This window comes from Brachybacterium sp. p3-SID1565 (assembly GCF_025143785.1).
GTDB lineage: Bacteria > Actinomycetota > Actinomycetes > Actinomycetales > Dermabacteraceae > Brachybacterium > Brachybacterium epidermidis.
This window is the reverse complement of record NZ_JAMBDS010000027.1, coordinates 1-40,751: the sequence shown is the minus strand read 5'-3', so window position 1 is coordinate 40,751 and position 40,751 is coordinate 1. Positions and strand designations below refer to the sequence as shown.

Sequence of the window (40,751 nt, the reverse complement as noted above, 5' to 3'; positions counted from 1 at the left end):
GCGGGGGGGGGGGGGGGGGGGGGGGGGGGGGGGGGGGCCCCCCCCCCCCCGCCCCTCAGCGGCTGCCGACCATCAGCCGGCGACCGCCTCCTGCTGCGGATCCAGCTCGATCACGCCGTAGCTCCAGCCCTTGCGGCGGTAGACCACCTTCGGGTTCCCGGACTCCTCGTCGATGAACAGGAAGAAGTCGTGGCCCACCAGCTCCATGCGGTACAGGGCGTCGTCGATGGACATCGGCTCGGCGGGGTGCTTCTTCTCGCGGATCACGATGGGGCTGTCCCCATCCGCGTCCAGCTCAGCCGCCTCGGAGGCCAGCGCCTCCTGGCCGGCGGGGGCGGCATCCTCCCTCAGAGCGGCGGGCAGCTCGGCGTCCGGCACCATCGTGCGCAGGGACTCCCCGGAGGCCTGGTGGGCGCGGTCGCGGCCGCGGTGGCGGTCCTTGCGCCGGTCCCGTGCGCGGCGCAGCCGCTCCAGGAGCTTCCCGTAGGCCACGTCGAGGGCCCCGTAGAGATCATCGGCCCGGGCCTCGGACCTGATCACTGCGCCCTTGTCGTGCACGGTGAGCTCCACGCGATCGCTGAGCTCGGCCTGCCTGGGGTTCTTCTCCTGCGAGATCTCGACGTCCACCCGCAGCGCGGTTGGCGCCAGCTGAGTGACCTTGTCGAGCTTGTCGGTGAGATGACGGCGGAATCGGTCCGGGACGTCCATGTGGCGTCCTACGACGTTGATCTCCATGAAGTACTCCTCCTAGCGGTGGTGCGGCCGTTCTGAGCCCGGCCGCGATGGCTCCTCGGCTGGGTTCCGCACCTCCTCTCGAAGGGGACTCGCTGCGATGTCGAGTGGTCCAAGCATGCCATGTTTCCCTTCGGTTTTCCTGGTCGATCGTCCTGCATGGATCAGCCCGGACGATCGGTGGACCGGCGCGCCACCGGGGTGACCCGGAGCTCCACCGGCACCGGATCCCCGGGCACGCGGGCCGAGGCCACCACGACCGCGCCGATCACGGGGATCCCCGCTGCGGTGAGGGTCTCGTGCATGGCGCGCAGCGTGGATCCGGTGGTGACCACGTCATCGACGATCACGCAGCCGGGCCCTCCCCGGAGTGCCGCCGCCGGGAGCGGGCCTGCCAGGCGGATGCGGCGAGTGCGCCGCATCCGCGCCCCCTTGCCCTCCTGCCCGGTGGTAGGGGCGGCACGCAGCAGCAGCGGCCTGCCGATCCCCGAGCGCGCCAGGGAGCGGACCAGTTCTGCGGTGTGGTCCTCCCCGCGGCGCAGCCGCGCCCGCAGACGGGAGGGGACCGGGACCAGGAAGGGGACCCGCGACCCGCCACCTGCTCCCCCGGTGCCCACCAGCAGCCTCACTGCTGGTTCGAGACCGGCCGCGATCGGGGCTCCCAGATGGAGCATGCCACCGTTCTTCCAAGCCAGCACCAGGCGCTGCAGATCCCCGGTGTACTCGCCGAGCGCGAGCACGGGCAGCAGGGGGTGGTGGTCGACCCCGGCAGGCAGCAGCCGGGACCGCTCCCTGACCCGGGCTGCGCTCAGGTGCTGCAGCGCATCGCAGCAGGACTCCACCCGCACCGGTGGCCCCTGCAGCAGGGCGCGACAGTCCCGGCACAGCCAGCTGCCCTCGCTGCCGCAGGGGCACACGCGCGGCACCAGCAGTGAGCACGTCTGCGCGGCGACCTCGCCCACTGCCCGCGCCACGGCGATCCCCGCCCCCCGGTGCCGACTCCGCGCGTGTCCCATGCCCCCATCCCACCTCGATCGCAGTGCTCACGGGCGGGATCGGGCCACGCTGGGGACAAGGGCATCGTGGGGAGGAACCCCACCTGAGCTCGGCCGTCGGTGGTGCACCGGGGAAGGACCTCTCAGTAGAAGGCGGGGTCCCGGGCCGGGAGATCGACGCTCGCCCAGCGGTCCCCCGTGCTGCGCATCAGCGCACCGTCCTCGGTGGCGGCCCACACGGACTCCGCGATCACGCTGCCGGCCAGGCGCACCGTTCCCTGTCGCGGCGGCGGGAGCAGCTCGTGCCCTGTTGCGAGGTCGGTGACCTGAGCCCGGAGCTCCTCACTGATGGGGTCCGTGCCGAGCACGGTCAGGGCGATCTCGTCGTACCAGCCCACCTGCACCATGTCGACCAGCCCGGTGCGCACCACCACCGGCTCCGACACCGAGACCGGAACCCCGGCCTCGTCGCGCTGCACCGCGCACAGATCCAGTCGGGTCCCTGCCTCATCGGCGGAGAGCACGGCCAGGCGGGTGGCGTCGGCGGCGATGTCCAGCCCCAGCACCTCCCGTCCTCGCAGCCAGGCGGTATCGACCTTGACGTCGTGCTCGGCCCCCTGGGCGGACATCGCCAGCAGCACTCCCGTGCCCGACTGGACCGAGGCCCAGACGTACCCGGCGTCATCGGGTCGCGGATCGGCGTAGGCCGCACCGGCAGCGGCCTGCCTCACCGGTACCGAGCCATCGGTCGAGGCCATCAGCACGCTGCTGCGGTCCAGTGACAGTGCGCAGGCCAGCACGCCGTCCTGGCTGATCGCCGGTGCGGAGAGGACGGTCTCGGCGAGGTCCGGGACCAGCTGGGACATCTGATCGCTCCCCCCGGCGTCGGCGAGCGAGACCACCCCGGTGGGTCCTGCCCCGATCGGGCGATGCCCCGGCAGAGGCCGGGCGAGGGAGCGGTCCACCTGCGCGGTCAGATCGGTGCCGTCCCAGAGCAGACGGACCTCCGCCAGCGCCCGCAAGGACCGCAGGGATGCCTCCAGCTGCGCGAGGGCGTGCCCGCGCGGCGCGCTGGCCAGACGCCGGACGGCCTCGGGTATGGTCACCTCGGCCACGCCGTCAGCTCCCGTCGTCACCATCACCGCCTCCATGTCGGCGCTGGACGGCACCAGAGTGCGCACGGCCGACTCCAGCGGCTCCACGGGCCCGGCGCGGAGGCCTTCGAGAACCGCCGGAACAGCCCGGTGGGAGGAGTACCAGCGCAGATCAGGGACCAGGTGCAGGGATCGGGGATCCAGGAAGTAGAGCCGTGCAGGGGTGAACAGCGCCTCGAACGCGGCCCCCGAGAGGTGGATGCCGGGTGGCGGATCGGCGATCCGCCACTGCCCGTCAACGGACTCGACGTGGACCGTGATCTCCTGGGCGGTGGGACCGGCCAGGACGCTGCGCACGCCCTGCGCATCCACCAGCATCACGGCCTGCAGCGCGAGGGAGACGGTGTCCTTGTCCAGCTGCTCCACCCGCAGCTCATCGCTGCTGGAGTAGACGGTCACGCCGGCTCCCGGATCCCACGCGGCGCTGGCGTCGGGGGTGAGGTACTCCCTAGCCACGGCGTAGTCGTCCTCGGTGCCCACGCCGGCCTGCACGAACCCGGTGAGGACCTGCTGGGGAGTGGCGTCCTCGGGGGGTGGCAGCGCCCTCACGTAGGGGGCGCCCGGCCGGGAACGGCCCGAGAGGGGGCGACTGTTGATGGGGGACTCGGTGGGGATGCGCGCGCAGGCGCTCCCGGTGCCGAGCAGCGCGGCGGCACCGGCGAGGCGCAGCAGCTCCCGGCGGCTCGCGGTCATCGCGCCTCCTCCTCCCAGCTCGAGTCCAGGTCCGGCAGCATGTCCGGACTGATCTGGATCTCACCGGTGGCGGTGGGCAGCGGGTCCCCTCCCACGCGGTCGAAGGAGCGCTCCAGCCGCAGTGGGGAGCGGGTGATCGCGCCACCGGGTCGACGCGGCAGCGTGAGGCGGAAGACGGCTCCCTCGCCCAGCTGTCCCCATGCCTGCAGCCAGCCGTCGTGCAGGTGCGCGTCCTCCACAGAGATCGACAGGCCCAGCCCGGTCCCTCCCAGGGTGCGGGCACGAGAGGGGTCGGCCCGCCAGAACCTGTCGAACACGCGGCGGGCATCCTCCGGGGAGATGCCCCGCCCGTGGTCCTGGACCACCACGGCCACCGAATCCTCGTCCGATCCCGTCTGCACCAGCACCGGATGCCCCGCCCCGTGCTCGATCGCATTGGTCAGCAGGTTCCGCAGGATCCGGTCCACCCGCCGGGCATCGACCACGGCGCTCATCCCGTGCCCGGCAGGTCGCACGTCCAGCAGGCATCCGCGGGCTGCAGCAAGGGGGCGCACGTCGTCCACTGCGCGCATCACCAGCTCGTCCAGGTCCTCGCGGTTCGCCTCGAGCACGGCCGCCCCGGCATCGAACCGGGAGATCTCCAGCAGCTCGGTGAGCAGCAGCTCGAAGCGGGTGACCTGCGTCGAGAGCAGCTCGACCGTGCGGTGCAGACCCTCCGGCAGCGATTCCCGCTGGTCGTCGAGCACGGAGGACGCCATGCGGATCGTGGTCAGCGGGGTGCGCAGCTCGTGGGAGACGTCGGCCACGAAGCGCTGCTGGACCCGGGAGAGCTCGGTGAGGTCCTCGACCTTCTGCTCCAGGCTCCGAGCCATGTCGTTGAACGACTCCCCCACCCGGGCCAGCTCATCGGCCCCGGAGACCTCGACGCGGCTGGTGAGGTCTCCGGCGGCCAGGCGCTCGGCCGCCCGTGCCGCTTTCTTCAAAGGGGTGGTGACCAGCTGTGCCACCACCACGGCGATGCCCACCACGAGGGCGAGCAGCACGGCACCGCCGCCCAGCACCACGCGCTGCACGAAGGCGAGGGTCTGCTGTTCGTCCTGCAGGGAGTACACCAGGTACAGGTCGTAGGAGCCGCTCCCGGCCACCGCCACGCGAGTGCCCACCAGCAGAGCGGGCTCGACCTCCTCGGTGGGGCCCGACAGCGCGATGGACGTCCACACCAGCGAGTCGGGCTGCGCGGCGACTGCTCGCGCGAACTCGGGATCCACGACCTCGGACAGCGAACGGTCCGAGTACACCGACCACACCATGCCGGTGGTCTCCACCGGGACCAGTGCCGCCTCCCGGCGGGATGCGCCGTTCTGGCCCCGCACTTCCTGCACGAAGGCGGTGGCCGCGTCCTGCTGCTGAGTTCCGGTGGCACCGGTGAGCTGATCCAGGTCCGAGACCAGCGCATCACGGATGTCCTGGGACTCCTCCAGCACCCGGTCCCGACGCTGCTCGTACAGGCCGTCGGCGATCACGGACGACAGGTACGCGCCCACCGTCAGGATGGACACGCTCGCCAGCAGAGTGGTCACCACCACCACGCGCAGGGCGAGCGGCCAGTGCCCCGGAAGGATGCGATGAAGGGCGGCGCCGGGCCCACTCTCGCCGCGGCCCGGGGCGGTCACGGCTGCGCGGGCCGGCTCAGGACGGCCCACCTGCCCGATAGCCCACCCCGCGCACGGTCACCACGATCCGGGGGTTCTCCGGATCGTGCTCGATCTTGGAGCGCAGGCGCTGCACGTGGACGTTGACCAGGCGGGTGTCGGCACTGTGCCGGTAGCCCCACACCTCCCGCAGCAGCACGTCCCTGGTGAACACCTGCCAGGGCTTGCGGGCCAGCTGGGTGAGCAGGTCGAACTCGAGGGGGGTGAGGGAGATCGGCTCACCCCCGCGGAACACCTCGTGCCCGTCCACGTCGATCTCGAGGTCACCAATGGTGAGCTTCTCCGTGGTGGGGACCTCGGAGCGCCGCACGCGCGCCTTGATCCTCGCTACCAGCTCCTCCGGCTCGAACGGCTTGGTGAGGTAGTCGTCGGCCCCGGCCTCGAGCCCCTCGACCACGTCGGCGGTGTCGGTGCGGGCGGTGAGCATGATGATCGGCACCCCGCTCCCGGCGCGCAGCCTGCGGCACACCTCGATGCCGTCCATCCCCGGCAGCATCAGGTCCAGCAGGACCACGTCGGGCCGCACGCGCGCGAACGCCTCTAGTGCGGAGGCGCCGTCGGGGAAGGTGATCACCTCGTACCCCTTGCCGCGCAGAACGATCCCGACCATTTCGGCGATCGCCTGATCGTCATCGACCACGAGGATCCGTGAAGGCGTCGTCATGGGGTCATTGTGCCACCCAGCAGCGGGACCGGGATGGACCCACGACACGAGGTCATCGACGTTCGTCGGATCGGGCCGGGCACGCGGAGTGCGTAGCGTGGGCACCCAGCATCACAGCAGCACAGGATCACCAGCATCACCACGAGCAGGACCACCACGGCAGGCTCCCCGGTTCACCCGGCAGCACCCGGTGGGGTCCAGGACGACGGAGGTCGGGATGAGCACGGGATGGACCGCACCCGGGACCAGCAGCGTCCCGCAGGGCCAGGAGCCGGGGACGCACCCGGACGGCTTCGGTGCGCCCCCGATCCCGGACCCCACGAGCACTCAGGGGCCCGCAGACGGCCCGGCTGGCCCGCTGCGGCGGGAACTGGTGCAGCAGGCGCCCCTGTTCCCCCTGCGGCCGCTGTCGGTCGGTGAGGTGCTGGGAGCGGCGGTGCGCATCTACCGTCGTCGGGCCAAGGCCATGCTGCTGGTCTCCGCAGCCGTTCACGGCATCGCGTACGTGCTGATCACGGTGCTCACCGGAGCCAGCATGGTGCCGCTGATCGGCGAGACCCGCACCATGCTCGAGGACCCGCAGGCGAGCGATCCCGGGGCGTTCTCGGTGATGTCCCTGTCCGAGGCGCTGAGCACGCTGGGGGTCTCGCTGGTGACCGGCGTGGTCTCCATGATCGCCGCCGCCATGGTCACCGCCGTCCTCACGCGAGTCGCCATCGGGGAGGCCACGGGCGAGCCCCTGGCCGACTCCGAGCTGTGGCCCACCCTGCGACGACTGGCGCTGCCCGCGGTCGGGGTCTCCGCCCTGGTGGGGCTGCTGATCACCGTCGCGGCCGTGGTCCCCACGACCCTGGGTCTGGTGCCTCTGCTGGTGTGGCAGGAGGCCAATGTGATCACGATCCTCGCTCTGGTGCTGGGCCTCGTCGTCGCCCTCGTCGCGGCAGTGTGGCTCTACGCTCGCACCCTGCTCGCCATCCCCGCACTGGTGGTCGAAGGGACCGGGATCCTCGGGGCTGTGCGTCGCTCCTTCGCGCTGACCGCCGGGCGCCGCATGTGGCGGGTGCTGGGCCTGGGCGTCCTGCTGACGGTGCTGTACTACGTCGCCGTGCAGGTGCTGAGCGGAGTCTTCGGCGTGGTGGGGTTCGTCGCCTACGTGGCGATCCTGCTGCTGTCCAACCTCGAGGCGATCGTGCTGGGCGTGATCGTGCTGACCGTGCTGTCCATGATCGGTGCCTACGTCGCGACCTTCCTGCTGGCCCCCTACCTCTCCGCCGGCACCGCGGCGATCTACGCCGACAACCGGATGCGGCACGAGGCCTGGGACATCGAACTGAACCGCCATGCCCGTGACAGCTGGAACGCGGGGCAGCTCCCATGATCCCCCTGGCCCCACCGGGGATCGACCCTGACGAGGCGCGCCGCCGGATGCTCGAGGAGCTGTCGAAGGCCGAGTACGACGACTCCCCCGGTTTCGTGCAGTGGCTGCTCGAGACGATCGAGTCCTGGCTGACGGAGATCGTGAAGGGCATCGACGGCTCCTCCGCCGCCCAGGCCGGCCTGTTCGTCCTGCTGATCGCGCTGGCGCTGGGGGTGACGGTGCTCGTGTTGCGCCGCACCGGGCTGATCCGGCGCAGCGCCACGCTGACGGTGGAGACGGCACTGGACACCCCGGACGTGCTCAGCGCCGCCGAGCTGCGGTCAGCGGCCCGCGACGCCGTCGCAGCGGGGCGGCGCGACGATGCGGCAGTGCTGGCCATGCGCGCCCTGGTGCGCGATCTCGAGGACCGCACCCTGCTGGACGTCACCGCGGGGATGACGGCGCACGAGGCCGCCGAGGGAGCCTCCGTACCGTTCCCCGAACTGCGGGGACGCCTCCAGCTCGGTGCCCAGGCCTTCGACACCGCCGCCTACTCCTACCGCTCCGTCAGCGCCAAGCAGGCCGAGGACCTGGTGCGGCTGACCGAGTACATCGCGGAGTCCAGCCCGGACCTCACCGAGAGCCCGAGGGCCGCCGGATGAACAGCTCCGCCGATCGTCGGCCCCGATGGCTGGTGGTGCTGATCGTGCTCGCCGTGGTGGCGGCGGTCCTGGCCGCCGTGGCCCGCGGCTACTACCGGGACGGCCCGCTCGAGCCCGACGCGCCGACGGGACAGGGATCCCGGGCCGCGGTCAGCGTGCTCGTGGACCTGGGGGTCCAGGTCGACACCCATCGGCACACCGCCGATGCGGTCGAGGATCTGTCCGAGGGCCGCACCGTGCTGGTCACGGACCCCGGCCTGCTCTCCGGCGCGCAGCTGGAGGCCCTGGCCACCTCCCTGGAGGAGTCGGCCGGCACTCTGGTGCTGGTCCAGCCGGACTTCGTCACCCTGGGATACCTCACCCCGCTGATCTCCCCGGCGGGGACCGTGCGCACGCCCACCCTGATCGATGCCGGCCCTGACTGCGATGCCGCCTTCGGTGCACGCCAGGTCCACGTGCCCGGCGATGAAGGGCTGGTGGGACCGGCCACCACCTACCGCACCTCCGGGCAGGCAGCCGGCTGCTTCGCCTCCGGGGCGGGGTCGCTGGTGGCCGTGCACGATCGGCTGGTGGTGCTGGGCTCCCCCGATCTGCTGACCAACGACGGCATCGGGCAGGCGGACAACTCCGCCCTGGTGCTCAACGCTCTCGGTTCCGCCGATGAACTGACCTGGTACATCCCCTCCCCCGCTGATCCGATGGCCGCCACCGGACCGGACCTGCTGGACTATCTGCCCGACTGGGCCACCTCGCTGGCGCTGTGGCTGCTGCTGTCAGCGCTGGTCGCCCTGCTGGCACTGGGACGACGCTTCGGGCCGGTGGTGGTGGAGCCGCTGCCGGTGACGGTGCGGCCCCAGGAGCTGGTGCTGGGGCGCGCACGGCTGCTGCAGCAGTCGCAGTCCCGGGATGCGGCCGCGGCCTCCCTGCGCGCCGCTGCCGCGAGACGCCTCGCCGACCGGCTCGGCATCCGCCACGAGGAGTCGCTGGACGCCCTGGTCGCCGCCCTCACCCCGCATCTGGAGCAGTCCCCGGAGCAGATCCGCTCCCTGCTCGGACCCACGCCCGTGAGCAGTGACCAGGCCCTGGTGCAGCTCGCCCACGACCTCGACCGACTCGAGAAGGAGATCGACCGATGAACGGTTCCAGCCAGGCCGCCGTCCCGCCCGGGGCCGAGGGCCCCACCGCGCCCACCGGGCCCGATGTCGACCGCGGCACCCGCGAGCAGCTCCAGGGACTCGCTGACGAGATCCACAAGGGGGTGGTGGGCCAGGACGCCGCGGTCACCAGCCTGGTGGTGGCCCTGCTGTGCCGCGGCCACGTGCTGCTGGAAGGAGTTCCCGGTGTGGCCAAGACCCTGCTGGTGCGCTCCCTGGCCGCAGCGCTGGACGTGCGCATGCGCCGCGTGCAGTTCACCCCGGACCTGATGCCCGGCGACATCACCGGCTCCCTCGTCTACGACGCCTCCACCAGCGACCTGGTGTTCCGGGAGGGCCCGGTGTTCACCAACCTGCTGCTGGCGGACGAGATCAACCGCACCCCTCCCAAGACCCAGTCCGCACTGCTGGAGGCCATGGAGGAGCGCCAGGTCACCGTGGACGGCATGCCGCACCCGCTGCCGGACCCCTTCCTGGTGATCGCCACTCAGAACCCCATCGAGTTCGACGGCACGTACACGCTGCCGGAGGCCCAGCTGGACCGCTTCCTGCTCAAGGCGGTGATGCCGCTGCCGGAGCGCGAGGTCGAGGTGGACGTGCTGCGGCGTCACGCCGACGGCTTCGACACCACGGACCTCGGCGCCATGGGGCTGCGCCCGGTGGTGGACGTGGCCGCACTCGAACGCGCCCAACGGGATGTGGCCACGGTGGCGGCAGAGGATCCGGTGGTGCAGTACATCGTGGACGTCTGCCGCGCCACCCGCCGCTCGCCGAGCCTGGCCTTGGGGGTCTCGCCGCGCGGTGCGATCGCGCTGCTGCGCACGTCCCGTGCCTGGGCGTACCTCTCGGGCCGGGACTTCATCACCCCCGACGACGTGAAGATCATGGCTCCGTCCACCCTCGCGCACCGGGTGCGCCTGACCACCGAGGCGGAGCTGGAGGGCTCCCAGGTGGAGGCGGTCCTGGCCGCGACACTGGCCTCGGTGCCCGTGCCGCGCTGAGAGGCAGTGGAATGAGGATCTCCATCACCCCGCGTGCCGCACTGGTGACCCTGTTGGGACTGCCGGTGCTGGTGCTGTGGCCCGCCTGGTGGACCGTGCTGCTGCTGGCGGCGGCATGGCTGCTGGTGGTGCTGATCGATGCCTTCCTGGCCCCTTCCCCCCGCGCGCTGACCGTGCAGAGGGACGCACCGGGGCAGGTCAGGCTGGGCGGGGAGGCCGGCGGGCGGGTGCTGGTTGCCAATCCGACCTCCCGCCCCGCGGACCTGGAGATCCGGGATGCCTGGAACCCGACGGCCGGTCTGGTGCAGCAGCGCTCCACGCTGCGGGTGCCGCCGCGGGAGAGGCGGGCCGTCGCCCAGGTGTACCGGCCCACGCGCAGGGGCCAGCACTCCTCGCGGACGCTGCTGTTGGCCTCCCGCGGTCCGCTCGGGCTGGCCCGCCGCACCGCAGCCGTGGACGCGCCGGGTCGACTGCTGGCGCTGCATCCCTTCGCCTCCCGCCGCCACCTCCCCTCCCGGGTGCGACGGCTGCGGGAGATCGAGGGGCTGGCCGCGATCCATCAGCGCGGTCAGGGCACCGAGTTCGACTCGCTGCGCGACTTCGTGGACGGCGACGACGTGCGTTCGATCGACTGGCGGGCCACTGCGCGCCGCCGCAGCGTGGTGGTGCGCACCTGGCGCCCCGAGCGGGACCGGCACGTGCTGATCGTGGTGGACACCTCCCGCACCTCCGCCAGCCGCCTGGGTGACGCGCCCCGCCTGGACGCCGCCTTCGATGCGGCTCTGCTGCTGACCGCGCTGGCAGGGCACGCCGGGGACCGCGTTGATCTGCTGTGCATCGACCGCATCCCCCACGTGTCCGTGGTGGGCTCCAGCCGCACCACGGTGCTCAACGACATGGTGCGCTCCACCGCCGCCGTGCACCCTGCCCTGGTGGAGACGGACTGGGAGCTCGCAGCCGGCGCGATTCGGGACCGTGCCCGCAAGGGAGCACTGGTGGTGCTGGTGACGCCGGTGGACGCCTCCGTGGTGGACACGGGACTGCTGCCGGTCGCCGCGCGCATCGGACGCGACCATCCGCTGGTGGTGCTGTCGGTCGCCGATCCCGCCCTGGATGCTCTGGCCGCGGGGCGCGGGGACCTGGAGACCGTGTACCGGGCGGCGGCCGCCGAGCAGGACAGGATCCGCCGCTCCGGAGTGGCGCGGGCCTTGGAGCGGGTGGGGGCGCATGTGGTGGATGCGCCGCCGGAGAGGGCACCACGGGCTCTGGCCGACTGCTACCTCGCGCTGAAGGCGGCCGGGCGGCTGTAGGCGGCACCCCGCCCGATGGGGACCCGGCCACCCCGCAGCGGGGACGTGGCGGGTCGGGGTGACCCTGCCACCAGGCCGGATCGGCGGCGAGCATCCACTCCCATCGATCCGGTCGACTGCTCAGCCCGCGGTGGCGACGTGGTCGCCCACCATCTCCTCGGAGAGGTCCCCGGTGATCCCGCAGCGGTGCACCTGCCTGCCGCGCACCAGCATGAAGGCGAGGAAGGCCAGCCAGGCGAGGGCACCGATCGCGATGCGCACCACCGGGGACAGCCCGCTGGGGGTCACGAACGCCTCGATGAACCCGGAGACCAGCAGCACCGGCACCAGCCCGATCGCGACCGTCACCAGCGAGCGTGCCGCCCGCGACAGCGCCCACAGCCGAGGCAGCTCCCCGGGGCGGATCCACGCCCAGAAGGTGCGCAGTCCTGCACCGGCACCCACCACCACGCAGGTCAGCTCCAGCAGTCCGTGCGGGAGGATGTACACGAAGAAGGTGCCCAGGCCCCCGTAGGCCCCCATCACCCCGGCCATCAGCCCCACGTTCAGGCCGTTCTGCAGCAGCATCATCACCGGCCAGAAGCCCGTCACCCCCAGCACGACGGCCTGGACCGTGATCCACGCGTTGTTGGTCCACACGTTGGCGGCGAACCCGGAGGCGTCCCCCTGGAAGTAGTACTCGACGAAATCGCGCTGGGCGAGGGAGCGCTGCGCGGCCTCCGGCAGCACCAGTCCCCGGGCCACCGGATCGAGCCCGAAGTAGAGGCCGCACACCACCGTGGCCCCGAGGAAGATCGCAGCGGCCAGTGCCACCGCCCACCGCGCCTGGAACAGGGCGGCCGGCAGGTCCTCCCAGAAGAAGGTGCGGGCATGCTTCCACAGCGGCGTGCGGGCCCCGGTGATCCGCAGGCGCGCCCGGTGCACCAGCAGCGAGAGGCGCGCGGTCAGGGCCGGGTCCGGGTTCGTGGAGCGCACCGTGGACAGGTGCGTGGCCGCAGCCTGGTAGAGGGACACCAGCTCGTCGATCCCCTCGGCATCGAGCCGGCGGGTGCGGGTGAGCTCGGCCAGCCGCTCCCACTGGGGGCTGTGCACGGAGACGAAGGCATCGGTGTCCACGTCCCCAGGGTAGGCACGCAGCATGCTTCCGCGCCGCCGACGAAAGTCGAACTCCGACCTGCCGGAAGCAGACCGTGGACACTCTCGCAGGCGCCGACGGCCTGCCAGGATGGAGGCATGTCGACGATCTCCGCACCGAGCGATGCCGGTTCCGCGTCACTGGCACGGGACGACAGGGAGTCCCTGGTCACCGGTGAGGCGGTGCTGCTGGACCTGCGCACCGCCTCCTTCGCCGTGCGCATGCTGTCGGCGTCGATCGACGGCGCCATCCAGCTGGCGATCCTGGTGGGCGGGATCGTCGGCGCGGTGTGGGTGATGGCGGCCCTGGATGCCGACGAGGGGTTCTTCGCCGCCGGGACGCTCGTCATGAGCGTGACCGCGTACGTGGGCTACCCGGTGCTGTGCGAGATGCTGCTGCGTGGCCGCTCCGTGGGGCGACTGGTCACGGGCACCCGCGTGGTGCGGGAGGACGGCGGGCCGGTCCATGTGCGTCAGAGCGTGCTGCGAGCCGTGACGGCCATGTTCGAGATCTGGGGGACGGCCGGTGCGGTGGCCCTGACCTGCTCGGTGCTCGATCGCAAGTCGCGTCGGATCGGGGACCTGCTGGCGGGCACCGTGGTGATCCAGGAGCGCATGTCCGCTCCGCGTTCGCAGCGCATCGAGCTGCCGGAGGAACTGCGTCCCTGGGCGGCGGGGGCCGATGTGGGGCGGCTCCCGGTGGCGCTGGTGCAGGACATCCGCTCGTTCCTGCCCCGAGCCGAGCGCATCCATCCCCGGTCGCGTCAGCAGCTGTCCCGCGACCTGCTGCAGCGCACGCTCCCGTTCGTGGCACCGGCTCCTCCCCCGGGCACCGATCCGGAGGCGTTCCTGGCCGCGGTGGTGTCGGAGAGGTCCCGACGCGACGAGGAGAGGCTGCGGCGAGCTGTCGCGGCGCAGCGCGAGCTGTCCGCTGAGGTGCGCACGGCGCCGTTCACCGCCTGAGGCGGATCGGCACCGGCCGTTCAGGCGATCGGTGCCTCGGTGCGACCGGCGATCAGCACCGGGATCCCACCCTCGACCGGGTGGATCCGTCCACAGGACGCGCACTGGAGGCCCGCATCGACATCGCGCAGGGAGCCCGTGCAGTCGGGGCAGCGCAGTCGTTCGCGGACCCACGCAGGCACATCGGCACCGCTGGCCCCGGCCGGGGCCAGGTGCGGCAGCTCAACGTCGACGGGCTGCAGGCTCACCACCGGCTGCTGGCGCACCAGCGCCAGGATCTCGTCCCGCACCCGGATCATCGTGGTCTCCAGCTCCGCCTCGACGTTCAGGCGCAGCAGCGGCTCGGTGTTGGAGGATCGCAGGGAGAACCACCAGCGCTCCTCCGCAGGGGCCTCGGCGTCCCAGTGCTCCACTGTCAGGCCGTCCAGGTCGTCGCACGTGGCCCCCGGGATCCGCTCCGCGTGTGCGCGCACGGTCGCGCGCGACTGCTCGGCATCGTCCACCCGGGAGTTGATCTCCCCGCTGCTGGCATAGGGATCGTGGGACGCCACCAGGGTCGACAGGGAGAACTCGCTCTCCGCCAGGGCGGCGATCACGTGCAGGGCCGCGAGCATCCCGGAGTCCGCGTGGAAGAAGTCCCGGAAGTAGTAGTGCGCGGAGTGCTCACCGCCGAAGACGGCGCAGTGCTCGGCCATCAGCGCCTTGATCAGGGAATGGCCGACCCGGGAGCGCACGTGCGTGCCGCCGGCGGCCCGGATGGTCTCGGCCACGTGCCGGGAGGAGACCAGGTTCGCGACCACGGCCGGGTGCTCCTCCCCGGCGGCTCGCGCTCGGGCTATCTCGCGCTGGGCGATCAGGGCGGTGATCGCCGAGGGGGACACCAGGGCACCGGTCTCGTCCAGGACCACGCACCGGTCGGCATCGCCGTCGAAGGCGAAGCCGAGATCGGCCCCCTCGCTCAGCACGGCCTCCCGCAGGTCCTCGAGGTTGGTGGGGTCCAGCGGATCCGCCGGGTGGTGGGGGAAGGTGCCGTCGAGCTCGAAGTGCAGCGGAACCAGGTCGATCCGGCCCAGCCGCTCCGCCACTGCGGGAACGGTCAGCCCGGCCATGGCATTGGCGGCGTCCACCACCACGCGCAGTCGTCGGCCCTCGGGGATCGGGACCAGCCCCAGCACGGTGTCGACGTAGTCGGCCAGGGTGTCCAGGGGCTGTGAGACCCCGCCCGGGATCTCCGGGATCTCTCCGGAATCGAGGTAGGCCTCGGCTGCGGCCCGCATGCTCGCAAGGCCGGTGTCGCGGCTGATGGGTCGGGCACCGGGCAGGCACAGCTTCAGCCCGTTGTCCTGGGCAGGGTTGTGGCTGGCGGTGATCATCGCCCCGGCGGCACGATGCAGGCCCGAGGCGCAGTACAGCTGATCGGTGGAGGACAGCCCGGCCTCCCCCACGGTGGCTCCTCGACGCACGGCTCCGTCCACGAAGGCGCGCGCCAGCTCCGGGGAGGAGACCCGCATGTCGTGGGCGACGATCATGTCGCCGCCGCCCGGAGAGCTCTGCAGGAAGTCCGCGAAGGCGGCGCCGAGCGCGCGGGCCACCTCGGCCGTCAGCTGCGTGCCGGCCTCACCGCGCACGTCGTACGCCTTGACGATCGGTGAGAGGTCCGCCGGTCGGCTGTCAGTCATGGGGGCTCCTGAGGACGTGGAGATGGCGAGCTGGTTCTCGCACCGGGGCGGGCTGCGTCCGTGACGCCGTCCCGGCGTCGGCGGGTGTCTGCGTGCTGCGCGGCGGCTTCACGGCATCGGCGAGGGCGACCAGGTCGTCGCTGACCTCCGATGCGCCGGCCACCCGCAGCAGTTCCCATCCCCGCGGGGCGGTGAGCCGGGAGGCGTGCTCGCGGCACAGGTCGTAGGCGTGCGGCTCGCTGCTGCGGGAGAGCGGCCCCAGCACTGCCGTGGCGTCCTCGTACACGAAGGTCAATGTGCTCACCGCGGGCAGGGAGCAGGCGGTGCGGGAGCATTCACGGGCTGGCACAGCAAGGAGTGTACGCAGGCAGAAGGCCTCCTGGTGGACGGCGCGCCCGGTGCACAGCACCCCGTGCGCTCCCCGATAGAGTGCGGGCATGGATGCGTCCGGGCTCACCCCGCCTCCCGCCCCGAGACCCGGCCTGCGCCGGCGTGATCGCCGGGGGCGCGGCAGGCGCTGGGACCTGATCCCCCCGCACCTGCCCGGCCATCGCACGCGGCGCGAGCGCTTCGACGACACCGTCACCGACGCCGCCGCCTCCCTGATCGAGCGGTTCCCGCGCCGACTCGCCCATCTGCGCGTCGTGGTCGAGGAGGTGCCGCCCGCCGATCCAGCTCCCTGGGAGGACGCCTCGGTGCTGCTGGGTCGTGCCCTGCCCTCCACCCGGGAGCACCCGCCGCGCATCATCCTGTACCGGCTGCCGATCCAGACCCGCTGCTCGACCGAGCAGGACCTCGATCTGCTGGTGCGCCAGGTGCTGTCGGAGCAGGTGGGGTCGATGCTGGCCATCGCGCCGGAGGACGTGGACCCGGAGGCGTGGGGGCAATGAGCGTGCGAGCCCTCACTCGGACAGTCGCACGCTGACCTCGACGTCGGTGTTCTGCAGCACCGTGACGGGGAGGGTGGCCAGCAGGGTGCCGCCGGCGCCGTCGTCGTGCTGCTGCACCCAGCTGGCGTGCAGCACTCCCGGCCTCTCCGGCACCACCGTGACGCCGGCAGCGGGCTCCCCGTCGACCTGGAGGTCCTGAGTCGGGACGGTGGCCACGGTCTCCGCCGCGATCTGCATCACGATCGGTTCGGCCGCAGCGCCGTTCTCGGAGATCGGGGCCACCGTCACCTCGGTGTCCTCGGTGGCGGTCAGGGTCAGGTGCCCGGCCTGTCCCCCCGCGGGCAGGGCCACGACGGAATGGGAGCCCAGCTCCGGTGCCGGCGCCGCCAGGGCGAAGTCGACGGGGGCACCGATGGTGTCCCCGGGCAGGTCCGCCCCGCTCGTCTCGGATCGGACCACGGCCAGCAGCGGCTGCGAAGAGTCGACCCTCACGGCATGATCCCCCTCGGGCACGCCGTCCAGAGCCACCGGCACCACGGCGCCGGCCGGCACGGTGACCTCCTGCTCGGCATCGGGCAGAGGCCCACCGGTGCCCATCACGGTGACGGTCGCGGTGGCATCCTCGCCCTGGGTGTTGGCCAGCACCAGGGTGGGGGCGGCCTGTTCCACGCGCACCCCGGGAACGATCTGCTCGCGCGCGGGCGCGCTGGTGGGCGCCAGGATCTCTGCACCCCCGGGGGTGAGGCCGTCCCGTTCCGTGGTCTGCATGTGCATCACCAGCGGTGCACCGATCACCTCGGCGCGCACGCCCACGTGGTCGTGGCCCGGGGCGATGGATTCCAGCAGGATGCGCTGCTCCGTGCGAGGTGCGACCACGACCTGGCTGCGCCCCGCCATCGTCGCAGGACCGTCCGCCGTCCACACCTGCACCGCTGCGGTGGCGGGGCGGTCGCCGGGATTGCTCAGCACCAGCTGCGAGCTGGCGCCGCGCTGCGTGGACACCCCCAGGAACGCCGCATCGGTGGCGGTGGGCAGGCAGCGGCTCATCGCCAGCGAGCGGTAGTCACCCTCGGTGGTGACGGTGGTCTGGACGGTGTCGGAGACGGCGCGACCGCCCTCGGAGCCCGTGGTCTGCACCTGCAGCGTGTCCTCCGCGCCGGTGACGGTCTGCACGGCGGCCCCGAGGTCCCGGGAGACGGTGGGGACGGTCAGGGCCTGCCCGTCGGCGCCGAGGGCGGTGATGGAGGGAGCGCGCACGGAGCCGTCCTCCTCCAGTCGGGTCTCGGATCCGCTGACCCGGCCGAACAGCAGGGACGAGGCCGGTTCGAGTGCGACGGTGCGGACGTCGACCGCGGGTGAGGGCGGGATGACCGCGAGGTCCTCATCGGTGCCGGCGCCGAGCGCCTCCTGCGGGGGATCCAGCGGGCCCGGGCACCACAGCTGGACTCCCCCGGCCTCGGCACTGGTCACGGATCGCTCCACCGTGGTGGGCCCTGGCTGAGGGGTGATGGCCAGTGCCCCGACGGCAGCTGCCAGCGGCAGCAGGCTCACCAGTGCGAGCACCGGCCGGAGCCGTCCGGTCCGGTGGCCGGGCACGTGATCGTCGAGCGGGACAGGGTGATGATCGTGCTCAGACATGGAAATCCTCCCCTGGCCGACTGCGCCCGCGCCACGGGATCGCGATCAGCGCGGTGATCCCCGTCACGCCGTACAGGAGCACCTTCCACAGCGGCAGCCAGGGCTGCTCTCGACTGATGACCAGGTGGCCCTCGACCCCGGCCGGAACGACGAAGCCCTGTGCCCAGTCGTCCACAGGAACCGGCTCGAGCTCGGTGCCGCCCACGTCGGCCCGCCATTGGGAGTCGAGGCGCTCGGACAGCACGAGGGTGCGGGGCTCCTCGCTCGCGGTGATCTCCCCCGCAGCACCGATCACGCCGCTCGGGATCAGCTGGGGCTGTCCCGGCCCCTCGAGCCAGGCACGGGGCGTCGCATCGATCACGCGCCACATGCCCCCGCTCGAGTTCTGCGTGACCTTCTCCACGGCGGAGGAGGAATCGAGGGTGTCCACCAGGCCCGCGCTGTCCTCGGCGCTGCCGGGCACGATGACGTAGGCGAGGGCGAGCGGATCGGTGGGCCCGGCGGCACCGCCCGGGGCGAGGATGCCGGTGACGGCTCGGCGCAGCGCCTCGCTGCCGGGATCGGAGTCCACCGGCTCGCCGGCCTCCACGCGATCGGCCCCGCGCAGTGAGGCGATGGTGGCGTGCTGGATCACGGAGTCCCCGCCGTGGACCACCACCTCGGCGCGGACCGTACCGTCGTCCCCGGGGCGCAGCACCAGCACGCGCGCGCGGGCATCGGTGCGCCCCTGGTCGGCAGCGGCCGCCGGCACCTGGCCTCCCTCCACACGGTCGATCCTGAGTGAGGAGGGCAGCGCCACCGTCCATCCCAGCACCGCGACCGCGCAGACCGCGGCGACGACGGCCCCGACCCCGCCGGTCAACACGCGACGGGTGCGGGAGATGTCGCCCTCCCGGCGGGCCAGCGCATCGAAGACGGCGGCGCCGCCGATGCACAGCGCCAGCAGCAGCGTGCTGAGAAGGGCATGCGCGGGGGCGGGCACGAGCACCTCACCGGTCACGAACATCGGGGTGTGCTGCAGCAGCAGCACGAGCAGCAGGGTCGGTGCGGCGAGAAGGGCAGCGAAACGTCCGGCCCGGCCGGCGCTGCCCGCCAGGAACGGCGCGACCAGCGCTCCCACCGCAACGGGCAGCACGGGGAGCATGAGCAGGAGCTGGGCCGCGACCGGGCCGAGGGATCCCGCAAGGTGCCCGCGCAGGGCAGGTGCGGTGGGCCACAGCGCCAGCAGGTCCCAGGCCTCGGCGGTCACCGGCCGGGGACGCACCCCGCCCACTCCCAGCAGCAGGCGTGGATCTCCGATGTACACGGCGAGGTAGGGCAGATGGAGGGCGAGGGAGGGGGCCAGCACCCACAGCAGCCGCAGCCGCCGACCGGGGACGGAGGGGGCGATCAGTGCGAGGGCGACAGCGGCCAGGAGCAGCAGCAGCGGGGCGACGGCGCTGAGCACCAGCAGCAGCAGGCCCCCCGCCGCGGCCGCGGGCACACTGGCCCGTTCCGCCTTGTGGGGCAGGCCGATGGCACGACCGATGCTGAGGGCGAGCAGGGGCAGCAGTGCGTGCACGAGTAGCAGCGGCCAGGCGCCGTCGGAGAGCGCGGCCAGCAGCGGGGGGGCCAGCGCCCAGGTGACCGTGAGGGTGAGGCGCGCTCCGACGGCGCGGGTGATCGCGCCTGCGGCCCACCAGGCCAGCAGCGCCGAGGCGGGGACCGCGGAGAAGACGATCACCTCCACCAGCAGTGCCCCGCTCACCGGGAGGTGGCCCATCACCCGGACCAGGGGATCCGCCGGGCCCCGCTGTCCCAGTCCTCCCGGGATCCAGCTGGCCCAGGCGGCCTCCCGCAGTGCGCCCCAGGAGGCCGGTAGGGGGATGAGCGCGGGGCCGGTCAGCTCTCCCCGGCCGAACAGTCCCCTCAGGGTGATCATTCCCAGGACGGTGGCTAGCACGGCCACGGCGACCGTCCAGGCGATGTGGCGGCCGTAGTCCGCATCGTCGATCCCGTGCCGGGTGCCGGCGATGCCCCAGGAGGTGAGTCGGGCGCGACGGCTGCGATCGTCGTCGGCGAACAGATGGGTCAGTGCGCTCTCGGCGCTCTGTCGGATGCCCTCCCCGGGCGGCAGGTACAGAGGTGCGAGACGACGACCGGGGACCCGGGCGCGCCTGCGCTCCTGCGCACCGCGGGCCATCACCCGGGGGGCCCGGCGCATGACCTGTGCCGCGGCGCGCAGCTCCACCGGGATCCGGCGCGGTTCGGAGGCCGCGATCGCCCCGGCCGTCCGCAGCAGGGTCACCAGGGGCGTGAGCAGCAGTGTGAGCAGGCCCAGGAGCCAGGACCGGTGCTTGAGCAGCAGCGCCATCTGACCGGTGCGCCGCTCCAGCAGGCGCTGCTGGGGCGATGCGTCCGAGACCGGTGCGAGCGCACGCGCGGCCGACTGCACCGCCACCCGCTCGCCGCCCCTCCAGATGCGGTGGCACAGGTCGATCTCGGCCCAGGGGGTAGGCAGATCGGGGTCCAGTCCGCCCACCTCGCGCAGCGTGCGCTCGCGCACCAGCATCCCGGGCAGCCCCACCGCGAGCACGTCCTGACGCCAGTCGGACTGTCCCTGGTCGATCTCCCCGGGTTCGACGCCGGTGACGATCCGACCGCTGTGGGTGAGGGTGAGGCCGACGTCGACCAGGACGTCGGCATCGTCGGCGGTCCGGGGCGGGGAACCCTCAAGGTCCTCGCGCAGGCGCAGCCGCTTCGGCCCCACCGCCGCTGTGGTGGGTGAGACGGCCACCGTGGACAGCAGCTCCGCCAGGGCGTCGTTCCCCGGTGCCGTCTGCTCGGTCAGGAACCACAGCCATGAGTCGCTCCCGCTCGCCCTGCGCCCCGGGTCCCGCCGGCGGCGACGCAGCCGCTCCGGCACCCGGGCGAGCCTCTCGGCCTCCTGGGTGCGGGCCCTCTCCAGGGCCTCCATGTCGATGTCGCGGGCGCGTCTTCCGCCTTGGGAGCCGGACGAGCGGGCCGTCGTCCCACCCTCGGTGGTCACCGGCGAGTGCACCGTCTCGACCGCGTCGCCGGCGCTCCCGATCACCTCGAGGGCCTCGCGCACCGCACCGGCCCGACCGACGGTGTCGGAGAGGCTGTGGACGGCGTCGGGGCCGAATCCGTCGGCGAATCGGCGCACCGCCTCCTGCACCTGGGCGGACAGCCCTGCGGGCACCATCACCAGGGTGCGGTTCGGGGGTCGGGTCTGGGCCGCCAGCGCGGCGGCGGTCGTCTCCAGGGACGTGAGCGTGGTCGACCTGCTCAGCAGGACGACGGCAGTGACCTGACGTTCGCTCACCCGCTCAGGATGTCAGACTGCGCGGCGCTTGAGCTTGCGTCGTTCCCGTTCGGACAGCCCGCCCCAGATCCCGAAGCGCTCGTCGTTCTCGAGGGCGTACTCGAGGCACTCGGCCCGCACCTCGCAGGAGACGCACACCTTCTTGGCCTCCCGGGTGGAGCCGCCCTTCTCGGGGAAGAAGGCCTCGGGATCGGTCTGCGCGCACAGGGCGCGCTCCTGCCACGACAGCTCGGCCTCGTCCTGCTCCACGGCGAAGTCCAGCAGAGACAGCTCGGTGCGCTGCGACTCGGTGACGGCGTCCTTGTCCATCGGTGCGTCTCCTCCCTATGCCGTGGCTCGTGACTGGATGCCGTGGCTCGTGACTGGCGGTGGGTCATCATGCATGCCCGGCCTGTTGCCCACCTAAACTACACCCGTGTGGTTCGTGTGCGTCAAGCGGGAGGAGCCGTGATCGAGACCCCCACCCGGATCCATGCCGTCCCCGTGACCGGGATCGGCGAGATCCAGCCCGGTGACCGGCTGGATCAGGCCCTGCTCCCCGCGCTGCGCGCCGCCGGGGTCGAGACCGGGGACGTGCTGTGCATCTCCACCAAGATCGTCTCCAAGTCCCTGGGGCTGGTGACCTCCCCGGAGCTGCGCGAGCGTGCCGTGGAGGAGTCCTCCGTCCGGATCGTCGCACGGCGGCTCCACACCCATCGGGTCACCACCATCGCCCAGATCCCCTCCGGTCCGGTGATGGCCGCCGCCGGGGTGGACTCCTCGAACGCACCTGGCGGCCCCCTGCTGCTGCCCCCGGACCCGGACGCATGCGCTGCAGAGCTGCGGACCGCACTGCAGGACGCCCTCGGGCTGCGACTGGCCGTGGTGCTGACCGATACCTCCTCGCGCGTGTGGCGGGTCGGTGTGGGTGACATCGCACTGGGCGCGGCGGGCCTGCGCTCGCTGCAGGACCTGCGCGGAAGCGTCGACGGCTCGGGGAGATCGCTGTCGGTGACCGTGCGCAACCTCGCCGATGAGATCGCCGCGGCCGCCGACCTGGTCAAGGGCAAGTCCGAGCGGGTGCCGCTCGCGCTGGTACGGGGACTGGCCGAGCACGTGGTCGACGGCGACGTGCAGGTGCCGGCCGCTGCCCTCTCCCGCACCGGGGGCGAGGACTGGTTCCGACGCCCCAGCCTGGAGTCCGTGTGGCAGGCCATGGGCGTCCCCGCCGATCGTGAGCCGATCGCCCGGATGAGTCCCGAACCCGCGGACGAGCGCATCGCCAGGGCCCTCGCGGTGGCGCTGATCGACCGCACCGAGGCACCCCCTACCGACGAGGACGCCCCGGCCCCCCAGGGGCAGGGGCCCGGCTCGCCCACTGCCCGTGCGCGTCTGGTGGGGCCACGACGCATCGAGGTGCATCCGGCCGGGGACGGGCCGCAGCACTGGCTGGCCGCCGGCGCCCTCGCGGAGCGGATCCGCACGGCCCTGGGGGCCGAGGCCATTGCCGCCCCCCTGCCCTACGTCCAGATCCACATCACCCCGGAGACCGCACCATGACCTCCTCGACACCGTCGACACCCTTGACACCCTCGACCCCCTCCACCTCCGATGCCGCCTCCGGACTGCTGGCAGCCCTCGAACGCACCGGCCCCCGCCCCGCTCTGGCCTGGTACGAGGAAGAGGGCCGGGTGGAGCTGTCCGGCCACGTGCTGGCGAACTGGGTGATCAAGTCCATCGGCCACCTGCATGACGAGATCGCCCTCGCACCCGGCACCGAGGTCGTCCTGGACCTCCCGGCGCACTGGAAGCGCCTGGTGCTGGCACTGGCCGTGTGGTCGCTGGGAGGGACGCCGCGCGCGGCCGACGGCGTCCGAGCGACCGCCTTTCTCCCCCATGCCCCCTCACCGGTACCCGAGGTGCTGATCAGCGACCGCCCCGGCTCCGGCCCGGTCGAGGACGCCGATGAGGTGCTGGCGGTGGATCCGATCTCCCTCGCCGCCCGGTTCAGCGCAGAGCTGCCACCGCTGGTGCACGACTGGGCGCAGGAGGTGCGTGCGAGCTCGGACCGTCTGGCCATCGCGCTGCCGGCCTGGTCGGGCCCCTCAGCTGAACCGGTGGACGGGAGCGACCTCGCCGGGGGGACGCCTGGCCCACCGGCGCGCCTGCTGGTCGAGGACGACGGTCTGGACGCCGTGCCGCAGGTGCTCGGGGCACTGCTGGCAGGCGGCGGCATCGTCGGCCCCGCCTCTCGCGTCGATGAGCGCCGGGCAGCGGACGAGCAGGTCACCGGCCGCGCGTGCAGCTCCCAGCGCTGAGTTCGTCCCCAGCGCTGAGAGAGTCGCGCACCGGGAGGGTCCATTGCCGTCCCATCAGCTCTCGCGCAGCACCCGCACGGCCTCGACCGGGTCGCCGTCGAACACCACGACCCCCTTGCTGAGCACGACGATCCTGCTGCACAGCTCGGTGAGCATGTCCAGCTCGTGGGAGACCACCACCATGGTGCGGCCGGCCTCCTGCAGCTCCCGGATCCGGGCCAGGCACTTGCGCTGGAAGGGCTCATCGCCCACCGAGAGGATCTCGTCCACCAGGAAGATGTCAGGATCGGTGTGCACGGCGACCGCGAACGCCAGGCGCAGGAACATGCCCGAGCTGTAGTACTTCACATCGGTGTCGATGAACTCCTCGATCTCGCTGAACGCGACGATCTCGTCGAACTTCGCCTCGATCTGCTCGCGGCTCATCCCCAGGATCGCCCCGTTGAGGTACACGTTCTCCCGGCCGGAGAGATCGGGGTGGAAGCCCGCCCCCACCTCGATCAGGCCGGCCACGCGCCCCCGCAGCAGCACCCGCCCCTGATCCGGGAACAACACCCCGGAGATGGTCTTCAGCAGCGTGGACTTGCCGGAGCCGTTGAAGCCGATCAGGCCCACCGTCTCCCCCGCCCGGATGGTGAGGTCCACGTCGTCCAGCGCCAGGAAGGTGTCGGCGAGCTTCTTCTTCTGCAGCGCGGAGAACACCAGCTCCTTGAGGGAGTGGTCGTGGCGCAGGGAGAAGTTCTTGGTGACGTGCTCGATGCGCACCATCTCGCGCTCGACCACGGTGGATGCGGGAGGGGTGCCCGGGGCGTCGGTGTCCATCATCGCGGCTCCTGTCTCACAGTTCCTGGGCGAAGCGCCGCTTGGAGCGCTCGAAGACGATGGTGCCCAGGGCGAAGGTCACCGCGGCGATGAGGAGCCCCGCCCACCACAGGCCGAACGGTTCGCCGGGCATGGTCAGCGAGGGGTCCGAGGCCGTCGCCTCCACGACGCTCGGCCCGTAGCGCCAGAACGCGACGTGGAACAGCTCCACCACGATGGTGAGCGGGTTCAGCTGGTAGAGCCACCACCAGATCGTCCCGCCGATCGCCTCCTCCACCATGGAGATGCGGTACAGGACGGGGGACAGCCAGGTCGCCACCATGACGATGAGGTCCACGAAGTTCTCCACGTCGCGGAAGGCGGCGTTCAGTGCGGCGGTGAGCATGCCGAGCCCCATGGTGAACACCACCAGGATCACCAGTCCCAGCACGAAGGCGACAGCAGCTGTCGGGGAGGGCAGCCAGCCGAACAGCAGGGCGCCCACCACCAGCACCAGCAGCTGCGGCAGGAAGTGCACCAGAGCCACGATCATGCTGGCCCAGGGGAACAGCTGGCTGGGCAGATAGATCTTCGCCACCAGTGCCCCGTTGCCGGTGATCGAACGCGTGGCGTTGCCGAACACCTCGCCGAACAGGTTGACCACCACGATGCCGCTGAACAGGTAGACCGCGTAGGCGGGGGTGTCCCGCTGCAGCTGCAGGAAGACGCCCAGCGCGATGTAGAACACGATGAACTGCACGGCGGGCTTGACGTAGCTCCACACCATGCCCAGCACACTGCCTCGGTAGCGGACCCGCAGCTCCTTCTTGACCAGCAGGCGCAGCAGGAAGCGCTCCTTGATGGGATTCAACCAACCGGCGTCCTGCCCGGGCGCGCGCCAGCCCTCGGCTTGCTCGGCACGGGAGGGCGCGCGCAGCGCCGGGCTGACCCCGCCGACGTCGACGCTGTCGTTCACGCGGTGCGCCCCTCCTCAGGGGCCTGCTCCGGGTCCACAGCCGGCTCGACGGCGTTCGCGGCGAAAGTGCGCTCCCAGGCCTCGAAGGAGGCGAGCTCAGCAGCGGCCTCTCGGTACCGGCGCTGCAGCTCGGGCCAGCGACGCGTCAGCTCCATGTGCGCCGCGGCACCACGGGCGAGGAGGCTGCGCACCAGCTTGGGGTCACGCTTGTACCAGAACATCTTCGAGCCCTCGGCGTTGGACACCAGGGCGCTGTCGTATGCGGACAGTGTCCACCACTGCGCGTCCTGGGCCGGGATCAGGCCCTGCGGCCCCTTTCGGGACTCCTCACGCACGGGCTTGAGCGTCTGCTTCGCCAGGGACTTGACCATCCACAGCGGCAGCAGCACACGGCGCGGGGCCGTGATCGGACGGCCCTTGTTCGGCGGCCTGCCCTCATTGACCTCTGGGAAGTCCTCCGGATCGGCCTTGCCCGCGGCATCGGTGTGCTCGGCCAGGATGGCGCGCACCTGTGGGAGCTTCGTGCCGATCTCCTCGTGCAGGACCTCTGGGCCGCGCAGGAGGTCCTCCTGGGCGAGCAGGCGCACCAGCTCGGTCGAGTACTGCATCGACAGGGTGTGCTTGAGGTCGATGCCCTGTGAGTCCAGGACCACGCCGCCGCCGCGCGTGTAGGGCGAGTGGAGCAACGCCGTGATCAGGCGATTGCGCTGATGGAAGTACGCCTGCCAGTCGATGGCGTCGTTCTTGTCGGTCCAGCTGACGTGCCAGGTACCGGCGCCCGGCAGCGACACTGTTGGATAGCCGGCCTTCTTGGCGCGCAGCCCGTACTCGGTGTCGTCCCACTTGATGAACACCGGCAGTGCCAGGCCGATCTCGCGCAGCACCTCGGTGGGGATGAGACACATCCACCAGCCGTTGTAGTCGACGTCGGCGCGACGGTGCATCCAGGCGGTCTCGCGCAGGGGATGCGCAGCCAGATCATGTCCCATCACCGCCTCAGCCGAAGGGGTGCCCTGCTGGATGGTCCAGCGGTCGACCTTCTCGCCGAAGGCGTGCAGCACCGAGCGATTGTTGATGTCGAACATGTGGGCGCCGACCAGGGTCGGCTTGGTCGCGAAGTCCGCGAAGGTCGCCATGCGAAGGATCGACTCGGGTTCGATGGCCACGTCGTCATCGCAGGTGATGGCGTAGGCAGAACGGCCGTTGGTCGCGCCCTCGTACAGCCCGCGAGAGAATCCGCCGGAGCCGCCGATGTTGCCCTGCTCGATGATCCGCAGCTGATCACCCATCGCCTCGACGTACGGGGCGATCTGCTCGGCGTGCTCGCGCAGCCGGTCGCTGCCCTGATCGACGATGTAGAGCGCGTCCAGCTTGGCACGCAGGTCAGTGGCCTCGCAGATCGTCTTGAGATTCTCCAGGACGTACTCGACCTTGTTCATCGTGGTCATGGCCAGGGAGAAGGTGCCATCCTGGCGGGCCAGGGAGGCATCCGCGCTCCACTCGGCGCTGATGATCTCCAGACCACCGGCTCCCGAGTAGGCATCGAACCAGTACCATCCGCCGTCGCCGAAGGCGGTCAGCGGGAGGTCGAAGATGCTGGTGGTCTCGTCGCCCTCCTGCACCTGGGCGAAGTCCTGCCGCTGGAAGGAACCGCGCGCGTTGGAGCGGAACACGATCAGGCGTCCGGCGCCGCGGGTCACGATCGTCAGGCGCAGCTTCCGCACCGGCGTCCAACGCCTCCAGTACCCGGCCGGGAACGCGTTGAAGTAGGTGCCGAAGGATCGCATCTCGCCCGCCGGGATGCGGGCGCCGTGGCGGGGGAAGCTCTCCTCCGCCCCGAGCGTGGAGTCGTCGAAGACGGAGGTCTGACTCTGGGCCTCATGCGAGCGGGTGGCGCCGGAGGAGTCGGTGTAGACGGCGCTGGCCGAGGTCGCGGCCCGCGAGGGCGTGCCTTCGATGTAGAGAGGAAGCACGTCCGGAGTCGGCTCGAGCGGCATCAGCAGGCGCTGGATGACACGGTGCTCGACGGGAGCGCTCTTCGCAGCGGAGGTGGAGGTCATCGTGGAGTCCTTCCGGCGGTTCAGCCGCGCAGCAGATCGGCGAGCTTGTTGTCAGCCATCGAGAGGGCCGAGCCGATCGCCATGTGCATGTCCAAGTACTGATAGGTGCCCAGGCGACCGCCGAAGAGGGTGCGCGGCTCGTTCTCGGCCTTCGCTCGGTACTTCAGCAGGGTCTCGCGGTCCTTGCCGGAGTTGATCGGGTAGTACGGCTCATCGCCGGACTCGGCGAAGCGGGAGTACTCGCGCTGGATGACGGTGCGATCCGTCGGGTAGTCGCGCTCGGGATGGAAGTGGCGGGGTTCGATGATGCGGGTGTAGGGGACATCCGCATCCGCGTAGTTCATCACCGAGGTGCCCTGGAAGTCACCGGTCGAGAGGTGCTCGGTCTCCAGGTCGATGGTGCGCCAGCCAAGGGTTCCCTCGGAGTAGTCGAAGTAGCGGTCGACCGGGCCGGTGTACACCACAGGGATCTGACCGCGCACGGCGTCGCGGTTCAGCTCCTGGGTGGTGTCGAAGAAGTCGGTCGAGAGCCGCACCTCGATCCTCGGGTGGTCCGCCATCCGCTCCAGCCAGGCCGTGTACCCGTCGGTGGGAAGCCCCTCGTAGGTGTCGTTGAAGTACCGGTTGTCATAGGTGTAGCGCACGGGCAGGCGGCTGATGATCGAGGCCGGCAGGTCCTTGGGGTCCGTCTGCCACTGCTTGCCGGTGTAGTGCTTGATGAATGCCTCGTACAGGGGCCGACCGATCAGGGAGATGCCCTTGTCGTTGAGGTTCTCCGGATCGGCGCCCGCCAACTCCCCGGCCTGCTCGGCGATCAGCGCCCGGGCCTCGTCCGGCGTATGGGCGGCCTGGAAGAACTGGTTGATGGTGCCCAGGTTGATGGGCATCGGGTACACCACGCCCCGGTGGGTGGTGTAGACCTTGTGCTGGTAGCCGGTGAAGCTCGTGAACCTGTTCACGTACTCCCACACCCGCTGGTTCGAGGTGTGGAAAAGGTGGGCACCGTACTTGTGCACCTCGATGCCCGTCTCCGGGTCCCGCTCGGAGTAGGCGTTGCCGCCGAGGTGGTCACGACGATCGATGATCGTGACGCTCAGTCCGTGCTCGTTGGCTGCGCGCTCGGCGATGGTCAGTCCGAACAGTCCGGATCCGACGATCAGCAGGTCAGGGGTCGCCACAGAGGGTCCTTTCGCATGGTCCAGCGCCTCGACGGAGGCTACGTTCACAGTAGCGGAGCGGCTGGGCGGGCACCGCAGGTGGGCTCGGCGCGCCGCGAGGTGTGCGCACCGTCATCCGTCTGTGCTCTCACCCGAACGGCTCGACGCGTCCGATCCTGTCTCGACGAACCGACGGTAGCCCAGACGGCGCGCCCACCCCGGAGCGAGGCGGTACCCGGCGCGCAGCACCACATTGCGCAGGCACAGGGCCGGGCCGGTGACGCCGTCCTTCAGCATCATCCTCTGCAGCCGCAGATCGCTGGCCAGCAGCCTCAGCCCCCCGCGACGCGCGAACAGCGCGTCGTCGACCCGATAGTCCACCAGCACCTGCGGCAGGTTCGCCATCCGTGCCCCGCCCAGCATCATCCGCTCCCACAGCCAGTAGTCCTCCAGCAGCGGCAGGTCGCGGTACCCGCCCACGGCAAGAGCCGTGGATCGGCGAAGGACCACCGTGGGGTGGTGGAACGGCGAGTGATGCGGGAGATAGGCCTCGATCTCGTGCTGGCTCAAGGGTCGAGCGCGGAGGGGCCCGCTGCCCGGGCGCACACGATCGGAGAACTCCCGCATGGCACCGCCCAGCAGGTCCAGCTCGTCCCGCACCATGCGGGGGATCTGCAGGGCGAAACGCTCGGGCCGGCAGATGTCGTCCGCGTCCGCCCGCGCCACGATCTCAGTGGGGGCGGCGCCGAGCCCGTCCTGCAGGGTGGGCGCTATCCCGCGGTGCGTCTGATGGCGCAGCACGCGGGCCGGGCCGAACTCCTTCGCCTCCACGCGCTCCACGAGTGCCTCCAGTGGCGAGGGAAGGGGGCCGTCGATGCTGAGAATCAGCACATCGGGCCGCAGCTGCTGGGAGAGCGTGGCCGAGGTGATGGCCCGTTCGGCCCAGGCGGGATCGTCACCGCCCCACAGGGGCATCAGCACGCTGAACGGCGCGCCGTGGGATCTGGCGATGGTCATGGCGGCATGCTCACCGGCCGGCGGCGCGCTCGATGCGGCGCACATCGGCAGCGGCCTCGCCGTCGAGTTCGAGCACCACGGCCGAGGGTCGGGGGCCGCGACGTGCGGCGGCGAGCGCCCCGCGCAATCCCACCCCGAGCAGGTCCCCGCGGTGCCGCAGCAGGCGGATGACCCAGCCCAGGGCGGTGCGCCCGCCGTACAGCACCTTCTCCACCGGGGAGAACGAAGAGGTGCGCAGCAGCGCCCAGATCCGGTTGCGCACATCGAAGTAGAAGCGGGATCCGGGATTGGCCTGCGCGTCGCCGAAGCGGGCAGTGCGGTGCTCGACAACCGAGTCGGGGACGTGGATCCCGCGGCCGTGGCGAAGCAGTCGGCCGGTGTGCTCGAAGTCGTCCGACCAGATGAAGTAGTCGGCGTACGGAAGCCCCAGACGGCGCACGTCCTCGGCGTTCAGCAGGGCCGAGACGTAGCTGGCGGTACGGATGGGTCGGCCTCCCGCGCGGGCGGCGTCGCGCTTGTCCTGAGCGCTCGCGCCCAGACGGTTGCGGGCCCTGTTCATGGGGTGGTCCCGGCCATCCGTCCACACGGCGCGCGAGCTGAGCACGCTGAGCCGCACCGGGGAGAGCTCGAGGGCGCGAAGCAGGGCGGCCAGCGCCCCGGGTCGCGGGATCGTGTCGTCGTCCATGACCCATACCCAGTCCGCCTCGTGCCGTACCAGGGCCCGGGCTATTCCGGCGGCGAAGCCCCCGGCCCCGCCCACGTTGCGGCGCAGGTGGACGACATCGGCCCCTACCTGGTGCTCCTCGGCGACACGCCCCGAGGCGTCCGTGGAGGCATTGTCGATCACCACCACGGCATCGGGGCGGCGCTCCTGCGCCGCCAGGGCGTCCAGGCATGCCTCCAGCAGCTGCTCGCGGTTGTAGGTGACGACCACCGCCACCACGCGCTGGGCGGATGCCTCGGCATGCGCGGTCTCGCTGCCTGCGGCGGGGGGATGGGTCACGGCGCCTCCTGCGATCGTTGCGGCCGCCCGGGCGGCGCGGGACCAGTCTACGGATCGCTGCTGGTGCGCCGGGGCCCGCACGAGGACGAGCTGTGAAGGTTCGCGAAAGGTTCGTCGGCACCTCGCTCGCTCCTCGGTGCGGGCGGGTGGAGGGGCTACCCTGTCCACCGCGGCCGCCGCCGCGACGTCATCACCGGCCCGGCGACGGGTCGATACCCGGCACGAGGAACCGGACCACGAAAAGGGGGGCGACGGCCATGTCCGAGGACCAGCCCGCGCGCACTCCCGAGGACGGCGCACCGCGCCGCCCCGGGCACCGGGCCAGGGCGGGCGGGAGCGCCCGCCCCGTGCCCCGTGTTCCGCGCGGACCGCGCAGCCCGAACCGCCGGCCCGCCCCCGCGACGCGTCGACATCCCGAGGAGCAGGCCACCCGGCCCCTCCCGCGCCAGGGTCACGACCCCGGGGCCGCGAGCACGGGTTTTGGCACTGCCACGGCCACCCCGGGCCGCCCCGAGCCCCGGGGCTCCCGCCGCGAGGGTTCCCGCCCGGCCGCACCGGGGGCGGTCCCGCCCGGTCCGCACCGTTCCGGCCCCCGACCGCGACGACGCCGCTCCCGCATCCCCCGTCCCGTGCGGCTCGGCGCAGTGCTGACGGCGCTGCTGCTGGTGGCGGTGCTGGGGTGGGGCGCGGGCCTGCTGCTGTGGGCCGACAGCCGGATCGATCACGTGGATGCGCTGTCCGGGCGCGCGGACACACCGGGCACCACCTACCTGATCGCCGGCTCGGACCGCCGGGAAGGCGACGCCGTCGCGGACGACGGCACCCAGGGGGTGCGCACCGACACCATCATGCTGCTGCACAAGGCGCCCAACGGCACCGACTACCTGGTCTCGCTGCCTCGCGACACGCTGGTGGAGATCCCCGGTCACGGCAGGTACAAGCTCAACGCCTCCTATGCCTTCGGCGGGGCGCCTCTGCTGGTGGAGACGGTGGAGGAGTTCACCGGGCTGACCATCGACCACTACGTCGAGATCGGCTTCGACGGCGTGCAGAACGTCGTGGACGCCGTGGGGCACGTGAACCTGTGCATCGACCAGGACGTGGACGACGAGCGCTCCGGTCTGCGCATGGCCGAGGGCTGCCACGACGTGGGAGGGGAGCAGGCCCTCGCCTTCGTGCGCGCCCGCTACTTCGACCCCACAGCCGACCTGGGTCGCCAGCAGCGCCAGCAGCAGTTCGTGGGGGCGCTCATGGACCGGGTGTCCTCCCCCGGCGTGCTGCTGAACCCGGTCTCGCAGGTGCGCCTGGCGGGAGCCGGGTCCGATGCCCTCACCACCAGCGAGGGCACCGGGATCGTGGACGTGGGGGTGATGGGGCTGTCGGCGCGTGGTGCGATGGCCGACGGCGCCATGCCCGTACTGCCGATCGAAAATCCGGCTTTCCAGACCCGGCACTCCGGGGTGGCGATCCTCACCGACGAAGACGATGTGGCTGCGTTCTTCGGCTCGATCGCCGACGGGAGTGCCGAGGTGTCGGCAGGCAGCTGAGCCGAGCCGAACTCAGCGGAAGAGCATGTCGATGACGATGTTCACTGAGTTCAGGATCGGCTGGCCCTTGGAGCGCGAGTAATCGGTGTACAGGATGTGCACGGGGTGCTCGCGCACGGTGAGCTGGTGGCGGCCGATCTCCTCGACGATCTCGGATGCGTGCGCCATCCGGTTCTGCTCGATGGTGATCTTCTCGCAGGCCTCGCGTCCGAACACCCGCAGGCCGTTATGGGTATCGGTGAGCTTCACGCCGCTGGTGAGGTTCGAGTAGTGGACCGCGCCCCACAGCACGAGGCGTTTGATCAGTCCCGGTTTCGTGCGCGCATCGAGAAAGCGAGAACCGAGCACGACGTCCACCTGCTCCTGCTCCCGCAGCGCGATCATCTGGGCGGCGTCCTCCACCTGGTGCTGGCCATCGGAGTCGAAGGTGACGATCTGGCGCATGTGAGGGTCGCGCAACGCGTAGTCGATGCCGGTCTTCAGGGCGGCACCCTGCCCCATGTTGTAGGGGTGGCGCACCACGGCCGCCCCGGCCTCCGCTGCGATCCGGGCGGAGTCGTCGTGGCTTCCGTCGTCCACGCACACCACCAGCGGGTAGCGGCTGCGGAGATCGCGGATCACGTCGCCCACCACCGTGCCCTCATTGAACAGCGGCACCACGAACCAGGTCGTGTCGGCCCCGGGCGCGGACAGTTCGCGCGAGGGGGCAGCGCTGTTCATGGGTTCTCCTCGTGCTCGGGGTGGTCGGCGGTCGATACCCGTACGCCCGAGGAGGATAACCTGTCGCCGTGGACAATCTCCTTCAGGCTCTCGGCCCGACGGTCGGGGTGAGCGGGCGCACATTCATCATCCAGTTGCTGCTGATGGCAGGGATCGTGGTGATCGTCGCCTGGCTCTTTATCAAGCGCGGCGCGAAGCAGCTGGCGGTCCGCCGGCTGCTGGTCATCGCATTCGCTGTGTTCGCTGTGCTCACGGTCCTGTTCCCCACCGTCCTCACCCGGGTGGCGAACCTGGTGGGCGTAGGACGAGGAGCCGACCTGCTGCTCTACACGACCGTCCTGGTCCTGCTGGGGTTCCTGGCGCTTCAGGAGGCCCGGACGAAGTCCGCGGAGAAGCGCACCACCTATCTGGCCCGGCGCCTGGCGATCGACGAGGCCGAACCAGCCGTGCAGTACCGAGAGCGCTCGCTGAGCGCGCATCGGCCCGCGGTGCAGGGACCTGAGCGATCCCTGGACGTCCACCGAGACCTCCCCCACCACCCTGAGCGGACCCCTGACGAGCAGTACGGATGACCGACCTGTTCCACCTCGTCATCGCGGTCCTCCTCGTCCTGGTCGCTGCGTACCTGCCCGGCTTCTGGACGGTCAGGGCACTGGCAGGATCTCGACTCCTGGCACTGTCCCTGGCCCCGGCGATCAGCGCCGCGGTGGCCGGGATCGGAGCGATGGTCGCACCGGTGGTCGGACTCGACTGGTCATGGCTGTCGTTCGCAGGGTCCGGCGCGGTCCTCGTCCTGGCGGCGTGGATCCTCGCCCGCCGCGGCGTGCGACTTCCCGCCACACTGCTCGACGGGCCCCTGGTGGCCCGCCGCTCCCCCGCGGCCCTGGTGGCCTGGATCGGCGCCCTCACCGCAGCACTCGCGGTGACCATCGGCCCCATCGCCGCCCGTGCCGGCCGACCCGATGCCGTCCTGGAGCGCTACGACACGCTGTTCCACCTCACGGCACTGACATACATCCGCGAGACCGGCAACGCCTCGAGCCTGAACCTGAACGCGGTGGCGAACACCGCAGGCCGTCCGGCCTCCTACCCCGCTGCCTTCCATGACCTCGCCGCACTGGTTCCCCTCGTCGACATCCCGATCGTGCTCAACGGCACGGTGCTCGCCCTGGCGCTGGTGCCCTGGATCCTGGGGACGGCACTGCTGGCACGGGTGGTGTTCCCCCGGGTGACGTGGGCGCCGCCCGCCGTCGCCCTGGTCGCGACGCTGATCCCCGCGAGCCCCGTGAACCTGTGGATCCACCTCTCCCCGGTCCCGAACCTCGCCGGCTTCGCGGCCCTGTCCGGGGCACTGGCCGGCGCCGTGGCGCTGTGGACCGCTCTTGCGGCCCAGGCGGATCCTGCGCCGCAAGAGGCGGCACGTCCCCCTCGGGGCGGGATCGCACCGGCCCCTGCACGGCAGGCTGTCATCGCGGCGCTCCTCGCCATCGGCCTGGCAGGAGCAGGGCTCGCCCTCCTGCATCCGAACGTCGCTGTCACGGCCCTGATCCTGCTGGCAGTGCTGACGACGGTGACGGGGCTCCCCCAGTGGCGGAGGCGACCCTGGCTGATCGCCGTGCCGGTGCTGGCGATGCTCCCTGTGGCCGTCCTGGCCTACACCCCGCTCGGCGCGCGGGTGACGGGTTTCGCCGGTGGTCTCCAGGTGCCGTGGTGGAACGCCCTCGCCGAGGTCGGCCTGGGACTGCTGACCGTGTGGCCGATGGCCCTCGGCGTGGTCATGGCCGCCCTGTGGTGGCCGGGTCTGGTGACAGCACTGCGTACCCCGCAGCGGTGGCTCACCGTGGCTTGGCTCGTGCTTGCCGTCATGTACCTCGACGCAGCGGTGGACTCGCCCCTGAACCTGTCGGTGCTTTACTTCCGCGGTCAGGACCGGATAGCCATCCCGCTGGCGATGCTGTCGGCACTGCTCGTGGTCCCCGGGCTGCAGGCGTGGGCGGGCCTGCTGCGGCGGACCCTCGACGTGGATGCTGCGCGCGGACGCCGGCCTGTGATCGCTGTGCTGGTCGTCCTCGCGACGGTGGCGGCCCTCTCCTCGATCCCGACGCGTCTGGACAACGCCGCCAAGAACCTCGCGGAGCACTACCCGGGCAGAGGTCGCTTCCTGCAGGCCGACGAGCTCGCGCAGTTCGCACGCACCGCCCCGCAGCTGGACCGCGACCGGTCCATCCTCGCCAGCCCGTACTCCGGCGCGGCCCACATGTACGCACTGCACGGATTGCCCGCATACCTGCCCGTCGCCGGAGTCGCGCTGAACGACTCCGACCGGGCCGCGATCGAGGCGGTACCGCTGGCCGGCTCCTCCCCCGCGCACTGCCGCGCACTGCTCGACCAGGGCATCGGCTACGTGTACCAGGAAAGGCTGCTCTACCAGTTCGACCCCGCGTTCAGGTCCATCGGTGAACGCGGGGACGATCTGGGGACGGTCGTGTTCGAGACCGAGCACTCCCGGCTCATCCGGATCGAGTGCGATCCGGGGCAGTGACCCTCAGACAGGAGTCAGCCTGCCACGGCCACCCGGGTAGCCTCGATGACGCGTTCGACATCGGAGTCGGTGAGCGCCGGGAACATCGGCAGTGAGATCTCGCGGCGGTAGTAGTCCTCCGCCACGGGGCACATCCCGCGCTGGTAGCCGAGATCATCGAAGACCGGGTGCCAGTAGGCGGGGATGTAGTTGACCTGCACCCCGATGCCCTGCTCGCGCATGGCCTCGAAGATGGCGCGGCGCCGCTCGGCGGGGACGCGCAGCGGGTAGAGGTGCCAGGCGGGCGCCGCCCCCTCGGGCACGGCCGGGATGTCGACGCCCTCGAGGTCGCCGAGCGCCTCGTCGTAGGCCTTCTTCACCTCGGCACGGCGGGCCACGAACGCATCGAGGCGCGCGAGTTGGCTGGTGCCCAGCGCGCAGAGCACGTCCGGCAGGCGGTAGTTCAGCCCGAAGCTGTGGACCTCCTGGTGCCAGGGGCCCTCGTCGGGGTATCGCTGCACCGCCTTGTCGCGCACCAGGCCGTGGTTCTTGAACGCCCGGGCGCGGGCGGCGAGGTCCGCGTCGGCCGTCACGACGGCACCGCCCTCGGCGGTGGTGAGGTTCTTCGTGGGGAAGAACGAGTAGGTCGTGAGGTCGGCGAGGGAGCCCACCGGGACGCCGTCCTGGGTGGAGCCGATGGAGTGCGCGGCGTCCTCGAGGAACAGCGCGCCCTGCCGGGACGCGATCTCGCGCAGGGCCGTGCCGTCGACCGGCACGCCGGCGTAGTCGACGCCCGCGATGACCTTGGTCCGCTCGGTGACCACGGCCTCGACGGCGGCGGGGTCGAGGTTGCCGGTGGCCGGGTCGACGTCCGCGAACACGATCTTCGCGCCGTGCAGGGCGGCGCCCGCGGCGGTCGCGACGAAGGTCAGCGGGGTCGTGACGACCTCGTCGCCGGGCTCGATGCCCGCAGCAGCGTAGGCGACGTGCAGCGCCGCGGTGCCGGAGGTGACCGAGACCGCGTGCTCCACGCCCGCGCGCTCGGCGATCGCCGCCTCGAAGCGGTCGACCTCGGGGCCCGTGGTCAGCCAGTCGCTGCGCAGCGCCGCCTCGACGGCCGCGATGTCGTCGGACTCGATGGACTGACGTCCGTACGGCAGCACCTCAGATCCCTCCCTCGATGATGTCCGCGATCTCCTGCTGGGTGTACCACTGGTCGTTGGAGTCCGAGCGGAAGAAGAACCCGGGCTCGACCGGCACGGCGCCCTCGGGGGCCTTGTAGCCCCAGGTCGCGAGGTCGGGCTGGATGATGAAGTACTTGCCGTCCTCGATGATGACCGCGCGGCGGCCCTCCTCGGGGCTGATCATCTCCTCGTGGAGCTTCTCGCCGGGGCGCAGGCCCACGTCGACCATCTCGGCGCCGGGCACGACGGCCTGGGCGAGGTCGGTGACCTTCATGGAGGGGATGCGCGGGACGAGCAGCTCGCCGCCCTGCATGAGCTCGAAGGTGTCGATCACCATCTGCACGGCCTGCGGCAGGGTGATGAAGAAGCGGGTGCAGGTCATGTCCGTGATCGGCAGCGGCTTGCCCTCCTCGCCGAGGCGGCGGAAGAAGGGGATGACCGAGCCGCGCGAGCCCATCACGTTGCCGTAGCGCACCACGGCGAAGCGGGTGTCGTAGCTGGCGGCGTAGTGGTTGCCCGTGATGAAGAGCTTGTCGGCGGTGAGCTTGGTGGCGCCGTAGAGGTTGATCGGGCTGGAGGCCTTGTCGGTGGACAGGGCCACGACCTTCTTCACGCCGGCGTCGATGGACGACTCGATGACGTTCTGGCTGCCGAGGATGTTGGTCTTGACGAACTCGAAGGGGTTGTACTCCGCGGTGTCGACCTGCTTGAGCGCGGCGGCGTGGACGACGTAGTCCACGTCCTTCAGCGCACGGGCGAGGCGGCGCTCGTCGCGGATGTCACCGATGAACCAGCGCAGGCGGGGGTCGTTGCCGAACTGGTTGCGGACCTCGTACTGCTTCAGCTCGTCCCGCGAGAAGACGACGACCCGTCGCGGGTTGTGGTTGTCGAGCACTTCACGCAGGAAGGCCTTGCCGAAGGAGCCGGTCCCACCGGTGATGAGGATGGAGGCACCGCTGAGGAGCGACATGCAGATCTCTTTCGTCGACGGGGTTGGGGCGGCACCCGGGCGACCCGGGACGCGCGTGCCATTATGGCACGGTGACCGATACACGAACCGTCGCAGTGATCCAAGCTCGTACAGGCTCCTCCCGCCTCCCCGGGAAGGTGCTCCGGCCGCTCGGCGGCCGACCGGTCCTGGGGTGGATGGTGCGGGCCGCCCGCGCCGCCTCGGGCATCGAGGACGTCGTGGTGGCGACGTCCACCGCCCCCGGGGACGACGCCGTCGCCGAGCTCGGCGAGGAGCTGGGCGTGCAGGTGGTCCGCGGCAGCGAGGACGACGTCCTCTCCCGCTTCGTGCTCGCCCTGGAGGAGACCGGGGCCGATGCGGTGGTGCGCCTGACCGCGGACTGCCCGCTGGCGGACCCCTCGCTGATCTCCGCCGTGGTGGGGCTGTGGAAGGCCGATCCCTCGCTGGACTACACCGCGACCACGCTGGTGCGCACGCTGCCGCGCGGCCTGGACGTCGAGCTCGCCTCGCGGGAGGCGCTGCTGACGGCCGATGCGGAGGCCGAGAGCTTCCACCGCACGCACGTCACCTCCTATCTCTACGACTCCAAGCGCTACTTCCGCACCATGGGCCTGGTCGTCCAGCCGGCCGCGAACGACCTGCGGGCGACCCTGGACACCGTCGAGGACGGCGAGATGCTCGACGCCGTCGTCGCCGAGCTCGGGGACCGCGCGCCGGCGTGGCACGAGGTGGTGGACCTGCTGCGCTCGCGCCCCGACATCACGCGGATCAACGCGGGCGTGCGCCAGAAGAAGCTGGCCGACGGATGACCCACGTCGCGATCCGATGCGACGCGACCCCGTCGGGAGGCATCGGCCACCTGGTGCGGGCGCTCTCCGTCGCCGACGCCGCCCGCGCCGCCGGGCACACCGTGGTGGTCGCCGGCTCGATCGAGGCGCCGCTCGCCCGGCACCTGCTGGCCGAGTCCGGTCTCGAGGTGACCGCGGCGCCCGAGGACCTCGGGATCCTCGCCGCCGAGCAGGGCGCGAGCGTCGTCCACGTCGACGACTACACGATCGGGGCCGACGCCCGGGACCAGGTGCGTGCCGGCGGCGCGCTGCTGTCCTCGATGGAGGACGGCACCTTCGGCCGCCGCCCCGCCGACGTCGTCGTCGACTCCACGATCCGCGCCGAGCGAATCGGCCGCCCCGAGGACGGCAGCGGCGAGGTGCTCCTCGGCATCGCCTACGCCCCGATGCGCGCCGAGGTGCGCGCGGCGCGGGAGAAGCGGGTCGACGAGGACCACGACGTCAGCCGCGGCGTCCGGGTGCTGATCGTCATGGGCGGCACCGACGCGACCGGCGCCGCCGGGACCCTCGCCGCCGTCTGCGCCGCCGCCGAGGGCGTCGCGCACGTGAGCGTCATCGCGCCCGAGCACGGCTGGGATGCGGTCCGGGCCGAGGCCGGGGAGGACGTCGAGCTGCTCGCCCCCTCCCCCGCCTTCCTCGAGCGGGCGAGCGCGGCGGACCTCGTGGTCAGCGCCGCGGGCACCACGGCCTGGGAGCTGGCCTGCATCGGCGTGCCGAGCCTGCTGGTCGCGGTGGTGGAGAACCAGCGCGCCGGCTACGAGGCCGCCCTCGCCGAGCGGATCGCCCGCGGGCTCGGCACCCTCGAGCAGGTGCGCGCCGACCGTCCCGCAGCGACCGCGGAGGTGGAGCGGGCGGTCGCGGACCTGCGCGCGATGCGCAGCTGGACCCCGGTGGGCCGGGAGAAGGTCGACGGCCACGGCGCGGAGCGGATCGTCGCCGCCTGGGACGCGGCGCTCGCGCGACGGATCGGAGCGGCGGAGGCGCCGGTCGCGGCGCGGCCCGCGACGCCGTCGGACTCGCCCCTGCTGCTGCGCTGGCGCAACGACCCGGAGACCCGGATGGTCTCCCGCGACTCCGACCCGGTGCCGTGGGAGTCCCACTCCGGCTGGTACGCGCGAACGCTGGAGAACCCGTCCCGCGAGCTGTACGTCGTCGAGCGGGGCGGCGCGCCCGTCGGCACCGTGCGCTTCGACGCGCTGGAGGGCGCGTCGGCGGGCGAGGAGTGGGAGGTGTCCATCACCCTCGCCCCCGAGGCGCGCGGTCACGGGCTCTCCCGTCCGGTGCTCGCCGCCGGCGAGGCGGCCTTCGGGGCACGTCACCCCGGCGCGGTCGTCGTCGCCGCGATCCTTCCCGACAACCTGCCGTCCCAGCGGCTGTTCGCCGGGGCCGGCTACGTGCTCGATCCGGATCGCGACGACGGCGCGTTCGACGTGCTGATCAGACGAGATCCCAGCTGAGCGGCGTCCCGCGCTCGACGTCCTTCGCGAAGGTGCGGCCGAGGACCACGTCGAGATAGCGCGGCTCGAGGCCGCCCGCGGGGCGGATCGAGCGGACGTTCTCCGCGGTGATCTCCTCGCCGGCGCGCACGTCCTTCACCACGAACAGCGAGCGGCGCAGGCGCTGGGACTCGGCCTCGGACTTCGTCGGGCCGACGTGCACCTCGCCGAGCGCGAGCCAGGCGGCGTAGGACTCGTCGACCAGAGCCTTCAGCTCCTCGGGCTCGAGGGAGAAGTCGGAGTCGACGCCGCCGTCGGCGCGGCGCAGCGTGACGTGCTTCTCGAGGATCGCGGCGCCGAAGGCGACGGCCGCGACGCTCACGCCGATGCCCTTGGTGTGGTCGGAGAGGCCGCCGACGACCTTCCAGGTGTCGGCGAGCACCGGGATGGTGCGCAGGTTCGACGCCTCGGCGGTCGCCGGGTAGGAGGAGGTGCAGCCGAGCACGGCGATCTGGTCGTTGCCCTCGGCGCGGAGGGTCTTGACGGCGAGGTCCACGTCGCCGGCGTCGGCGGCGCCGGTGGAGAGGATCACCGGCTTGCCGGTGCGGGCCACCTTGCGCAGCAGCGGGATGTCGCCGATCTCGAGCGAGGCGATCTTGTAGACCTCGGCGCCGAGGTCCTCCAGCAGGTCGACGGCCGTGTCGTCGAAGGGGCTGGAGAACGGGATCATGCCGTGCTCGCGGGCGCGGGCGAAGATCGCCTCGTGCCACTCCCACGGGGTGTGCGCCTCCTGGTAGAGGCTGTAGAGGTTCCGTCCGCCCCACAGGCCGTGGCTGTCGGTGATGCGGAAGGCGGGGCCGTCGGCGTCGATGGTGATCGTGTCCGCCGTGTAGGTCTGGAGCTTGATCGCCGGGGCGCCGGTCTCCGCGATCGCGTCGACGATCGCGAGGGCGCGGCCGAGGTCGCCGTTGTGGTTGCCGGACATCTCCGCGGCGACGAAGGGAGGGTGCTGCACACCGACCGGGACGTCTCCGATCCGGAACGACTGGGGGGAAGCGCACTGGGTGGAAGTCATGGAGCGATCCTAACGGAGAGGCCCCCTCCGACTTCCTGCACGCGCCTCTTCCGAGGCGTCCCACAGGCCCGGAGCA

Annotated in this window: 35 protein-coding genes; 14 read left to right on the top strand and 21 right to left on the bottom strand. The window is 71.7% G+C overall.

All coding sequences use genetic code 11. The features are described from left to right. Positions 1–72: 72 nt before the first annotated feature. The 5 genes from hpf to mtrA all read right to left on the bottom strand — a co-directional run bounded on the left by hpf (position 73) and on the right by mtrA (position 5,950). Complete coding sequence (hpf, locus tag M4D54_RS08090; RefSeq protein ID WP_259890922.1) at positions 73–735, bottom strand: ribosome hibernation-promoting factor, HPF/YfiA family; 663 nt, start codon at positions 733–735, stop codon at positions 73–75. 161 nt (positions 736–896) lie between these two features. Beyond that, positions 897–1,748 carry a ComF family protein gene (locus M4D54_RS08085; RefSeq protein ID WP_259890921.1) on the bottom strand — a complete coding sequence of 284 codons (852 nt, stop codon included), beginning with the start codon at positions 1,746–1,748 and terminating at the stop codon, positions 897–899. Positions 1,749–1,870: 122 nt separating this feature from the next. Further along, positions 1,871–3,574, bottom strand: coding sequence for a GerMN domain-containing protein (locus M4D54_RS08080; protein ID WP_259890920.1), 1,704 nt, complete (start codon positions 3,572–3,574; stop codon positions 1,871–1,873). Beyond that, positions 3,571–5,247, bottom strand: coding sequence for an MtrAB system histidine kinase MtrB (mtrB, locus tag M4D54_RS08075; protein WP_311199692.1), 1,677 nt, complete (start codon positions 5,245–5,247; stop codon positions 3,571–3,573). Before mtrB ends, M4D54_RS08080 begins: the two co-directional genes overlap by 4 nt. Positions 5,248–5,263: 16 nt before the next feature. Continuing rightward, positions 5,264–5,950: an MtrAB system response regulator MtrA gene (mtrA, locus tag M4D54_RS08070; protein ID WP_193864692.1), complete on the bottom strand. Its 687-nt coding sequence runs from the start codon at positions 5,948–5,950 to the stop codon at positions 5,264–5,266. Positions 5,951–6,167: 217 nt separating this feature from the next. On the opposite strand from mtrA, the gene M4D54_RS08065 reads away from it, so the two are divergent. Genes M4D54_RS08065 through M4D54_RS08045 form a run of 5 tightly spaced genes read left to right on the top strand, consistent with a single transcriptional unit; the run spans position 6,168 to position 11,434 of the window. Further along, on the top strand, positions 6,168–7,328 hold the full coding sequence (locus tag M4D54_RS08065; RefSeq protein ID WP_259890917.1) for a glycerophosphodiester phosphodiesterase: 1,161 nt from the start codon (positions 6,168–6,170) through the stop codon (positions 7,326–7,328). Continuing rightward, the gene (locus M4D54_RS08060; RefSeq protein WP_259890916.1) at positions 7,325–7,969 is read left to right on the top strand and encodes a DUF4129 domain-containing protein; all 645 of its coding nucleotides are present in this window, start codon (positions 7,325–7,327) and stop codon (positions 7,967–7,969) included. The genes M4D54_RS08065 and M4D54_RS08060 overlap by 4 nt, the downstream gene beginning before the upstream one ends. Further along, positions 7,966–9,105 (top strand): DUF4350 domain-containing protein, encoded by a 1,140-nt coding sequence (locus M4D54_RS08055; protein WP_259890914.1) that lies wholly within the window; start codon positions 7,966–7,968, stop codon positions 9,103–9,105. Before M4D54_RS08060 ends, M4D54_RS08055 begins: the two co-directional genes overlap by 4 nt. Next, on the top strand, positions 9,102–10,124 hold the full coding sequence (locus tag M4D54_RS08050) for a MoxR family ATPase (RefSeq protein ID WP_259890912.1): 1,023 nt from the start codon (positions 9,102–9,104) through the stop codon (positions 10,122–10,124). The genes M4D54_RS08055 and M4D54_RS08050 overlap by 4 nt, the downstream gene beginning before the upstream one ends. An 11-nt stretch (positions 10,125–10,135) precedes the next feature. After that, positions 10,136–11,434: a DUF58 domain-containing protein gene (locus M4D54_RS08045; protein WP_259890909.1), complete on the top strand. Its 1,299-nt coding sequence runs from the start codon at positions 10,136–10,138 to the stop codon at positions 11,432–11,434. A gap of 120 nt (positions 11,435–11,554) precedes the next feature. Here M4D54_RS08045 and M4D54_RS08040 read toward each other — a convergent pair whose 3' ends face one another. Then, entirely contained in the window at positions 11,555–12,550 is a 996-nt protein-coding gene (locus M4D54_RS08040; RefSeq protein ID WP_259890908.1) for a stage II sporulation protein M, read from the bottom strand. A 117-nt stretch (positions 12,551–12,667) separates the two neighbouring features. Between M4D54_RS08040 and M4D54_RS08035 the strand changes: the two genes are divergently transcribed. Further along, complete coding sequence (locus M4D54_RS08035; RefSeq protein ID WP_193864687.1) at positions 12,668–13,531, top strand: RDD family protein; 864 nt, start codon at positions 12,668–12,670, stop codon at positions 13,529–13,531. Positions 13,532–13,551: 20 nt separating this feature from the next. On the opposite strand, the gene M4D54_RS08030 is transcribed toward M4D54_RS08035, so the two are convergent. Together M4D54_RS08030 and M4D54_RS08025 are read right to left on the bottom strand one after the other, a co-directional pair. Further along, entirely contained in the window at positions 13,552–15,210 is a 1,659-nt protein-coding gene (locus M4D54_RS08030) for a phosphomannomutase/phosphoglucomutase (protein ID WP_259890907.1), read from the bottom strand. After that, positions 15,203–15,514 (bottom strand): DUF3499 family protein, encoded by a 312-nt coding sequence (locus M4D54_RS08025; RefSeq protein ID WP_396121480.1) that lies wholly within the window; start codon positions 15,512–15,514, stop codon positions 15,203–15,205. The genes M4D54_RS08030 and M4D54_RS08025 overlap by 8 nt, the downstream gene beginning before the upstream one ends. A gap of 133 nt (positions 15,515–15,647) precedes the next feature. Between M4D54_RS08025 and M4D54_RS08020 the strand changes: the two genes are divergently transcribed. Beyond that, on the top strand, positions 15,648–16,100 hold the full coding sequence (locus M4D54_RS08020; RefSeq protein WP_193864684.1) for a metallopeptidase family protein: 453 nt from the start codon (positions 15,648–15,650) through the stop codon (positions 16,098–16,100). A 12-nt stretch (positions 16,101–16,112) separates the two neighbouring features. Here M4D54_RS08020 and M4D54_RS08015 read toward each other — a convergent pair whose 3' ends face one another. Genes M4D54_RS08015 through M4D54_RS08005 form a run of 3 tightly spaced genes read right to left on the bottom strand, consistent with a single transcriptional unit; the run spans position 16,113 to position 21,372 of the window. Beyond that, positions 16,113–17,738, bottom strand: a complete 1,626-nt coding sequence (locus tag M4D54_RS08015; protein ID WP_193864683.1) for a DUF5719 family protein — start codon at positions 17,736–17,738, stop codon at positions 16,113–16,115. Further along, positions 17,731–21,063, bottom strand: a complete 3,333-nt coding sequence (locus tag M4D54_RS08010) for a glycosyltransferase family 2 protein (protein WP_193864682.1) — start codon at positions 21,061–21,063, stop codon at positions 17,731–17,733. The genes M4D54_RS08015 and M4D54_RS08010 overlap by 8 nt, the downstream gene beginning before the upstream one ends. A gap of 12 nt (positions 21,064–21,075) precedes the next feature. After that, on the bottom strand, positions 21,076–21,372 hold the full coding sequence (locus M4D54_RS08005; RefSeq protein WP_284690620.1) for a WhiB family transcriptional regulator: 297 nt from the start codon (positions 21,370–21,372) through the stop codon (positions 21,076–21,078). A gap of 138 nt (positions 21,373–21,510) precedes the next feature. Here M4D54_RS08005 and M4D54_RS08000 point away from each other — a divergent pair, with 138 nt between their 5' ends. Continuing rightward, the gene (locus tag M4D54_RS08000) at positions 21,511–22,602 is read left to right on the top strand and encodes a coenzyme F420-0:L-glutamate ligase (RefSeq protein ID WP_259890905.1); all 1,092 of its coding nucleotides are present in this window, start codon (positions 21,511–21,513) and stop codon (positions 22,600–22,602) included. A 23-nt stretch (positions 22,603–22,625) separates the two neighbouring features. Continuing rightward, a complete protein-coding gene (locus tag M4D54_RS07995) occupies positions 22,626–23,360 on the top strand; it encodes a TIGR03089 family protein (RefSeq protein WP_193864680.1) in 735 nt (244 codons plus the stop codon). A 54-nt stretch (positions 23,361–23,414) separates the two neighbouring features. On the opposite strand, the gene M4D54_RS07990 is transcribed toward M4D54_RS07995, so the two are convergent. From M4D54_RS07990 to M4D54_RS07965, 6 genes are all read right to left on the bottom strand, one after another. After that, positions 23,415–24,185 (bottom strand): ABC transporter ATP-binding protein, encoded by a 771-nt coding sequence (locus M4D54_RS07990; protein WP_259890904.1) that lies wholly within the window; start codon positions 24,183–24,185, stop codon positions 23,415–23,417. 13 nt (positions 24,186–24,198) lie between these two features. Continuing rightward, positions 24,199–25,137 (bottom strand): ABC transporter permease, encoded by a 939-nt coding sequence (locus M4D54_RS07985; RefSeq protein WP_259890903.1) that lies wholly within the window; start codon positions 25,135–25,137, stop codon positions 24,199–24,201. Further along, the gene (locus M4D54_RS07980; RefSeq protein WP_193864679.1) at positions 25,134–27,197 is read right to left on the bottom strand and encodes a glycosyltransferase; all 2,064 of its coding nucleotides are present in this window, start codon (positions 27,195–27,197) and stop codon (positions 25,134–25,136) included. The genes M4D54_RS07985 and M4D54_RS07980 overlap by 4 nt, the downstream gene beginning before the upstream one ends. Positions 27,198–27,217: 20 nt before the next feature. Next, the gene (gene glf, locus M4D54_RS07975) at positions 27,218–28,375 is read right to left on the bottom strand and encodes a UDP-galactopyranose mutase (protein WP_193864678.1); all 1,158 of its coding nucleotides are present in this window, start codon (positions 28,373–28,375) and stop codon (positions 27,218–27,220) included. Between the two features lie 111 nt (positions 28,376–28,486). After that, complete coding sequence (locus tag M4D54_RS07970) at positions 28,487–29,371, bottom strand: glycosyltransferase (RefSeq protein ID WP_259890901.1); 885 nt, start codon at positions 29,369–29,371, stop codon at positions 28,487–28,489. Between the two features lie 10 nt (positions 29,372–29,381). After that, the gene (locus tag M4D54_RS07965; protein WP_193864676.1) at positions 29,382–30,374 is read right to left on the bottom strand and encodes a glycosyltransferase; all 993 of its coding nucleotides are present in this window, start codon (positions 30,372–30,374) and stop codon (positions 29,382–29,384) included. Between the two features lie 629 nt (positions 30,375–31,003). On the opposite strand from M4D54_RS07965, the gene M4D54_RS07960 reads away from it, so the two are divergent. Next, entirely contained in the window at positions 31,004–31,921 is a 918-nt protein-coding gene (locus M4D54_RS07960) for an LCP family protein (RefSeq protein ID WP_193864675.1), read from the top strand. A gap of 12 nt (positions 31,922–31,933) precedes the next feature. Here M4D54_RS07960 and M4D54_RS07955 read toward each other — a convergent pair whose 3' ends face one another. Continuing rightward, a complete protein-coding gene (locus M4D54_RS07955; RefSeq protein ID WP_259890899.1) occupies positions 31,934–32,641 on the bottom strand; it encodes a glycosyltransferase family 2 protein in 708 nt (235 codons plus the stop codon). Between the two features lie 68 nt (positions 32,642–32,709). Here M4D54_RS07955 and M4D54_RS07950 point away from each other — a divergent pair, with 68 nt between their 5' ends. Beyond that, positions 32,710–33,213 carry a DUF2304 domain-containing protein gene (locus M4D54_RS07950; RefSeq protein ID WP_017823763.1) on the top strand — a complete coding sequence of 168 codons (504 nt, stop codon included), beginning with the start codon at positions 32,710–32,712 and terminating at the stop codon, positions 33,211–33,213. Next, entirely contained in the window at positions 33,210–35,183 is a 1,974-nt protein-coding gene (locus M4D54_RS07945; RefSeq protein WP_259890898.1) for a DUF6541 family protein, read from the top strand. Before M4D54_RS07950 ends, M4D54_RS07945 begins: the two co-directional genes overlap by 4 nt. A 14-nt stretch (positions 35,184–35,197) precedes the next feature. On the opposite strand, the gene pseC is transcribed toward M4D54_RS07945, so the two are convergent. Together pseC and pseB are read right to left on the bottom strand one after the other, a co-directional pair. Beyond that, positions 35,198–36,325, bottom strand: a complete 1,128-nt coding sequence (gene pseC / locus M4D54_RS07940) for a UDP-4-amino-4,6-dideoxy-N-acetyl-beta-L-altrosamine transaminase (RefSeq protein ID WP_193864672.1) — start codon at positions 36,323–36,325, stop codon at positions 35,198–35,200. A 1-nt stretch (position 36,326) separates the two neighbouring features. Beyond that, positions 36,327–37,316, bottom strand: coding sequence for a UDP-N-acetylglucosamine 4,6-dehydratase (inverting) (pseB, locus tag M4D54_RS07935; protein WP_193864671.1), 990 nt, complete (start codon positions 37,314–37,316; stop codon positions 36,327–36,329). A 71-nt stretch (positions 37,317–37,387) separates the two neighbouring features. Between pseB and M4D54_RS07930 the strand changes: the two genes are divergently transcribed. Both M4D54_RS07930 and M4D54_RS07925 read left to right on the top strand, forming a co-directional pair. Further along, a complete protein-coding gene (locus M4D54_RS07930) occupies positions 37,388–38,125 on the top strand; it encodes a cytidylyltransferase domain-containing protein (RefSeq protein WP_193864670.1) in 738 nt (245 codons plus the stop codon). After that, positions 38,122–39,621 (top strand): bifunctional UDP-2,4-diacetamido-2,4,6-trideoxy-beta-L-altropyranose hydrolase/GNAT family N-acetyltransferase, encoded by a 1,500-nt coding sequence (locus tag M4D54_RS07925; protein WP_259890897.1) that lies wholly within the window; start codon positions 38,122–38,124, stop codon positions 39,619–39,621. The genes M4D54_RS07930 and M4D54_RS07925 overlap by 4 nt, the downstream gene beginning before the upstream one ends. On the opposite strand, the gene pseI is transcribed toward M4D54_RS07925, so the two are convergent. Next, positions 39,602–40,675, bottom strand: coding sequence for a pseudaminic acid synthase (pseI, locus tag M4D54_RS07920; RefSeq protein WP_193864668.1), 1,074 nt, complete (start codon positions 40,673–40,675; stop codon positions 39,602–39,604). The genes M4D54_RS07925 and pseI overlap by 20 nt on opposite strands. Between the last annotated feature and the right edge of the window lie 76 nt (positions 40,676–40,751).

What these genes read in the sequence shown, in the direction of transcription:
- M4D54_RS08030 (WP_259890907.1), bottom strand. Translation starts at nt 15,210, where the DNA reads ATGACTGACAGCCGACCGGCGGACCTCTCACCGATCGTCAAGGCGTAC.
- M4D54_RS08020 (WP_193864684.1), top strand. Translation starts at nt 15,648, where the DNA reads ATGGATGCGTCCGGGCTCACCCCGCCTCCCGCCCCGAGACCCGGCCTG.
- M4D54_RS08065 (WP_259890917.1), top strand. Translation starts at nt 6,168, where the DNA reads ATGAGCACGGGATGGACCGCACCCGGGACCAGCAGCGTCCCGCAGGGC.
- M4D54_RS08050 (WP_259890912.1), top strand. Translation starts at nt 9,102, where the DNA reads ATGAACGGTTCCAGCCAGGCCGCCGTCCCGCCCGGGGCCGAGGGCCCC.
- M4D54_RS07970 (WP_259890901.1), bottom strand. Translation starts at nt 29,371, where the DNA reads ATGACCATCGCCAGATCCCACGGCGCGCCGTTCAGCGTGCTGATGCCC.
- mtrA (WP_193864692.1), bottom strand. Translation starts at nt 5,950, where the DNA reads ATGACGACGCCTTCACGGATCCTCGTGGTCGATGACGATCAGGCGATC.
- M4D54_RS08085 (WP_259890921.1), bottom strand. Translation starts at nt 1,748, where the DNA reads ATGGGACACGCGCGGAGTCGGCACCGGGGGGCGGGGATCGCCGTGGCG.
- M4D54_RS08045 (WP_259890909.1), top strand. Translation starts at nt 10,136, where the DNA reads ATGAGGATCTCCATCACCCCGCGTGCCGCACTGGTGACCCTGTTGGGA.
- M4D54_RS08015 (WP_193864683.1), bottom strand. Translation starts at nt 17,738, where the DNA reads ATGTCTGAGCACGATCATCACCCTGTCCCGCTCGACGATCACGTGCCC.
- M4D54_RS07925 (WP_259890897.1), top strand. Translation starts at nt 38,122, where the DNA reads ATGACCCACGTCGCGATCCGATGCGACGCGACCCCGTCGGGAGGCATC.
- M4D54_RS07945 (WP_259890898.1), top strand. Translation starts at nt 33,210, where the DNA reads ATGACCGACCTGTTCCACCTCGTCATCGCGGTCCTCCTCGTCCTGGTC.
- M4D54_RS08035 (WP_193864687.1), top strand. Translation starts at nt 12,668, where the DNA reads ATGTCGACGATCTCCGCACCGAGCGATGCCGGTTCCGCGTCACTGGCA.
- M4D54_RS08080 (WP_259890920.1), bottom strand. Translation starts at nt 3,574, where the DNA reads ATGACCGCGAGCCGCCGGGAGCTGCTGCGCCTCGCCGGTGCCGCCGCG.
- pseB (WP_193864671.1), bottom strand. Translation starts at nt 37,316, where the DNA reads ATGTCGCTCCTCAGCGGTGCCTCCATCCTCATCACCGGTGGGACCGGC.
- hpf (WP_259890922.1), bottom strand. Translation starts at nt 735, where the DNA reads ATGGAGATCAACGTCGTAGGACGCCACATGGACGTCCCGGACCGATTC.
- pseI (WP_193864668.1), bottom strand. Translation starts at nt 40,675, where the DNA reads ATGACTTCCACCCAGTGCGCTTCCCCCCAGTCGTTCCGGATCGGAGAC.
- M4D54_RS08005 (WP_284690620.1), bottom strand. Translation starts at nt 21,372, where the DNA reads ATGGACAAGGACGCCGTCACCGAGTCGCAGCGCACCGAGCTGTCTCTG.
- M4D54_RS08055 (WP_259890914.1), top strand. Translation starts at nt 7,966, where the DNA reads ATGAACAGCTCCGCCGATCGTCGGCCCCGATGGCTGGTGGTGCTGATC.
- M4D54_RS07990 (WP_259890904.1), bottom strand. Translation starts at nt 24,185, where the DNA reads ATGATGGACACCGACGCCCCGGGCACCCCTCCCGCATCCACCGTGGTC.
- M4D54_RS08060 (WP_259890916.1), top strand. Translation starts at nt 7,325, where the DNA reads ATGATCCCCCTGGCCCCACCGGGGATCGACCCTGACGAGGCGCGCCGC.
- M4D54_RS07980 (WP_193864679.1), bottom strand. Translation starts at nt 27,197, where the DNA reads ATGACCTCCACCTCCGCTGCGAAGAGCGCTCCCGTCGAGCACCGTGTC.
- M4D54_RS07955 (WP_259890899.1), bottom strand. Translation starts at nt 32,641, where the DNA reads ATGAACAGCGCTGCCCCCTCGCGCGAACTGTCCGCGCCCGGGGCCGAC.